This is a genomic window from Actinomycetota bacterium, assembly GCA_019347675.1.
Classification (GTDB): Bacteria; Actinomycetota; Nitriliruptoria; order Nitriliruptorales; family JAHWKO01; genus JAHWKW01.
In genome coordinates, this window is record JAHWKW010000010.1 from 57672 (window position 1) to 115342 (window position 57671).

At 72.5% G+C, this 57671-nt stretch carries 53 protein-coding genes, 2 tRNA genes and 1 riboswitch (1 of these 56 only partly in view); of the genes, 50 read left to right on the forward strand and 5 right to left on the reverse strand.

The features are described 5' to 3' along the window. Positions 1-34 precede the first annotated feature (34 nt). The 4 genes from tmk (at position 35) to KY462_08270 (ending at position 4050) form a co-directional block, all read left to right on the forward strand. On the forward strand, positions 35-2056 hold the full coding sequence (gene tmk, locus KY462_08255) for a dTMP kinase (GenBank protein ID MBW3577714.1): 2022 nt from the start codon (positions 35-37) through the stop codon (positions 2054-2056). After that, positions 2053-3216: a hypothetical protein gene (locus tag KY462_08260; GenBank protein MBW3577715.1), complete on the forward strand. Its 1164-nt coding sequence runs from the start codon at positions 2053-2055 to the stop codon at positions 3214-3216. Before tmk ends, KY462_08260 begins: the two co-directional genes overlap by 4 nt. Positions 3217-3278: 62 nt before the next feature. Next, positions 3279-3351 (forward strand) — tRNA-Thr (locus KY462_08265). A gap of 60 nt (positions 3352-3411) precedes the next feature. Further along, a complete protein-coding gene (locus tag KY462_08270) occupies positions 3412-4050 on the forward strand; it encodes a dienelactone hydrolase family protein (GenBank protein MBW3577716.1) in 639 nt (212 codons plus the stop codon). Positions 4051-4096: 46 nt separating this feature from the next. Here KY462_08270 and KY462_08275 read toward each other — a convergent pair whose 3' ends face one another. Next, on the reverse strand, positions 4097-4909 hold the full coding sequence (locus KY462_08275) for an alpha/beta fold hydrolase (GenBank protein MBW3577717.1): 813 nt from the start codon (positions 4907-4909) through the stop codon (positions 4097-4099). 202 nt (positions 4910-5111) lie between these two features. On the opposite strand from KY462_08275, the gene KY462_08280 reads away from it, so the two are divergent. The 26 genes from KY462_08280 to radA all read left to right on the forward strand — a co-directional run bounded on the left by KY462_08280 (position 5112) and on the right by radA (position 34981). Beyond that, a complete protein-coding gene (locus KY462_08280) occupies positions 5112-5864 on the forward strand; it encodes an FkbM family methyltransferase (protein MBW3577718.1) in 753 nt (250 codons plus the stop codon). 102 nt (positions 5865-5966) lie between these two features. Beyond that, a complete protein-coding gene (locus KY462_08285; protein MBW3577719.1) occupies positions 5967-6929 on the forward strand; it encodes a hypothetical protein in 963 nt (320 codons plus the stop codon). A 310-nt stretch (positions 6930-7239) separates the two neighbouring features. Beyond that, positions 7240-8088, forward strand: coding sequence for a diguanylate cyclase (locus tag KY462_08290; GenBank protein MBW3577720.1), 849 nt, complete (start codon positions 7240-7242; stop codon positions 8086-8088). After that, positions 8085-9539, forward strand: a complete 1455-nt coding sequence (locus tag KY462_08295) for a cell wall-binding repeat-containing protein (protein ID MBW3577721.1) — start codon at positions 8085-8087, stop codon at positions 9537-9539. Before KY462_08290 ends, KY462_08295 begins: the two co-directional genes overlap by 4 nt. Positions 9540-9695: 156 nt before the next feature. Continuing rightward, the gene (locus tag KY462_08300) at positions 9696-10148 is read left to right on the forward strand and encodes a hypothetical protein (protein MBW3577722.1); all 453 of its coding nucleotides are present in this window, start codon (positions 9696-9698) and stop codon (positions 10146-10148) included. Between the two features lie 4 nt (positions 10149-10152). Next, positions 10153-11220: a zinc-dependent metalloprotease gene (locus tag KY462_08305; GenBank protein ID MBW3577723.1), complete on the forward strand. Its 1068-nt coding sequence runs from the start codon at positions 10153-10155 to the stop codon at positions 11218-11220. 55 nt (positions 11221-11275) lie between these two features. Next, positions 11276-12760 (forward strand): tRNA lysidine(34) synthetase TilS, encoded by a 1485-nt coding sequence (gene tilS / locus KY462_08310; GenBank protein ID MBW3577724.1) that lies wholly within the window; start codon positions 11276-11278, stop codon positions 12758-12760. A gap of 695 nt (positions 12761-13455) precedes the next feature. Then, a complete protein-coding gene (locus tag KY462_08315; GenBank protein MBW3577725.1) occupies positions 13456-13698 on the forward strand; it encodes a hypothetical protein in 243 nt (80 codons plus the stop codon). 44 nt (positions 13699-13742) lie between these two features. Beyond that, positions 13743-14339: a hypoxanthine phosphoribosyltransferase gene (gene hpt, locus KY462_08320; protein ID MBW3577726.1), complete on the forward strand. Its 597-nt coding sequence runs from the start codon at positions 13743-13745 to the stop codon at positions 14337-14339. A gap of 205 nt (positions 14340-14544) precedes the next feature. After that, positions 14545-16524: an ATP-dependent zinc metalloprotease FtsH gene (ftsH, locus tag KY462_08325; GenBank protein ID MBW3577727.1), complete on the forward strand. Its 1980-nt coding sequence runs from the start codon at positions 14545-14547 to the stop codon at positions 16522-16524. 68 nt (positions 16525-16592) lie between these two features. Continuing rightward, entirely contained in the window at positions 16593-17216 is a 624-nt protein-coding gene (folE, locus tag KY462_08330) for a GTP cyclohydrolase I FolE (protein ID MBW3577728.1), read from the forward strand. A gap of 302 nt (positions 17217-17518) precedes the next feature. After that, a complete protein-coding gene (gene folP, locus KY462_08335) occupies positions 17519-18367 on the forward strand; it encodes a dihydropteroate synthase (GenBank protein ID MBW3577729.1) in 849 nt (282 codons plus the stop codon). Positions 18368-18428: 61 nt separating this feature from the next. Beyond that, complete coding sequence (folB, locus tag KY462_08340; GenBank protein MBW3577730.1) at positions 18429-18791, forward strand: dihydroneopterin aldolase; 363 nt, start codon at positions 18429-18431, stop codon at positions 18789-18791. Positions 18792-18793: 2 nt separating this feature from the next. Beyond that, a complete protein-coding gene (gene folK, locus KY462_08345; protein ID MBW3577731.1) occupies positions 18794-19456 on the forward strand; it encodes a 2-amino-4-hydroxy-6-hydroxymethyldihydropteridine diphosphokinase in 663 nt (220 codons plus the stop codon). A gap of 292 nt (positions 19457-19748) precedes the next feature. Continuing rightward, positions 19749-20639, forward strand: coding sequence for a DUF2520 domain-containing protein (locus KY462_08350; GenBank protein ID MBW3577732.1), 891 nt, complete (start codon positions 19749-19751; stop codon positions 20637-20639). A gap of 3 nt (positions 20640-20642) precedes the next feature. Beyond that, positions 20643-21773: a class II histone deacetylase gene (locus tag KY462_08355; GenBank protein MBW3577733.1), complete on the forward strand. Its 1131-nt coding sequence runs from the start codon at positions 20643-20645 to the stop codon at positions 21771-21773. Positions 21774-21776: 3 nt separating this feature from the next. Then, positions 21777-22784, forward strand: coding sequence for a pantoate--beta-alanine ligase (panC, locus tag KY462_08360; GenBank protein ID MBW3577734.1), 1008 nt, complete (start codon positions 21777-21779; stop codon positions 22782-22784). A gap of 54 nt (positions 22785-22838) precedes the next feature. Further along, positions 22839-23219: an aspartate 1-decarboxylase gene (locus KY462_08365; protein MBW3577735.1), complete on the forward strand. Its 381-nt coding sequence runs from the start codon at positions 22839-22841 to the stop codon at positions 23217-23219. Next, positions 23206-24282 (forward strand): carboxylating nicotinate-nucleotide diphosphorylase, encoded by a 1077-nt coding sequence (gene nadC, locus KY462_08370; protein ID MBW3577736.1) that lies wholly within the window; start codon positions 23206-23208, stop codon positions 24280-24282. The genes KY462_08365 and nadC overlap by 14 nt, the downstream gene beginning before the upstream one ends. Positions 24283-24288: 6 nt before the next feature. After that, positions 24289-25059, forward strand: a complete 771-nt coding sequence (locus tag KY462_08375; protein MBW3577737.1) for a type III pantothenate kinase — start codon at positions 24289-24291, stop codon at positions 25057-25059. Continuing rightward, positions 25008-26570: a lysine--tRNA ligase gene (gene lysS / locus KY462_08380; protein ID MBW3577738.1), complete on the forward strand. Its 1563-nt coding sequence runs from the start codon at positions 25008-25010 to the stop codon at positions 26568-26570. The genes KY462_08375 and lysS overlap by 52 nt, the downstream gene beginning before the upstream one ends. Positions 26571-26659: 89 nt before the next feature. Then, complete coding sequence (locus KY462_08385) at positions 26660-28651, forward strand: S8 family serine peptidase (protein ID MBW3577739.1); 1992 nt, start codon at positions 26660-26662, stop codon at positions 28649-28651. Between the two features lie 431 nt (positions 28652-29082). Then, complete coding sequence (locus KY462_08390; GenBank protein MBW3577740.1) at positions 29083-31602, forward strand: ATP-dependent Clp protease ATP-binding subunit; 2520 nt, start codon at positions 29083-29085, stop codon at positions 31600-31602. Positions 31603-31756: 154 nt separating this feature from the next. Beyond that, on the forward strand, positions 31757-32665 hold the full coding sequence (locus KY462_08395) for a ribonuclease Z (GenBank protein ID MBW3577741.1): 909 nt from the start codon (positions 31757-31759) through the stop codon (positions 32663-32665). A gap of 107 nt (positions 32666-32772) precedes the next feature. Further along, on the forward strand, positions 32773-33534 hold the full coding sequence (locus KY462_08400; GenBank protein MBW3577742.1) for an A/G-specific adenine glycosylase: 762 nt from the start codon (positions 32773-32775) through the stop codon (positions 33532-33534). 76 nt (positions 33535-33610) lie between these two features. Further along, complete coding sequence (radA, locus tag KY462_08405) at positions 33611-34981, forward strand: DNA repair protein RadA (protein MBW3577743.1); 1371 nt, start codon at positions 33611-33613, stop codon at positions 34979-34981. Positions 34982-35079: 98 nt separating this feature from the next. Here the strand turns inward: radA and KY462_08410 are convergent, their stop codons facing one another. Next, entirely contained in the window at positions 35080-36774 is a 1695-nt protein-coding gene (locus tag KY462_08410; GenBank protein MBW3577744.1) for a 13E12 repeat family protein, read from the reverse strand. A gap of 194 nt (positions 36775-36968) precedes the next feature. Between KY462_08410 and KY462_08415 the strand changes: the two genes are divergently transcribed. The 10 genes from KY462_08415 (at position 36969) to sigH (ending at position 46846) form a co-directional block, all read left to right on the forward strand. Continuing rightward, positions 36969-37262: a hypothetical protein gene (locus KY462_08415; protein MBW3577745.1), complete on the forward strand. Its 294-nt coding sequence runs from the start codon at positions 36969-36971 to the stop codon at positions 37260-37262. Then, positions 37259-39076 (forward strand): N-acetylmuramoyl-L-alanine amidase, encoded by a 1818-nt coding sequence (locus KY462_08420; protein MBW3577746.1) that lies wholly within the window; start codon positions 37259-37261, stop codon positions 39074-39076. The genes KY462_08415 and KY462_08420 overlap by 4 nt, the downstream gene beginning before the upstream one ends. Before the next feature lie 52 nt (positions 39077-39128). After that, the gene (gene disA, locus KY462_08425; GenBank protein MBW3577747.1) at positions 39129-40259 is read left to right on the forward strand and encodes a DNA integrity scanning diadenylate cyclase DisA; all 1131 of its coding nucleotides are present in this window, start codon (positions 39129-39131) and stop codon (positions 40257-40259) included. Positions 40260-40473: 214 nt separating this feature from the next. Continuing rightward, the gene (locus KY462_08430; protein MBW3577748.1) at positions 40474-40965 is read left to right on the forward strand and encodes a CarD family transcriptional regulator; all 492 of its coding nucleotides are present in this window, start codon (positions 40474-40476) and stop codon (positions 40963-40965) included. A gap of 170 nt (positions 40966-41135) precedes the next feature. After that, positions 41136-42182: a TRAM domain-containing protein gene (locus tag KY462_08435; protein MBW3577749.1), complete on the forward strand. Its 1047-nt coding sequence runs from the start codon at positions 41136-41138 to the stop codon at positions 42180-42182. Positions 42183-42454: 272 nt separating this feature from the next. Then, positions 42455-43165 (forward strand): 2-C-methyl-D-erythritol 4-phosphate cytidylyltransferase, encoded by a 711-nt coding sequence (ispD, locus tag KY462_08440; GenBank protein MBW3577750.1) that lies wholly within the window; start codon positions 42455-42457, stop codon positions 43163-43165. Further along, positions 43162-43668 carry a 2-C-methyl-D-erythritol 2,4-cyclodiphosphate synthase gene (gene ispF, locus KY462_08445; GenBank protein MBW3577751.1) on the forward strand — a complete coding sequence of 169 codons (507 nt, stop codon included), beginning with the start codon at positions 43162-43164 and terminating at the stop codon, positions 43666-43668. Before ispD ends, ispF begins: the two co-directional genes overlap by 4 nt. Positions 43669-43697: 29 nt before the next feature. Next, positions 43698-45188, forward strand: coding sequence for a cysteine--tRNA ligase (gene cysS, locus KY462_08450; protein ID MBW3577752.1), 1491 nt, complete (start codon positions 43698-43700; stop codon positions 45186-45188). Between the two features lie 3 nt (positions 45189-45191). After that, complete coding sequence (gene rlmB / locus KY462_08455; GenBank protein MBW3577753.1) at positions 45192-45953, forward strand: 23S rRNA (guanosine(2251)-2'-O)-methyltransferase RlmB; 762 nt, start codon at positions 45192-45194, stop codon at positions 45951-45953. 224 nt (positions 45954-46177) lie between these two features. After that, positions 46178-46846, forward strand: a complete 669-nt coding sequence (gene sigH, locus KY462_08460; protein MBW3577754.1) for an RNA polymerase sporulation sigma factor SigH — start codon at positions 46178-46180, stop codon at positions 46844-46846. A gap of 30 nt (positions 46847-46876) precedes the next feature. Here the strand turns inward: sigH and KY462_08465 are convergent. Then, positions 46877-46949: transfer RNA gene (locus tag KY462_08465), tRNA-Thr, on the reverse strand. A gap of 82 nt (positions 46950-47031) precedes the next feature. On the opposite strand from KY462_08465, the gene KY462_08470 reads away from it, so the two are divergent. From KY462_08470 to KY462_08480, 3 genes are all read left to right on the forward strand, one after another. Continuing rightward, a complete protein-coding gene (locus KY462_08470; GenBank protein ID MBW3577755.1) occupies positions 47032-47343 on the forward strand; it encodes a DUF3263 domain-containing protein in 312 nt (103 codons plus the stop codon). Beyond that, positions 47340-47936 carry a LytR C-terminal domain-containing protein gene (locus KY462_08475; GenBank protein MBW3577756.1) on the forward strand — a complete coding sequence of 199 codons (597 nt, stop codon included), beginning with the start codon at positions 47340-47342 and terminating at the stop codon, positions 47934-47936. Before KY462_08470 ends, KY462_08475 begins: the two co-directional genes overlap by 4 nt. Before the next feature lie 100 nt (positions 47937-48036). Then, positions 48037-49251 carry an AI-2E family transporter gene (locus tag KY462_08480; GenBank protein ID MBW3577757.1) on the forward strand — a complete coding sequence of 405 codons (1215 nt, stop codon included), beginning with the start codon at positions 48037-48039 and terminating at the stop codon, positions 49249-49251. On the opposite strand, the gene KY462_08485 is transcribed toward KY462_08480, so the two are convergent. Next, positions 49248-50198 (reverse strand): glucosyl-3-phosphoglycerate synthase, encoded by a 951-nt coding sequence (locus tag KY462_08485; protein ID MBW3577758.1) that lies wholly within the window; start codon positions 50196-50198, stop codon positions 49248-49250. The two genes, KY462_08480 and KY462_08485, sit on opposite strands and share 4 nt — an antisense overlap. A 126-nt stretch (positions 50199-50324) precedes the next feature. Next, positions 50325-50456, forward strand: a riboswitch (SAM riboswitch). An 87-nt stretch (positions 50457-50543) separates the two neighbouring features. Between KY462_08485 and thrC the strand changes: the two genes are divergently transcribed. From thrC to KY462_08505, 4 genes are all read left to right on the forward strand, one after another. After that, positions 50544-51803, forward strand: coding sequence for a threonine synthase (gene thrC / locus KY462_08490; protein ID MBW3577759.1), 1260 nt, complete (start codon positions 50544-50546; stop codon positions 51801-51803). A 15-nt stretch (positions 51804-51818) separates the two neighbouring features. Continuing rightward, entirely contained in the window at positions 51819-52094 is a 276-nt protein-coding gene (locus tag KY462_08495) for a MoaD/ThiS family protein (GenBank protein MBW3577760.1), read from the forward strand. 164 nt (positions 52095-52258) lie between these two features. Beyond that, positions 52259-53875: a cell wall-binding repeat-containing protein gene (locus KY462_08500; GenBank protein ID MBW3577761.1), complete on the forward strand. Its 1617-nt coding sequence runs from the start codon at positions 52259-52261 to the stop codon at positions 53873-53875. Between the two features lie 150 nt (positions 53876-54025). After that, entirely contained in the window at positions 54026-54844 is an 819-nt protein-coding gene (locus KY462_08505; GenBank protein ID MBW3577762.1) for a formate/nitrite transporter family protein, read from the forward strand. 18 nt (positions 54845-54862) lie between these two features. Here the strand turns inward: KY462_08505 and KY462_08510 are convergent, their stop codons facing one another. After that, entirely contained in the window at positions 54863-55651 is a 789-nt protein-coding gene (locus KY462_08510) for a type 1 glutamine amidotransferase (protein MBW3577763.1), read from the reverse strand. Positions 55652-55815: 164 nt separating this feature from the next. Between KY462_08510 and KY462_08515 the strand changes: the two genes are divergently transcribed. The 3 genes in view from KY462_08515 to KY462_08525 are tightly spaced (at most 21 nt apart) and all read left to right on the forward strand, a layout consistent with a single transcriptional unit that may run on beyond the window. Then, on the forward strand, positions 55816-56313 hold the full coding sequence (locus KY462_08515; GenBank protein ID MBW3577764.1) for an FKBP-type peptidyl-prolyl cis-trans isomerase: 498 nt from the start codon (positions 55816-55818) through the stop codon (positions 56311-56313). Continuing rightward, positions 56306-57325 (forward strand): hypothetical protein, encoded by a 1020-nt coding sequence (locus KY462_08520; GenBank protein MBW3577765.1) that lies wholly within the window; start codon positions 56306-56308, stop codon positions 57323-57325. Before KY462_08515 ends, KY462_08520 begins: the two co-directional genes overlap by 8 nt. A 21-nt stretch (positions 57326-57346) precedes the next feature. Next, positions 57347-57671 carry the 5' portion of an FABP family protein gene (locus tag KY462_08525; GenBank protein ID MBW3577766.1) on the forward strand. The gene runs 149 nt beyond the window's last position, so 325 of the gene's 474 nt are visible here — the first part of the coding sequence; the start codon lies at positions 57347-57349; its stop codon lies off the right edge, out of view.

Here is a 57671-nt window from a genome sequence, read left to right on the forward strand (position 1 = left end):
GATCGCGGCGCCGTGCGACGACTGCCAGGAGAACGTGGCCACGGACCGACGCGACCGTTCCTCGGCCGGGGACGGTGGCGAACAGCTGTTGGGCGGGCTCGGATGGTGGGAGCGTTCCGCCTACGTCGCGCTGCTCGCCGACGCGCGCTACAGGCGCTTCTTCTTCGCCAGTCTGACTTCCAGCCTCGGGGACTGGGTCGGGGTCCTGGCGATCCTGGCCCTGACCGAGACCGTCGTCGGCCGCGCGTCGCGGGCGGCGGCGTTCGCCCTGTCGGGTGTGATGGTCGCCCGGATCCTGCCGATGCTGGTCCTGGGGCCGGTGGCCGGCGTCTACGCCGACCGGTGGGATCGCAAGCGGACACTGATCGTGACCGACGTCAGTCGCGGGCTGATCATGGCCGTGATTCCCTTCGCGCAGGACTTCTTCCAGCTGTTCGTCGCGTCGTTCGTGATCGAGCTGTTCTCGATGGTGTTCTCGCCGGCGAAGGAAGCGACGCTGCCCAACATCGTCGCGCGTGAACGGCTGGTGCAGGCCAACCAGCTCACGTTGATCGTCACCTACGGGACGCTGCCCCTGGGCGGGGTGTTGTTCGCCGCGTTCGTGCAGCTGAGGGGACTGTTGCCGGCGTGGGAGATCGTCGCGCAACGGCCGGAGTCGGTCGCGATCTGGGCGAACGCGTTGACCTTCTGGCTGTCGGCGTGGCTGTTCTTCGGGATGCGGTTCCCGCCGCAGGAAGCCCCCGCCCAGGCGACCGAGACGTCGCTGGGCACGCGCGCGTTGCAAGAGGTCAAGGAGGGTCTGCGTTTCGTCGCGACCCGGCCGAGGCTGCGTGCCCTGATCGTCGGCGTGATGGCTGCCGCGTTCGCGGGTGGCCTGCTGTTCGCGCTGGCGAAGCTGTTCGTCAGCGTGATCGGGTCCGGCCAGTCCGGGTTCGGGCTGCTGGTCGCGGTGGTGGGCGCCGGGATGCTGGTCGGGTTGCTCGCGGCCGTGCCGCTGGACCGCCACTTCGGCAAGGACCGGCTGTTCGGGCCGGGGGTCGGGGTGGGCGGGGCGTTCGCGTTCGTGGTGGCCCTGATGCCCAACCTCGGCCTCGCGTCCGCGGCGGCGTTCGTGATGGGCGCCGGCACCGGCCTGGCGTTCGTGACCGGCTACACCCTGCTGCAGGAGAACGCCGGCGACGAGATCCGCGGCCGGGCGTTCGCGGTGTTCCACACCGGAGTGCGTCTCGCGCTGTTCCTCAGCCTGGTGGTCGGCCCGGCGGTGGTCGGGGTGCTCGGCCTGGAGGCGGTCGGCGGGTACGACATCGGTGGCGTGCGGGTGACGATGGCCGTCGGCGGGCTGATCGCCGTGGCCGGTGCGGTGTGGGCCACCCGCGAGCTCGAGCGGCTGCACGACCGGCCGCGGCCCCAACCCACCACCGGGACCGGGACGTTCGTGGTGTTCGAGGGCGGCGAAGGAGCCGGGAAGTCCACGCAGCTGCGGCTGCTCCGTGACGCTCTGGCCGACGCCGGGTACGACGTGGTCGTGACCCGCGAACCGGGGGGCACCGAGCTCGGCGAGGAGCTGCGCGACCTCGTCCTCGACCCCGACCGAGACGTCACCGACCGGACCGAGGCGCTGCTGTACGCCGCGGCGCGCGCCGAGCACGTCGCCGAGGTGATCCGCCCCGCGCTCGACAAGGGCGCGGTGGTGCTGTGCGATCGGTACGTGGACTCGTCGATCGTCTACCAGGGGGCGGTCCGCGGGCTGGGCGAGGACCGGATCGAGGAGCTCAACCGGTGGGCCACGCAAGGCCTGACCGCCGACCTGGTCGTGCTCCTCGACATCGACGCGGAGGAGGGACTCCAACGGGCCGACGGCTCCACCCCCGACCGGCTGGAGCGCCAAGGTGTCGAGTTCCACCGGCGGGTCAACGAGGCGTTCCGGCAGCGGGCTGCGGCCGATGCGGGCCGCTTCGTGGTGGTCGACGCCACCGGACCGGCGCACCAGGTACACCAACGCATCCGCCAGGTCATCTTCGAGCTGCTGGGGCACGAGACGGAGACGCAAGCGTGAGCGAGGGTCTGTGGGGTGACGTGATCGGCCAGCCGGCGGCGACCGCGGCGCTGCGGGCAGCGGTCGCCGCCGGCTCGGTCGCGCACGCCTGGTTGCTGGTCGGCCCACCCGGCGTCGGTCAGCCCGAAGCGGTCGCTGCCCTGGCTGCCGACCTCAACTGCCTCCACGCCCACCCGTACGCGTGCGCGACCTGTGGCACCTGCCGGCGGATCCGTCGCCGTGCCCACCCGGCGCTGCGCGACCTCGAGCCGGAGGGCGCCTTCCACGTGGTCGACGCCGTCCGCGACGAGTGGATCCCCACCGCGACCAGCTCCCTGCTGGACGGCCGGGTCAAGGTGCTGCGGGTGGTCGAGGCTGACCGCATGCACGACGCCACCCAGAACGCGTTCCTGAAGCTGCTCGAGGAGCCACCCCCCTCGGTGGTGTGGGTGCTGGAGGTGGCCGATGACGCACAGCTGCTGCGCACGATCGTCTCGCGCTGCCGCCGGCTGGACTTCGTCCAGTGGGGCCGCGACGACCTGGCCGCCCGCGCCGTCGAGCTGGAGATCGGTGAGCGCAGCGCGGACCTGGTCCGGGCGGCGATGGGATCACCGGCACGGCTCGAGGAGTTGCACGATCCCGACGTCGCCGCGGCTCGCGACCGCCACCTCGGGGTGGTCGGACGCCTCGCGGACGAAGGGCCCGCTGCGGCGGTCCCGGCGACGCGTGAGCTGACCGACTGGTCCAAGCGACGCGCCAGGCACCAGCGCGACCGCAACGCCCGCGACCGCGCCCGGTTGGAGGAGGCCTACGGCGGCGAGTGGCCGGCGGGGGCCAAGACCCGCCGCGAGCGCCGGGAGCGGCGCCTGGAACGCGAAGGCGGCCAGGCGGCGTTGCGGACGGCACTGGCGGATCTCGCCGCGTACCTGCGCGACCTGATCGCGGTGGCGGGCGGAGCAGACGCGGCCGACCTGGTCAACCGCGACCACCGTGAGGCGCTCAGCCGGGACGCGGCGCGCGTCTCGGTGGCTGTCGCGGTCGATGGCCTGCAGGCGGTCGCCGACTGCCTCGACGCCCTCGAGCACAACGGCCAGCCCGACCTGCACGTCGAGCGGCTGCTGCTCCGCCTGAGCGTTCCGTTGCAGCAGTCAGCGTCGCAGGAGCTGGTGCGACGGGAGTGACGGTCGGCGACGGGTAGGTGGCCGCGCGGTTCGGGGCGCCGGTACCCTGCCTTCCTCGACTCGCTGGAGTAGCTCAGCCGGTAGAGCAGCCGCCTCGTAAGCGGCAGGTCAGGGGTTCGAGTCCCCTCTCCAGCTCCGACCTTCCAACATCCGGGCGCTGGCCTGCTCGGGTCACGGCCGCACAGGACCGCCGCGATGCCCGAACGTGACCGCGCCGACCCCCGGGGCGGCGACCTGCCCTGGGAGTCGCTGACGACCCCGACCCCGCGTGGTGACGTCCAGACCCGGCTGCATCTCCCCGCCAGCGCCACCGCCGCCGCGGTCATGGTCGGGGGAGTCGGCGGCGGGTTCGACACGCCCGGCCGTGACCTGTACCCGCGGATCGCCCACCGTCTGGCGGCCAGTCGCGTCGGTGCGCTGAGGGTGCGCTTCCGCAACCCGAGGTCGCTCGACGAGGCGACGGCGGACCTGGGGGTTGGCGTCGAGCAGCTCACCCGGCGGGGGATCGAGCGGGTGGCGCTGGTCGGTCACTCGTTCGGCGGAGCCGTCGTGGTCCGCGTGGCCGCCCGGACCGACGCTGTCGTCACGGTCGTCACGCTGGCGACTCAGAGCTACGGCGCCGAAGCTGTCTCCGGGCTCGGCCACCGCCCGTTGCTGCTGGTCCACGCAGCCAACGATCGGGTCCTGCCCGCCGGGGCGTCGCGGTCGCTCGCCGCCCGCGCCAGCGGGCCGGCCGATGTCCGGATCCTGCCCAGCGCCGGCCACGACCTGCTCGAGGCCCGCGACGAGGTGCTCACGCTCGTCTCCGACTGGCTGGTGGCCCACCTGGCGTAGCTGGCGACGCGGGCGCGTGACCCGGCCGCACGCTCGGCGCTTGGAGTCACCACTCGGCGAGCAGCTCGTCGATGGCACCGGCGATGACGTGCGGGTGATCCTCGGGGACGAAGTGCTTGGCGCCTTCGATCCGGTGCAGCTCGACGCCGAGGTCCCACGCGAACCGCTCTCCGTACCGCACCTTCTGGAACTGGTCCGCCGCACCCCACACCACGCGTGCGGGGACGTCGAGGTCCCTGATCTGGTCCTGCACCGCCAGGGTGTCGCGGACATCGAGCGACGTCACCTGCCGCGCGAGCGCCGCCGCCCCGTCGTGCTCCGAGTACGGACGCCAGTGCACCGCGAACGCGTCTCGGGCCAGCTGCAGGTCATCGTGGCCGCGCACCATCAGCGTGGCCAGGACCGGCTGGACCGCCCGGGGATGCAGCCGCGCGAACACGTCGCTGACCGCCCGCAGGCCCTTGACGCTGGGGATGGGCCACGAGTCGTACCCCACGGCGTTGGTCAGCAGCAGGCCAGCGCACCGCTGGGGCTGGTGGATCGCCGCGATGTGGGCCACGCCCCCACCCAGGTCGTGGCCGACCAGGATGGCTCGCTCGATCGCGAGCTCGTCCAGCCAGCCCAGGAGGTAGTCGCTCTGCTGCGCCACCGAGATGTCGCGGCCGCGGCCGGCGGGGATGCTCTCGCCGTACCCGACCATCTCGAACGCCAGGCACCGCGCCCCGTCGAGCAGCGGGACGACGTGGCGCCACAGCGCCGGACTGGTCGGGATGCCGTGGACGAGCACGACGGGCGGACCCTCGCCACGCTCCTCCCAGCGGACGGGGACGCCGCCCACCGACGCCTGCCGAGACTCCATGACGTCAACCGATCGCCGCTGACACCCGACCACCATTGCAGAAACGTTCGCTCCGCGAGGCGTCCGAGCGCCGGTCGAGCGGCGCCAACCCGCGGCCGCAGCAGGTGTGTGGCACGCTCGCCCTCTTCTGGCGCCGCGTTCGGCCGGGCCGGCGACGGGGGGAACCCCGGTAGGGTCCCGCCGCACCGACCCGGGAGTGGCCGTGGAGCCGGGAGGCTGGAAGCGCCGGTTGCTCCGCACGCTGCCGTCGTTCGAAGAGGAGATGGCGCTCCTGGGGGACCTGGTCCCACCCGGGGGGGTGTGCGTCGACGTCGGCGCCAGCTACGGGTTGTACGCGGTGGCGCTTGCGCGCCTCGTGGGGCGTGCGGGATGCGTGCATGCTTTCGAACCTCGACCCCGCTCTCGGCGGGTGCTGCGGGTCGTGACGTCGCTGATGGCCCCCGGCAACGTGCGTGTCCACGCGGTGGCGCTCAGCGACCGCGATGGGGACGACGTCCTCGTCACCCCACAACGGCGGTGGCTGCTGCCGGTGCCCGGTCGCACGTTCCTCAGGAGCAACCTGGATGCGTCCCCCGGCGGCGACCGCTACTACGCGGGCTGGGAGGACGAGTTCGGGGGCGCGACCGAGCAGCGGGTCGCGATCGGCCGGCTCGACGGGATCGTCGAGGGGCGCGAGCGGGTCGGGTTCGTGAAGATCGATGTGGAAGGGACGGAGCTGCGCGTGCTGCGCGGCGCAGCGGCGACGATCGTTCGGGACCGGCCGCCCGTCCTGTGCGAGATCGAGGCCCGCCACACCGCCAAGTACGGCCGGGATCCGGACGAGGTGCCCGCATGGTTCGCCCAGCGCGGTTATACGATGCACACGCTGACGCTTGATGGTCTGCGGCGGTGCGAGCGGGTCACGGCCGAGGTGAACAACTACCTGTTCGTGCCCGACGATCGATCCACCGGCTGACCCGCCGACGCCCAGTTGTCCGATTCGGGTCACTGGCAGGAAATGGCGCCGGCCGTGGCGAAGTCTCCGTCGGCGGGCTTCACTGTCGGCGGAGGGGGTGAGGTGGCGAACGCTCAGCACGACGAACGGCCGCGACGACCGGCCCGGCGCACCACACCGCCGTCCCAGATCGCCGTGGCACGGCTCAACCACGCCTTGGACGACGCGCTACGCAGCTTCCACGACGAGCTGAGCGAGGATCTGCTCACCACCCTCCTGCTCCGCGACGCCGGGAAGGTCGATGAGGCTCGCCGTGTCGTCGAGCGCCGCCGCGCCCGGCTGCGTGACCTCGAGGACGCACTGTCCGCCGCGGTCGCTGCCGCTGTCGTCGAACGCGAGACCGAGTGGATCCTGGCTGCGGCGGCCCGCAAGACGCGGGCAGGTCCGTCGCGGGTCCCCGCATCGCTGCGGACGCTCGCCACGGCCGTCACCGTTGTGGCCGCCCTCGCCGTGGCGCTGGTCAGCCCGCCTGAGCGGACGGTGGCCCCCGAGCTGGCCGCCGGCCACGGCGATGTGTCGCGCACGGCTGCGGCGCCCGCGGGCCAGCCAGCGGTCGAAGCGCCGTCTGCGGACCTCGCCGACGAGACCCCAGGGGATGCGCGCCGGCCAGCGGCCGACCAGAACGCCGACGCCCCCGCTCATGCCACGGACGATCCGCTCGATGTCCTGCGGCGATCCGGGCCGTCCGGGTCATTGCTGGCTCGCCTGACCGAGGATCCCCGCAACGCCCCGCTCGCGCACCTCCTCGGCGTCGACCGGGTCGTCACGGGGCTCGAGACCGAAGCCGACGGTCCGGCGCAGATCGCAGAGGACCCCGCTGAACCGCCCGCGCCTCCTGCCGTCGACGCGGATGAACCCGAGGCCGGGACGGAACTCGACGACGACGCCGAGTACGTCCCGGCCGTCCCGCCGCCGCCACGGACAGGGGCGCCGCCGTCGGCCGGCGAGGAGGCCGCCGCTCCCGCGCCCGACGCCCAGGCGGATCGCCCGCAGCTGCAGGCGTCCGTGCTGCGCGACGTCCTCTGACGGGTCTCGTCTCGACACTCTCGAGCGGTTCGGGGGCGTTCGGCAAGCATCCCGTCGCGTGCGAACGCTTCACAGGCGTCCAGGACCAGCGCGCGCACCTCGACACGGGTCGAGGCTCGGCGCGCGGCCAGTGTTGGTCCGGGGAGTGCACGCGCCACTCGTTGGCCGAACGCCACTGAAATTTCGGACATTCTGACTAAAGGCGCCGGCGCGCCCTGCCGATAACCACTCCGCGTGACACCCAGTGTGACACCGCGTCACGCTGAGCCTTGCTGGTGGGCACGGGTCCCGTTGCGGGAGGCAGTGGCCGATGGGGACGTTGACCTACCCCCAGGCGCGGATGGTCGTCCTCGGGTTCGGCGCGGCGCTGATCTGCGGCGTGGCGATCGCGTCGTTCTACCGCGGCGCGGACGTGGTCGAGGTCGGCGCGACCGTCCTGTTCCTGCCGGTGCTGGCCGGCCTGGTACTGGGGCGTGTCGCGGGAGGCGTCGCAGCGGCTGTCGCCGTCTCCGTGGTCTACGTCGCGGTGCGCTTGTCGACGCTCGGTGGCCTGCCGACGGCCGACTTCTTGGCGCCGGTGTCGGTGCGCGTGCTGCTGTACGCCGGGTTCGGTGTCTTCGGTGGCTGGGCCAACGACCTGCTCGCGCAGGGCCTGCTCAAGCTCGAGCTGTACGACGAGGTCGACGACGACACCGGGGTCGGCAACGCTCGGGCGCTCGTGTCGGTCCTCGACCGTGAGGTCGAGCGTGCCGCCCGCTACGGATCCGTCTTCTCGCTGCTCGTCGTCCACCTCGAGGACGCCGCGTTCGCCCCCGTCGACGGGCGGCGGGCAGCCCGTGCCCTGCGCCGGACCTGCCAGTCCCTGGAGCACAACCTCCGCACCACCGACCTGATCAACCGCGTCGCGTTCCCGACCCGGGAGGACGTGGTGGTGGTGCTGCCCGAAACCGGCCGGGCCGGTGTTGCGTTGCTGGCCGAGCGCGCCGTCGCGAGCGTGCGCCAGCTGCTCGCCGACCACAGCCTGACCGTCTCGGACGACACCGTCCACGCCGAGGTCTTGACCGTCCCTGGCGACGAGGAAGCCGTCCGCAGCTACCACGCCGCAACCGCCGCCGTACTCGGCCGCGAGGTCGTCACCGTGAACGGAGCAACCCCGTGAAACCACGCTTGTCTCCAGGCCGCAGCGGCGGCGTCGCATCCATCCGGCGGGTCGCCCGCCCGTTCGCCTTCCTGCTGCTGTTGATCAGCGTGGTGGCGTGGTCGGAACTGTCGGCAGCGCTGGCGACCGAGTTCCACTCCGCTCAGGAAGCGGAGTTCGGTCGGCGCCTCAACGCGGAACGGTCCGTGCGAGGTCTTCCGAGCCTGTCCCACTCCGACGCGTTACGGACGGTGGCGCGGCGGCACAGCCAGCGGATGATGGCCGAGGGGCGGATCTTCCACAACCAACGGCTCCAGCAGGACGTCGAAGCGGTGTTCCCCAACTGGGCGGAGATCGGTGAGAACGTCGGGGTGGGCCCGACCGTCCCGGCCGTGCACCTCGCCCTGATGGAGTCACCGACCCACCGCGCGAACATCTTGAGCACCAACTACGCCCACATCGGCGTGGGCGTCGTGACCGGCGCGGACCGCCTGTTCGCCACGCAGAACTTCCTGCGGCTCGAGCCGGGCGGGGCGCGGCCGCAGGCCGCCCAGTTCCGCCTCGCCGGACGCGACCGGGTTGCGACCGCCCGGGCGATCGCCGACTTCGGCGTCACGCCAGGCACGGCGCGCGGGGCGGTGGTCGCACCCTCCGGCGACTTCCGCGGCGCCTTGGCCGGCGCCGCCCTAGCGGGGGCGCTCGGCGGGCCGACGGTGCTGTCGAGCAGCGACGCGCTGGACGGCGATGCACGCGGGGCGTTGGAGCGGGCGCTGGGGCCAGCACGCTCCGGGAAGACGGTGTACCTGGTCGGTGCCTTCGCTCCGGCGGTGCGTGACGCGGTCGCGAGCCTGGGCGTGCAGGCGGTCGTCCTGGGTGGTGGCGACCACGTCGCCAGCGCCGCGGCTGTCGCCCGGGCGCTGCCCAGCCGGCCATCCACGGCCCTCGTCACCACGGTCACCGACTACCCCGACGCGCTCGCCGTCTCCGCCGTCTCGGCCGTGACCGGCTGGCCCGTGCTGTACACCGATCCCGCCCAACTGTCGCAGGGCACCGCCGCCGTCCTTCAGGAGCTGGGGATCCGGCGGACCCTGGTGATCGGAGGTCCGAGGGCGGTGTCGGACGCGGTCGCCAGCCAGCTGGCCAACGTCGGCGCCCCTCCAGCGGGACGGCTGGCGGGCGCATCCCGGCTGGAGACTGCCGTCGCCGTCGCTGACTTCGCGCTCTCCAACGGCCTGACACCCGGCCACGTCCAGCTGGCGACCGCCTACAACTACCCGGACGCCCTGGCCGGCGGGGCGCTGGCCGGCGTGCTGCGCTCACCGGTGGTGCTCACCACCAGCGACCGGCTGCACCCGACACCGGCCGCGTGGCTCCGCACACACCGATCGCGGGTCGAGGCGGTCTACGTCCTGGGTGGTGCTGCAGCGGTGTCGACCGCGGTCGAGACCGGCCTGGCCGACGTGCTGCGCTAGGCCGTCCGTGACCGCACTGGCGGCTCCCGCGTCGCGCGGCGAGACGACGCCGCGGACGTCGACGCAGGGCTGACCGGTCGCCGGCGGGCGCCGCAGGTGCCGCGCGGGGCGCTGGTAGGCTCCGGCCGCGTCCGCCGTCCAGGAAGGTCGCCTCGGATGCTCGCCCCGCTGCGTCGCCCAGCGCCTGCTGTGGTGTTGGGGGCGCTGTTGGCGATCACCGCGGTGACCGCTGCCGCCACTGGAGCCGACGCGGCCGTCGAGGGGCGTGAGGTCCTCGCGGTGGAGGGCGGAGGTGGCGACCAGACCGGGGGAGGCGGCCAGACCGGGGGAGGCGACCAGACCGGGGGAGGCGGCCAGACCGGGGAAGGCGCAGGCGGCGGCGAGACCACCGGCGGCGAGACCACCGAGGGTGGTGGGGCTACCACCGAGGAAGGCGAGCTCCCCGGTCCCGACCCCGACCCCGACAACACCTTCGCGCCGACCGAGTTCACGCCGTCGTGGACCTGGTGGCTGGGGGTCATCCTCACGGTGGTCACTGTGCTGATGCTGGTGGCGTTCGGTTTCATCTACGCCACGATGGTCCGCAACCGACAGCCGGAGGGGCGCTGACCTCGTGCCGGACCCGGCGACCAACGGCCCAGCGCGACTGATCGACGAGGCGATCTCGCTGCGGACCGCCGCGGTCGTGGCCACACCCGGCCGTCGCGACCCCGCGGCCGCCGCGCAGCTGCGCTCCGCGATCGCTCGCGACACGGCGGTGGCCGACGCCGCGGCCCGGGCCTGGACCGGGCTCGGCCGCGACCTGCCCCCCACCCGGGTGCGTGTGGTGAGCCGGATGGGGTGGGTGCAGGCCAACCTGATCGGTCTGCGCGGTGCACTCCAACCGCTCGCCGAGCGTCTCCAGCGCACCGCAACCGGCCGGTGGGTCGGGAGCCAGATCCTCGGCGTGCAGCTGGGTGCGCTGCTGGGCCTGCTGTCCACCAAGGTGCTCGGCCAGTACATCCTGCCTCTGGGCGGTCCCGGACAGGCGCAGCTGGTGGTGGTCGGGCCGAACGTCTTGGAGTTGTCCGAGCGGTACGGCGCGGTCGCCGACGACGTGCGCCGTACGGTCCTGCTGCATGAGCTGGCCCACCGCCTCCAGTTCGACGGGGTGCCGTGGCTGGGCGACCACCTGCGCAGCCTGTTGGACCGCTACCTGTCGGCCACCCGGCTGGACCCATCGGCGGTCCTGGATATCATCGGGCGCCTGCCGGACGTGGTGCGGGCGCTCCGCGACGACGCGACCCTCACGCCCCTGCTGCAGCTGGTCCTGACCGACGAGCAGCGCGCCGTGGTCCACGAGGCGCAGGCGCTGATGAGCCTCCTGGAGGGCCACGGCAACGCCACGATGTACGAAGCGGCCGACGACCTGGTGATGGACTCCGACCGGGTGCGCCAGGCGCTGGAGCAACGCCGCCGGGACTTCGGCACCCGGCTGCTCACGGCGGTGACGGGTCTGGAGATGAAGCGCCGCCAGTACCTCGACGGCGAGTCGTTCGTCCGCACGGTCGTCGATCGGGTCGGCACGGCAGGACTCAACCGGGCCTTCGACGGGCCGGACGCGCTGCCGTCTCCCGCGGAGATCGCCGATCCCGACGCGTGGCTGACGCGTGTCCACGGCGGGGCGTCGCCGCGCGACTGACCGCCGCCCGGATCGCGACGCCAACGTGCGGATCGCGTCCCAGTACCGTCGGCGCGTGACCCCATCCCCACGCGGGTCCCGCGGCCGGCGGGTCCCGCCCGGCCCGCTCCCTGCCGGCCTGAACCGCCAAGCGCTGGTGGACGAGGTGACCCGCGCCCTGGCACCCCTGGAGGCGGGCGCCGCGGCGCTCGTGGCGGTGTCCGGTGGTCCGGACTCGACCGCGCTGGTGGCGCTGGCTCAGGAGGCGCGGCCAGATGTCGCTCTCACGCTCGGTCACATCCGCCACGGCCTGCGCGACGACCGCGCCGACGTCGCCGCCGTCCAGGAACTGTCCGCCGCGCTCGGGCTTGCCCTGCGGGTCTCGGAGGTCACGGTCCGTCCTTCCGGCCACGGGTTGGAGGCCGCCGCCCGCGTCGCTCGGTACGCCGCGCTGGCCCGGCTGGGCGCTGCGGTGGTCGCCGACCGGGACGGCCCGTGTTGGTTGCTGGTGGGCCACACCGCTGACGACCAGGCCGAGACGCTGCTGCTGCGCCTGGCCCGCGGCACCGGCTTGACCGGCCTGGGGGGCATGGCGCCGGTGCGCGGCCACGTCGTCCGCCCGCTGCTCCGCGTCCGACGCAGCGACGTCCGGCGGTTCGTGACATTGGAGGGTCTGCACGCGGTCGAGGATCCCACCAACCTCGACCTGGACGTGCGCCGCGTCCGGGTACGTGACCACGTCGTGCCCGGCCTGCAGGCGGTGGCCTCCGACCCGATCGGCGCTCTTGCGCGGTTGGCGGACCTGGCCCGCGTCGACGCCGGTTACCTCGAGTCGGAAGCCGCGCGGGTCGCCGCCGCGGTCGTCCGCCCCTACGGGCCTGCCCGGGCGGTGACCACCGAGGACCTGCTGGCCCTCGACCCGGCGATCGGCGGCCGCCTCGTGCGCCGCCTGCTGGGTCAGGTGCGCGCCAGCGACGTCCCGGTGACCGCCGCACACGTTGCCGCCGTCCTGGACCTCGAGGCGGGTTCGGCCGTGGACGTTCCCGGTGCCACCGTGACCCGCGGCGGTGGCTGGATCGCGGCCGTCCCTGCCGACGTGCCCCGACCGTCACCGGTCGACCTCGAGGTCCCCGGCACCGCGACCTGGTCCTGCGCCGGACTGCTGCTCCGCGCCACCGTGGCGGGGAGCGGCCCCGGTGGTCAGCTCCCGCTCAGCCTCGATCTGCCGTGGAAGCCCCCGTCCGCCGACACCGCACCGTTGGCGATCCCGCCCGGCGGCGACCCCGCGCTCGCGCAACTGGTGCTGCCGGCTGCGGTCACCGACCCCGCGCTGATCGTGCGCGGTCGTGAACCCGGCGACCGCGTCGCGACCGCTGCGGGGACCCGCAAGCTGCAGGACCTGTTCGTCGATGCCGGCGTTCCCCGCGCCGTGCGCGACCTCGTCCCGGTGGTGGTCGCAAGCGACGGGACGATCCTGTGGGTGCCCGGCGTGGTTGCGGACGCCGCGGCAGCCGCGGCCGGCCGCGAAGCCCCGGCCGTCGAGCTGGCGGTGGAGATCTGAAAGGATGATGATCGGTCCGATTACCGGGTGCGGTGAGATCATGATCGGTCGGATCACCGGACGCTGTGAAACTGTGACCCGGCCTGCGGGTCCAGCTTGGGAAGAGAATCAGGATGCGATCGAATCTCAGCAAGGGCGGCTTCGCGTTCGTGCTGGCGGCGCTGCTCGTACTCGTCTATGTCGCTCTTTGGGATGAATCAGCGGGATGTTCGCGTGTCCGCTGAGTCGATCGCCGATAGTCGATCGCCGATATCAGTATCAGTGTGAAGAAGAATGCGGCCGGATCCGCCCAGGAATCTTCATAGCGAAGGTGATCGAAGCCCTGGGAACCCGAGAGGCATATGGAACCGAACCTGTTTGCCGCGGAGGTGAGCGAAACGATCAAGGGCGACGCGAACTGGTTCGGTTCAGATTGATGTCCTTGCTCGCGTGCCCAAGGAGCCGCAGTACCAGGTCGGGGACTGTTATCTGATTGCTAGACCTGCGGGGGGAATCGCGACGACGACGAGATGTACCCTGTCGTTGCGGGGCACCGGCCCGCGGTTACCGCCGATGACGTGGCATGGTCGAAGCCGTCGCGGTTCTGGCGCTCGGCGTATCGGCGGCGGTGCTCGCCGGCCAGGCGCTGCACCGGCTGCCACCGCCTGTCGGCCCCGCGGCGTCGTACACGCCGGCCGGCTAGCCAGGAGGTGCCCGTGGAGCAGCAGGCCTACGGGGATCGGCAGACGGGGACGGTCCGGACGTTCACGACCCGGACCGAGGCCGACGTCCTCGCCATGACGCTTATCGCGCACGGCATTCCGGCCCACGTCTACGAGAGCGGTTCCCAGCACCCGTCGCTCGACTGGGTGGAGGGGATCAAAGTCGTCGTCGCGGCGGACGACCTCGAGCGAGCGCTGCAGCTGCTTGCCGGCCTTGAGGGGACGACGACGGGCTGATCCCCGCGGCGCCCGCAGGTGGGTCGGGTGTAGCCTGAACGACCATGGCCCCGGAGTCGCTGGCTGACGTGCTCGCCCACACGGGGTTCGATCTCTCCGCCGACCTGGCAGCCGACCTCGACGAGGTGCTGATCACCGGCGAGGCGATCCGCGACAAGCTCGGCGAGCTCGCCGCGGAGATCGACCGCGATTACGCCGGTCGGGACGTCCTCCTGGTCGGCATCCTCAAAGGGGCCTTCGTCCTGATCGCCGACCTGGCCCGGCATCTGAGCGTCCCGGTCAGCATCGACTTCATGGCGGTCTCGTCGTACGGGGCGTCGACCCGGACGTCCGGGGTGGTGCGGATCCTCAAGGACCTCGACATCGACATCGAGGGTCGCCACGTCCTGCTGGTCGAGGACATCGTCGACTCTGGTCTGACCCTCAACTACCTGCTACGCAATCTGCGGTCACGCCAGCCCGCCAGCCTGGAGGTGCTAGCGCTGCTGACCAAGCCGAGCCAGCGTCGGATCGACCTCCCGATCCGCTACCGCGGCTTCGAGGTCCCCGACGTGTTCGTCGTCGGGTACGGGCTGGACTACGACGAGCGGTTCCGCAACCTGCCGTTCGTGGCAACCTTGCGGTCGCAGACCAACGGCTGACTCGCACCGACGGTGTCACGCGACCGTCTCCGCGTCACGTCGGCGTCTGGACGTCGCCGAGACCCCCGCCCGCCCGCGATGCCGGTGGTAGCATCGCCACCCCGCGGGGACGTCCGCGAAGTCCGCGGGTGGACATCCGCACGGGGACTTCAACGTGAGGCACACGGGTGTCCGCCCCGGACGTGAGTGAGGGAACCCTTTGACGATGCAGCGCCTCTTCCGCGGCCCGTTCCTGTGGATCCTGGTCGTGCTTGTCGCCCTGTGGGCGACCGTCAGCATCGTCCAGCGATCGGCCGGGCCGCAGGAGATCCCCTTCTCCGCCTGGAGCCAGGCGGTCGAGCAGGGCCGTGTCCACTCGGTCGAGATCAGGTCGCAGGCCCGTGAGCTCACCGGAAAGATGACGGAGGCCGGCGGCGGGGAGCTCGAGTACCGCACCCACTTCGATCCCGACATCCACGCCGAACAGATCAGCGACCTGGCGCGCGAGCACGACGTCGAAGAGGTTACGGTCGATCCGCAGCAGACCTCAGCGGTCGTGAACTTCCTGTTCTCGATCGTGCCGTTCGTGTTCATCTTCCTGCTGTTCTTCTTCTTGATGCAGCAGATGCAGGGCGGCGGCGGCCGGGTGATGCAGTTCGGGAAGGCCAAAGCCCGGACCGTGTCCAAGGACCAGCCCAAGGTCACCTTCGCTGATGTGGCCGGCGCCGATGAGGCGGTCGAGGAGCTGCGCGAGATCAAAGAGTTCCTGGAGAACCCGCAGAAGTTCCAGGCCATGGGGGCCAAGATCCCCAAAGGCGTCCTGCTGTACGGCCCGCCGGGGACGGGCAAGACCCTGCTCGCGCGTGCCGTCGCCGGCGAGGCCGGCGTCCCGTTCTTCTCGATCTCCGGCTCCGACTTCGTCGAGATGTTCGTCGGGGTCGGTGCGGCGCGGGTCCGTGACCTGTTCGAGCAGGCGAAGGCCAACGCACCGGCCATCATCTTCATGGACGAGATCGACGCGGTCGGCCGCCACCGTGGTGCCGGCCTGGGCGGGGGCCACGACGAGCGCGAGCAGACCCTCAACCAGCTCCTGGTCGAGATGGATGGCTTCGACCCACGCGCCGGCGTGATCCTGATCGCCGCGACCAACCGGCCCGACATCCTCGACCCGGCGCTGCTGCGTCCCGGCCGCTTCGACCGCCAGATCGTCGTCGACCGCCCCGACCTCCTCGGCCGCAAGGCGATCCTGAAGGTCCACACCCGCGGCAAGCCGCTCGCCGACGACGTCGATGTGGACGTCCTGGCCCGCCAGACCCCCGGCTTCACCGGCGCCGACCTCGCCAACCTCGTCAACGAGGCCGCCCTCCTCGCCGCCCGGTTCGGGAAGCAGGAGGTCGCGATGGGCGAGCTCGAGGAGTCCATCGAGCGGGTGGTGGCCGGCCCCGAGCGCCGCACCCGATTGATGAGCGACGACGAGAAGCGCATCGTCGCCTACCACGAATCCGGCCACGCGATCGTTGGGCATGCACTCCCCAACGCCGACCCCGTCCACAAGATCTCGATCATCCCGCGGGGACGAGCACTGGGCTTCACGATGCAGCTGCCGACCGAGGACCGCTACCTGATCGCCCGCGCGGCGCTGATCGACCGCCTTGCGGTCATGCTCGGCGGACGTGTCGCTGAGGAGCTCAAGATCGGCGACGTCACCACGGGCGCCGGCGACGACCTGCAGCGCGCAACCGCCACCGCCCGTGAGATGGTCACCCAGTACGGGATGAGCGAGCGGCTGGGGCCGGTCGTGCTCGGCGAAAAGGACCACCAGCCGTTCCTCGGTCGCGACCTCGGTGGACACCAGAACTACTCAGGTGAGGTCGCCTACGAGATCGACCAGGAGGTCCGTCACCTGATCGACGAGGCGCACGACGAGGCCCTGGAGATCCTGGTCGAGAACGCCGCCGTGCTGGAGAACACCGCCGAGCGGCTCCTGGAGATCGAGACGATCGACAAGGCCGAACTCGAGGAGGTGTTCGCGCCGATCAAGAAGCGGGCGAGCCGTGCAGTCACCGCCCCCCAGGCCGCCAACGCCGGGGCGGTTCTGCAGGCCCTGCGGCGCCTCGACGGCGACGGCGCGACGACCGGCAACGGGTCCCCGTCGGCCGGGCGGACCCGCCCACCCACGGCGCATCGGGGCGGCGGGGGCTCCTGACATCGAGCGCCCAAGTATGGTGCGTCCGCTGGAGGTGGCGTGTGGATGAGCACGGCGCCGTGGACGCTGTGGACGTCGACCCACGCGACCACGCCCGGCACGCGACGGACGTCGATCGATCCGCGTCGTTCGATCACGCCAAGATCGAGCAGGCCGTCCGGCTGATCCTCGAGGCGATCGGTGAGGACCTGGACCGTGAGGGCCTGGTGGACACCCCCAGCCGGGTCGCCCGCGAACTCCACGAGCTGTGTGCGGGGCTCCGGAGCGACCCGAAGGACGTCCTGACCGTCGTGTTCGAGGAGGGACACGACGAGATGGTGATGGTGCGTGACATCCCCGTCTACAGCCTCTGCGAGCACCACCTCCTGCCGTTCCTGGGCCGCGCTCACGTGGCCTACATCCCAAACCTCAAGGGGCAGATCACCGGCGTGTCCAAGATCGTCCGACTGGTCGACACGGTGGCCAAGCGCCCGAACATCCAGGAACGGCTGACCACAACGGTCGCCGAGACCCTCGACGAGGTGCTCGACCCGCGAGGCGTGCTGGTGGTGGTCGAGGCGCGACACCTGTGCATGGAGATGCGTGGCGTGCGCAAGCCCGGCGCCGAGCTGGTCACCAGCGCGGTCCTCGGCTCGTTCCGCGACGACCTGCGGACGCGGTCCGAGGCGATGAGCTTCATCTCCGCGCGGTGACAGCCGCCAGCGGCGACGACACGCCGGTCAGGCCACTGGTGCGGATTCGTGATGCCGCTCTGACGCCCGATGGCGGGCCGATCCGCGTCACCGTCAGCCGGCTCGCGTCCCCGGAGGCGGTCGCCGATGCCTTGGCCCCGGCCGGTGCGCGCACCACGGTGGCACACGGGCGGTTGACGACCGTCACGACCACGTCGCGGCTGGTGGACGCGGTCGGGCGGGCACTTGGCCGGCCGGCCGCCGACGCGCTCGACACCGCCCTGACCGCGGCGGTCGCAGCCTGGCACGGCCCGGCACCCGACCTGCAGACACCCGCCGGCGTGATCACCTGCAGCCGCGGACCGGTCGTGGTCGGCGTCGTCAACGTCACCCCTGATTCGTTCTTCGACGGTGGCCGCCACTACGACCCGCCGATCCACCCCGGTGCGGCGATCGCCCACGGGCGGGCGCTGATCGACGCCGGCGCCGACGTGGTGGACGTCGGGGGCCAGTCGACGCGTCCCGGCTCCGAACCCGTCCCCGAAGACGTCGAACTCGACCGGGTGGTGCCGGTGGTCGAGGCGCTCGCAGCCGACGGCGCGGTGGTGTCGGTCGACACCACCAAAGCGGCCGTGGCCAGGGCAGCGGTCGGTGCCGGCGCCGCCGTGGTCAACGACGTGTCGGCCGGGGCGCTCGACCACGAGCTGGTGCCGACGGTCGCCGAGCTCGGCGTCTCGTACGTGCTGATGCACATGCAGGGCACGCCCCGCACCATGCAACGCGAGCCGACCTACACCGACGTGGTCGCCGAGGTCTTCGAGTTCCTCGCCGAGGGTCTCGAGCGGTGCGCCGCCAGGGGGATCGAGCCGACATCGGTCGTGGTCGACCCCGGCATCGGGTTCGGCAAGACGGTGGCGCACAACCTGCAGCTGCTCCGCGACGTCCGCGAGCTGACGTCGCTGGGACGCCCCGTGATGCTGGGCACGTCGCGGAAGTCCTTCCTCGGGCGGATCACCGGTGGCCTGCCCGCCGACGCGCGGCTGGAGGCGTCGATCGCGACCGCGGCACTGGCGGTGGCGCGCGGGGCGACGATCGTCCGCGTCCACGACGTCGCCGAGACCGTCCGGGCGCTGCACGCGGTGCACGCGGTGGCGACGGGGCGGTGGTCGTAAGGGCTCTGCAGCCGGCGCGTCCGCAACGCACCGCCACGGCCGCACCTACCATGCCGCCTTGATGGATCGGATCACCCTGCACGGGATCGAGGTGTGGGCCCACCACGGCATCCGGCCCGACGAACGCCGAAGTGGGCAGCCGTTCGTGGTCGACGTCACCGTGGACCTGGATCTGTCGGCGGCGGCGGTGAGCGACGACCTGTCCGACACCGTCGACTACGCCACCGTCGCCAGCGACGTCGCGGCGGCAGCGGCCGGTGGCCCCTACCACCTGCTGGAGTCGGTCGCCGGCCGGATCCTCGACGCGGTCTTGGGTCACCGGCGGGTCGCGGCGGCCGAGGTCACCGTCAACAAGCCGCATGCTCCGTTGCCGGTCCCGGCCGCCGGGGTCAGCGTGACGCTGCGCCGCACGCGGGAGCCGTGAGATTGGGACGGTGGTGGCCGTGGCGGCGGACACGGACGGCCTGCCTGAGCCTGGGCAGCAACGTCGGGGACCGGTTGGCGACGTTGCGTGTGGCCCTGGACGACCTCGACCGCCACGACGACGTGGACGTCGAGACGGTATCGGCGGTGTACGAGACCGACCCGATCACACCCCAGGGCGCGGAGCACCAGCCGCACTACCTCAACCTGGTTGCCGTGGTCACCACCACGCTCGGCCCCCGCGACCTGCTCGACCTCGCCCACCGGGTCGAGGCCGCCCACGGCCGGGACCGGGGACGGGAGGAGCGGTGGGGGCCGCGCAGCCTCGACATCGACCTGTTGCTGTACGACCACGAGGTGATCGACGATCCCGGAGTCACGGTCCCGCACCCGCGACTCACCGAGCGGGCGTTCGTCCTGGTCCCGCTGGCCGAGGTTCTCCCCGCCGGCGCAACCCTCCCTGACGGCGCGACCGTGGCCAGCCACCTGGCGCGCCTCGCCCCGATCACCGGTGTGGAGCTGTACGTGCGGCTGACCGAGGGTCCGGGCACGACCGACGAGCCGCTCAACCGACGCCCGCCGGGCCCCCCCGGGGGACCCCCGCGCCTGTCGGAGCGTCACGGCGGACCCGGCATGCCCCGCCACCGTGACCCGGGGGCGCCGTGAGCGACGCTCCGCAGGAGCGGCGCGAGAGGAGCTGTCTTGGGTCTCCTAAGACCGCGACGGAGGTGTACCCGTGAGCGACGCTCTGCAGGAGCGGCGCGAGAGGAGCGGTCTTGGGTCTCCTAAGACCGCGACGGAGGTGTACCCGTGAGCGCCGCTCTGCAGGAGCGGCGCGAGAGGAGCTGTCTTGGGTCTCCTAAGACCGCGACGGAGGTGTACCCGTGAGCGACGCTCTGCAGGAGCGGCGCGAGAGGAGCTGTCTTGGGTCTCCTAAGACCGCGACGGAGGGGTACCCGTGAACGACCGCGCCCTGCCGTGCGGCACCGTCGCGGTGGTGGGCCCCGGCCGGGTCGGGACGGTGCTCGCCGCGGCGCTCCGCCACGCCGGTCACCGCATCATCGCGGCGGCTGGTGGCAGCGAGGAGTCACGGCGACGCTTCGCCACGCGGTTCCCTGCGGTGGCCACCGCGGCTGACCTGGCGGTGGCGGCCGGGGCGGACCTCGTCGTGGTCGCCACCCCCGACGATGCCGTCGCGGACGCGGTGGCGGCCCTGGCCGGCCCAGCGGACGCCCTCGGCGAGGGCCAACGCGTCGTGCACATCGCCGGGTCGTTGGGGCTCTCGCCGCTCCGCCCCGCCCGCCTGGCCGGCGCTCGCGTGGCGGCCTGCCATCCCGCCCAGACCATTCCCAGCGCGGACGCCGACCCGGCCGTCCTGCACGGGGCCGCATGGGCGGTCACCGCCACGCCCCCCGACCGCGGCTGGGCGCGGGCGCTGGTCCGGCAGGTCGGCGGGGTCCCGGTCGACGTCGCCGACGCCCGCCGCGGGCTGTACCACGCGGCGCTGGTGATCGGATCCAACGCGGTGGGCGCCGCCGTGTCGGTCGCGCGCCAGCTCGCGCTGGCCGCTCGCATCCCCGACCCTGCGGCGTTCCTCGAGCCGCTGGTGCGAGTCAGCGTGGAGAACGCCCTTGCCCAGGGGGCCCTGGCGCTGACCGGCCCGGTGGTTCGGGGCGATGTCGGAACGCTCGGGCGGCACCTGGCACGCTTGTCCGAGGATGCCCCGGAGCTGGCCGCTGCCTACCGTGCGCTGAACCAGGTCGTGTTGCACCAGGCCCGTCCGGGGCTGGACCCGGACGTGGTGCGCGCCGTCGGCGACGTCCTGGCGGCGGGCGGGGAGGGAAGCTGAGCCGTGGCGCGCACCGCCTACACCTACGACCCACGCTTCCTGCTGCACGACGCCGGCGTCGACACGATCCGCCTGCCGACCGGACAGGTGCTCGACCCCGAACCCCGATCGGCCAGCGTGCGCATCACCCGCCGCACCGCCCAGCTCGTGGCCAACTCCGGGCTGCTCAACGACCTGGTGCAGCTCCCCGCCCGGGCAGCGACCAGCGACGAGCTGCGACTGGTCCACACCGACCGCTACGTCACCCGGGTCCGTCAGCTCGCCGCCGCCGGAGGAGGGGGCCTGGACGGAGGGTTGCGAATCGCGCACGGCACCTGGGACGCGGCCGTGCTGGCCGCCGGGACCGCGGTGGCGCTCACCGACGCGGTCCTGGATGGCATCGTCGAGCGCGCGTTCGGGCTCCTGCGGCCACCCGGCCACCACGCCAGCTGCGACCGCAGTGGAGGCGACAGCGTGTTCAACAACGCCGCGCTGGCCGCGGTACACGCCCGACGCACGCGCGCGCTGCGCCGGGTCGCGATCGTCGACTGGGACGTCCACCACGGCGCCGGTACGCAGCAGGTGTTCTGGGACGACCCTGACGTGCTGTTCGTGTGCTTGCACCAGGACGGGTGGTTCCCGGCCGGCTTCGGCGGCGCGACGCAGATCGGCGGCGCGACGCAGATCGGCGGCCCAGCGGCGCGCGGAACGACCGTCAACGTGGCGTTGCCGCCCGGGTGCGGCGACCGTGGCTACCTGCGGACCGTCGAGCGCGTTGTCGCGCCGGTGGTCCGCCAGTTCGGCCCCGATCTGCTGATCATCTCCGCCGGGCAGGACGCCAACCTCCGTGACCCGCGGGGGCGGATGCTTGTCACCACCCACGGGTTCCGCGACATGACATCGAGCCTGCGGCAGGTCGCCGCCGACGTCTGCGAGGGCAGGATCGTGGTGCTGCAGGAGGAGGCGTTCTCGCCCGAGTACGCCCCGTTCTGCACCCTGGCGGTGCTCGAGGGCACCGTGGGGGTGCGCACGGAGGTCACCGATCCGTTCCAGGGCGACAGCGAGCTCACGCAGGCCCGCGCTGAGCTGCGCAGCACGCTCGACGACGCGCTGCAGGCCACGATCGACGCGCTCAGCGATCACTGGGGACTGTGAGACGTGCGGCGGGTGACGACGGTGCCGTCCGTCCGCGCTGCGGTGGCCGCGCTCCACCAGGGCGGACAGACCGTCGGGTTCGCCGCCACCATGGGGGCGCTCCACGGCGGGCACCTGGCGCTCGTCCGCGCCGCCGCCGAGCACACCGACGCCGTCCTCGTGTCGATCTTCGTCAACCCGCTGCAGTTCGGCCCCGGTGAGGACTACCTGTCCTACCCGCGCCCCGCCGAACGCGACGAAGCGGCACTGCTCGCGTTGGGGCCTGCGACCCCTGCGGTGCTCTACACCCCCACGGTCGCTGAGATGTACCCGGGATGGCGACCGGGCAGCGACCCCGCCCTCGACACCACCGTCTCGGTGCGCGACCTGAGCGATCGCCTCGAGGGGGCGTCGCGGCCGGGCCACTTCGACGGGGTCTGCACCGTGGTCACCAAGCTGCTGCACCAGGTCCAGCCGGACGTGGCATGCTTCGGCCGGAAGGATTACCAGCAGCTGGTGATCATCCGTCGCATGGTCGCTGACCTCGACATCCCCGTGGAGGTGGTGGCCGTCCCCACCGTCCGCGAGGCGGACGGCGTCGCGATGAGCAGCCGCAACGCCTACCTGGACGTCGCCGACCGGAACGCCGCCAGGTGCCTGTCGAGGGGGCTGGCTGCGGCGGTCGAGGCCGCCCGACGCGTCCGCGATGCCGGCCAGCCACCCGACCCGGAGGTGCTGCGGCGAGCGGCGCTCGCTACCATCGCGGCGGAGCCACGCGCCCATGTGGACTACGTCGCGGTCGTCGACCCCGACACGCTCGCCCCGCCCGACGGGCCTGCCCGCGGGACAGGGACCGGCGTCTCCACAAGTGCGCGCGGCCCCGGCACGGGACGTCGCCTGCGTCAGGAACGGTTGCTGGTCGCGGTCGCGGTCCACGTGGGCCCGGCGCGTCTGATCGACAACGTGGTCGTGGGCGACCACGACGACGAGGAGCGGCTGGTCCACGCGGTCGGCGGGGCGGCGTCCGCTTGATCCGCCGGTTGTAACCTGGCGCCGCCCCGGCGCGTGGAACGACACGGAGGCCACATGCGCCGCTCCCTGATGAAGTCCAAGATCCACCGCGCGACCGTCACGCAGGCGAACCTCGACTACGTCGGCTCGATCACGATCGACGCGGCGCTGATGGCCCGCGCCGACCTGATCGCGCACGAGAAGGTCCAGGTCGTCGACGTCGACAACGGCGCGCGCCTCGAGACGTACGTGATCCCCGACAGGTCCGGGTCGGGGGTGGTCGCGCTCAACGGGCCAGCCGCACGTCTGGTACATCCCGGTGACCGCGTGATCGTGATCAGCTACGCCCAGTTCGACGAGGCAGAGGCCGTCTCGCACCGACCCACGGTCGTGTTCGTCGACGACGCCAACCGCGTCACCGCGGTCGGGCCCGAGGTCGCCGGTGCGCTGGCGTAGCTCCCCCGACGAACCCGACGCGCCGTCACCGGAGCCGGCCGAACCGGCGGGCGGGGACGCCTGGGACCGGGTGGGCGATCAACCGACCGGCGAGGTCGCCGAGCCCGCGGCCGCCCCGGTGCGGCCCCCCCGAGCCGTCGACGTCGATGGCGACGAGACCGCACGTGCCCTGCGCCGGGTGGTGGTCCGTGCGCTGGCTGAGGACCTGGGACCCCTCGGAGACCTCACGTCCCAGGCCTGCGTCCCACCGCAGCAGCATGCGACCGCGCGGGTCGTGTCCCGCCAACCCGGCGTGGTGGCCGGCGTGGCGGCGATCCGAGAGGTCTACGCGCAGGTCGACCCCCGCGTCGAGGTCGAGCTGGACGCGGCCGACGGTGACGCAGTGCAGGCCGGCGACCCGCTCGCCACCGTCCGCGGCCCGCTCCGCGCGATCCTCGCCGGTGAGGGGACAGCCCTGAACATCGTCGGACACCTGTCGGGTGTCGCCACCACCGTCCGCTCCTACGTCGATGCCGTCGCCGGGACCGGCTGCGCCATCCGTGACACGCGCCAGACGACCCCCGGCCTGCGGCTGCTGGACAAGGCCGCCGTCCGCGCCGGAGGCGGGACGAACGGACGCGTCGGCCTGCACGATGCTCTCCTGGTCAACCAGCACCACATCGCGGCGGCCGGCGGCGTGGGGCCAGCCGCCCGCGCAGCGCTCGAGCGCGCCGGGACCCGGCCCGTGCAGGTCCAGGTCACCGCAGCCGACGAGATCGAACAGGCGATCGTTGCCGGCGCCACGGAGCTGCTCCTGCGCGGCCTCACGCCCCACGACGTGCGCGTCGCCGTGGAGCGGATCGCCGGCCGCGCCCGGGTCGAGGCCAGCGGCCCGATCAGCGTCAGCGAGGTCCGCGCCTACGCTGACGCCGGCGTGGACGGCGTCGCGGTCGGTGCCCTCAGCGCCGCCGTCGGGTGGCTCGGCGTCGGGCTGGAGGTGGCGGCGGAGCCGGACGAGGGACCCGTCGGCGACAGCGACGACACCGGCGAGGACTGGCTGTTCGGACCGCCCGAGAACGGCTGAGGCAGCGTGCTCCTCGCCGTCGACGTGGGCAACTCCCAGACGGTCGTCGGGGTGTTCAACGGGGTCGATCTCGCCGAGCAGTGGCGCATCTCGACCGAGACCGTCCGCACCGCCGACGAGGTCGCTCTGATCTTCCAGGGCCTGCTCGCGTTCGCCGACCTGTCGTTCTCGCGGAACGTCCACGGGGTGGTGATCGCCTCGGTCGTCCCGACGGTCACCGAGGCGCTGCGCGAGATGGTCCAGCGCTACTTCCTGTTCGAGCCGGTCGTTGTCGAACCCGGCACGCGGACCGGCATCGCCGTCCAGGTGGACAACCCGCGCGAGGTCGGCGCCGACCGCATCGTGAACGCGGTCGCCGCGCATCAGCTGTACGGCGCCCCGTCGGTCGTGGTGGACTTCGGGACGGCGACCTCCTTCGACGTGGTCAGCCGCGACGGCAAGTTCGTCGGCGGGGCGATCGCACCCGGGGTGCAGCTGTCGTTCGACGCGCTGGTCGCCAAGGCCGCGCGCCTGCCGAAGGTGGAGATCGTCACCCCCCGCAGCGCCGTCGGGACCTCGACGGTCGCGGCCCTACAGTCGGGCGTGGTCTACGGCGCCGCCGGCGTGGTCGACGCGATCGTGGCGCGCATCCGCGGAGAGGTCGGTGGTGAGGCGACCACGGTCGCGACCGGCGGGCTCGCACCCGCCGTCCTGGAGGCGTGCACCAGCATCGACCACCACGACCCATGGCTGACCCTGAAAGGTCTGCGCCTGATCTGGGAGAGGAACACCGCGTGACCGACCAGCCTGCTGAGGACTCCCCGCAGGACGAGCGGTCGCGGCTCGACGAACTGATCGCCGGCCGTCGCGCCAAAGCTGCCAGCCTGGCCCAGCGCGGTCACGACCCGCACCCTCCCCGCTTCGCCCCGACCCACACCCTCGCCGCGGTGCGCCAGCGCTGGGGACACCTGCAAGCAGGTGAGGAGAGCGGGGCGCAGGTCACCGTCGCCGGCCGGCTGGTCGCCAAGCGCGAGATGGGGCGAGTGGCGTTCGGGGTCCTGCGCGAGGACGGCACCGACCTGCAGCTGTTCTGCCACCGCGACGTCCTCGATCAGGACGGCATGACGCTGTTCGAGGAGCTCGACGCCGGCGACTGGTTGGGGGCCGCCGGGGAGGTCGTGGTCACCCGCAAGGGGGAGCTGTCGGTCAGGCCCACCGACCTGGTCCTGCTGTCGAAGAGCCTGCGGCCACTTCCGGAGAAGTGGCACGGCCTGCGCGACGTCGAGCAGCGCTACCGGCAGCGCGAGGTCGACCTGATCGTCAACGACGACAGCCGCCGAGCGTTCGTCGTCCGTTCGGCGGTCGTGGCGGCTCTCCGCGCCGAGCTCGAGGCTCGCGGGTTCGTCGAGGTCGAGACCCCGATGCTGCACCCGATCCCCGGCGGGGCCGCCGCACGCCCGTTCGTCACCCACCACAACACGCTCGGTGTCGACCTGTTCCTGCGGATCGCCCCCGAGCTGTACCTCAAGCGTCTGGTCGCCGGCGGGTTGACCCGCGTGTTCGAGTTGAACCGCAACTTCCGCAACGAGGGGATGAGCCCGCGCCACAACCCCGAGTTCACGATGCTGGAGTGCTACCAGGCGTATGCGGACTACACCGACATGATGGCCCTGACCGAGGCGCTGCTGCGGCGCACCGCCGAGGAGGCCGTCGGGAGCCTGGACCTGGCCTACCAGGGACGGTCGCTGTCGCTGTCGACGCCGTGGCCGCGGCGGACCGTGCTTGAGCTCGCGGCCGAGTCCAGCGGTGAGGACCTGGACCACCGGATGCCGGTCGACGATGCCCGCCGCGTGTGCGACCGCCACGGTGTGGCGTGGCAGCCGGGGTGGGGCACCGGGAAGCTGATCTTCGAGCTCTACGAGACCTTGGCCGAGGGCAACCTCTGGGACCCCACCTTCGTGATCGACCACCCGATCGAGACGTCACCGTTGGCCCGCCGTCACCGCTCCAAGCCCGACGTCGTCGAGCGCTTCGAGCTGATCGTCGTCGGCCGTGAGCTCGCCAACGCCTTCAGCGAGCTGGTGGACGCCGACGATCAACGCCGGCGCTTCGAAGCGCAGGGCCAGGCGCGCGCCGCCGGCGACGAGGAAGCCATGGTGGTCGACGAGCCGTATCTGGCCGCGCTCGAGCTCGGGCTCCCGCCGACCGGCGGCCTGGGGATCGGCGTCGATCGGCTGGTCATGCTCCTGGCCGACGTCCCGAGCATCCGCGACGTGATCCTGTTCCCGACGCTGCGCCCCCACGCCTGATCTGTGACATCCACGCTGGAGCCGGCGCTGCTCGGCGGAACCTTGCGGCCCGCCGGTCGTTCTTCCTGTCGTCCCAAACGAGGCGATCTGTGACCGTGCGCTCGACCGTCGCGTTCGTGCTCGCTGCTGTCCTGACCGTCGCTGCCGCTCCCGCCGTCGGCGCCGGCGCGTCCCCCGATCCGCTGAGTGGCCTGCAGTGGGGCCTGGACCAGGTCCGCGCACCGCGAGCCTGGAGCGCCACCAGCGGAGCGGGCGTGGTCGTCGCCGTGGTCGACACCGGGGTGGACCTCGGCCATCCGGACCTCGACGGCAAGGTCGTGGGCGGCGCGACGTTCGCCGGCTGCCCCGACCAGGCAGGCGGCTGCGGGAACGGCGACTGGCTCGACGGGGAGCCCGCGTCACCTCACGAGAGCGCAGGCCACGGCACGCATGTCGCGGGCATCGTCGCGGCCGCGACCGGGAACGGACACGGGATCGCCGCGGTGGCCCCCGACGCCGGCATCCTGTCGGTGAAGGTCCTGCGCGCGGGGTCACACACGGCGACGGGTTCCGTCCAGGAGATCGCGGCGGGCGTGCGCTGGGCGGTCGACAACGGCGCCCACGTCATCAACCTCAGCCTCGGCGCCCTCCCGCTGGTCGGGCGCTCGGCCACGTTGCGCGACGCGGTCACGGAGGCGGCCGGCCGCGGGGTCGTGGTGGTCGCTGCGGCCGGCAACGACACACTGCCGCTGTGCGCCGAGCCCGCGTCCGACCCGGCGGTGATCTGTGTCGTGGCCACCGACCGTCGCGAGCAGCGCGCCATCTACTCCAGCGGGGGGCTGGACGCCGGCCTGAACGTGGTCGCCGCCCCCGGGGGTGAGCCGCTGCTGTGCAGCGAAGGCATCGTGTCGACGTGGCCGGGGCAGCTGCCGTCGAGATGCAGCCTGGATCGCGGCTACCAGTACTGGACCGGCACGTCGATGGCTGCCCCGCACGTGGCCGGTGTCGCCGCCCTGCTGCTGGCTCAGGGTCGTCCCGCGGGTGCGGTGATCGAGGTGCTGAAGGTCACCGCCCGCACGCCGCTGACCGACCAGCGCGGCGTGTACACCCCGGTGTACGGGTACGGGATCGTGGACGCCGCTGCGGCCGTCGCCGTCCCGGTGGGCCGGACACGGGTCGTGGAACGCCACGCCGGACCCGAGCGGATCGCGACCGCCGCGGCGGTGTCGCGCCGGACCCACGCCCGGGCGGGCACGGTCGTCGTGGCCCGCGCCGACGTGTACGCCGATGCGCTGGTCGGCGCCCCGCTCGCCGCGCACATCGGCGGTCCGCTGCTGTTGACCGGCCACGACCGGCTCGCCGCGGCGACCGCCGCCGAGATCGACCGTCTGGGGGCGTCGCGGGCCGTGTTGCTGGGTGGGGAGCGGGCCCTGTCGGGACAGGTCGCCCGTGACCTGGCGGCTCGCGGCCTGACGGTGCGGCGGGTGGCCGGCCCCGACCGCTACGCCACGGCGGCGGCGATTGCCGCGGAGCTGCCCCGCGGCGGGGAGGTCTTCGTCGTGGAGGGCGCCCATCCCGACCCGGCCCGAGGCTGGCCCGATGCGCTGAGCGCCTCGGGGCTGGCTGGGGCGCACCGGCGTCCGGTGCTCCTCGTCACGCGCGACAGCGTCCCGCCGCCGACGGCGCAGGCGATCGGTTCCGACCAGGACGCCACGATCGTGGGCGGCAGCGCTTCGGTCAGCGACGCGGTCGCTGGCGAGCTCGACCGGCGGGCACGCACGGTCCGACGGCTGGCGGGCCCCGACCGCTACGGCACATCGGCAGCGGTGATCCGCGAGGCCGAGGCGCGCGGGATCAGCCTGGCCACCACCTGGCTCGCGACCGGCCGGTCGTTCCCTGACGGGCTGGCGGCAGGAGCCGCAGCAGGCGGCGCAGGCGGTGTGCTGCTGCTGATCGATGGCCACGACCTGGATGCGTCACCGGCCTCGCGTGATCTGATCGGCGACCGCGCGGCCCGGTTCCGTCACGTCCTGCTGGCCGGCGGGGTCGCGGCCATCACCAGCGACACCGAGGCCCGGCTGCGCCGGCTCGTCGAGGGCTGAGCGGTGGCGACCGATCCTCTCCAAGGACGACGGCTTCGCCGCGGCGACGCCTGCTCGAGGCTCGGGTGACGCCAACGTGCTCCCCGTCCGACCGTCCCCCCGCGGGAGATGCCTGCCCCCGGCAGGCACTTGTTAGGTTGGAACCGGCCCGGCCACCGGTTTGCGAGGAGGGCGAACGGCGGCGAGGAGGGACGGTGCGCGACGATCGCTTGGATCTGCGACCCCGCGGAACATCATCCGGCGGGACGGCGTTGCACCGGACGCAACCAGCCCAGACGCTGGTGACGATCTCGCGGCACGCCTCGGCCGAGGCGGCGACGCCCGGCGCATCCAACCTGAAGCGGTGCACCGCGGGGGATAGCATCGACCGTCCGGGGACACCCATCCGCTCCGAGGGTGGCGTCTCCCCCACGACGTGGGAGTTGTAGCTCATGTTCGAACGGTTCACCGACCGGGCCCGCCGGGTGGTGGTCCTCGCCCAGGAAGAGGCGAGGATGCTCAACCACAACTACATCGGGACCGAGCACATCCTGCTGGGCCTCATCCACGAGGGCGAGGGCGTCGCGGCCAAGGCGCTCGAGTCGATGAACATCTCCCTGCAGGCCGTCCGCGAGCAGGTGCAGGACATCATCGGGCGCGGCCAGACCGCCCCGTCCGGGCACATCCCGTTCACGCCGCGTGCGAAGAAGGTCCTGGAGCTCAGCCTGCGTGAGGCCTTGCAGCTCGGCCACAACTACATCGGGACCGAGCACATCCTGCTGGGCCTGATCCGCGAAGGCGAGGGCGTCGCGGCGCAGGTGCTGCAGAAGCTGGGCGCCGACCTCAACCGTGTCCGCCAGCAGGTCATCCAGCTGCTGTCGGGCTACGCCGGTGGCGAGCCGGGCAAGGCCGGCGCCGGTGTCGGGGAGGCCAGCGGCGGCTCGCCCCAGGGATCGACGATCCTGGACCAGTTCGGTCGCAACCTCACCCAGGCGGCCCGCGAGGGCAAGCTCGACCCGGTGATCGGCCGCGAACGCGAGATCGAGCGCGTCATGCAGGTCCTGTCGCGGCGGACCAAGAACAACCCCGTCCTGATCGGAGAACCCGGGGTCGGCAAGACCGCGATCGTCGAGGGCCTCGCCCAGCGGGTCGTGTCCGGTGACGTCCCCGAGACCCTGCGCGACAAGCACCTGTACACCCTCGATCTGGGTGCGCTGGTGGCCGGGTCGCGGTACCGCGGCGACTTCGAGGAGCGCCTGAAGAAGGTCCTGAAGGAGATCACCACCCGCGGCGACATCATCCTGTTCATCGACGAGCTGCACACGCTGGTCGGGGCGGGCGCCGCGGAAGGCGCGATCGACGCGGCTTCCATCCTGAAGCCGATGCTGGCTCGCGGTGAGATCCAGACCGTCGGCGCGACCACGCTCGACGAGTACCGCAAGCACCTGGAGAAGGACGCTGCGCTGGAGCGTCGCTTCCAGCCGGTGAAGGTCGACGAGCCGGGTCTGACGCACACCATCGAGATCCTCAAGGGGCTGCGGGACCGTTACGAGGCGCACCACCGCGTGACCATCACCGACGATGCGCTGGTCGCCGCGGCGAACCTCGCCGACCGCTACATCTCCGACCGGTTCCTCCCCGACAAGGCGATCGACCTGATCGACGAGGCGGGATCGCGGCTGCGGATCCGTTCGCTGACCGCGCCCCCCGATCTCAAGGACCTCGACGGCAAGATCGACGAGGCCCGCAAAGCCAAGGAGTCCTCGATCGACGCCCAGGACTTCGAGCGCGCGGCGGCTCTGCGCGACGAGGAGAAGAAGCTGATCGAGCAGCGCCAGGCCCGGGAGAAGGAGTGGCGCTCGGAGGGCATGGACACCGTCCTCACCGTCGACGAGGAGACGATCGCCGAGGTCCTGTCCAACTGGACCGGGATCCCGGTGTTCAAGCTGACCGAGGAGGAGACCGCCAAGCTGCTGCGCATGGAGGACGAGCTGCACAAGCGGATCGTCGGCCAGGAACAGGCGGTCACGGCGGTGTCGCGTTCGATCCGCCGGACGCGCTCGGGCCTGAAGGACCCAAAGCGCCCGTCCGGGTCGTTCATCTTCCTCGGCCCCTCCGGTGTGGGGAAGACCGAGCTGGCCAAGACGCTGGCCGAGTTCCTGTTCGGGGATGAGGGCGCGCTCATCCACCTCGACATGTCCGAGTACATGGAAAAGCACACCGTGAGCCGTCTGATCGGCTCCCCGCCCGGCTACGTCGGGTACGAGGAGGGCGGTCAGCTCACCGAAGCCGTCCGGCGTCGCCCGTTCAGCGTGGTGCTGTTCGATGAGGTCGAGAAGGCCCACCCCGACGTGTTCAACACGCTGCTGCAGATCCTGGAGGACGGTCGCCTGACCGACGCCCAGGGGCACACGGTGGACTTCAAGAACACCATCCTGATCATGACGTCCAACCTCGGGACCCGTGACATCGGCGCCCCGGCGGTCGGCTTCGCCGCCAAGACCGACGAGCGCTCGCTGTACGACAAGATGAAGGCCAAGGTCGACGACGAGCTCAAGCGCCACTTCCGGCCGGAGTTCCTCAACCGGATCGATGAGGTCATCGTCTTCCACCAGCTCACCAAGGAAGAGGTGAAGAACATCGTGGACCTGATGGTCCGCCGCGTGAAGGAGCAGCTCACCAGCCGCCAGCTCGATCTGGAGCTGACCGACCAGCTCAAGGGCTGGCTCGCCGAGAAGGGGTACGACCCGCAGCTGGGTGCCCGCCCGCTCCGCCGCACCATCCAGCGGGAGGTGGAGGACCGCCTCTCCGAGGCGCTGCTCCACGGTGACTACCACGCCGGGCAGCTGATCATCGCCGACGTGGAGGACGACGAGGTCGTCTTCCGGGCCGTCGACTCGCCCGAGGCACCCGACGTGCCCCCGGTCGAGCTGGCTGCCACCGGCGGCGACGACGAGGACAAGGCCGAGTAGGTCACCGCCACGACGACGAGCGTGAGCCCCGCCCCGCCGGCGGGGCTCACGCCTTGTCACAACCGCGGCCGCGGCATGGTTCGCGTGGCCGGGCAGGACCCGGTCATCTCCCCCCCGCCCGCCGGCTCCGCCGGCGACCCCAGAGGGCGCTGTCGTGTCACAACGTGAACTGGTGGTGCTCGGCACGGCCAGCCAGGTCCCGACCCGCGACCGCAACCACAACGGCTACCTGCTGCGGTGGGACGGTGAGGGGCTGCTGTTCGACCCGGGAGAGGGCACGCAGCGCCAGTTCACGTTGGCCGGGGTCGCGCCGACGTCGGTGACCCGCATCTGTCTCACCCACCTCCACGGCGACCACTGCCTGGGGCTTCCCGGGATGCTGCAGCGCCTGTCGCTGGACCGCGTGCCGCACCCGGTCGACCTGTACTTCCCCGCGAGCGCAGCAGCGCACGTCGAACGGCTCCGCCGCGCCGCGATGTTCGAGGAAGCGATCGAGGTGCGTCCGCATCCCTGCCGGGAGGGCGCGGTGGCGACCGCCCCGCCGTTCGACCTCGTCGCCCGCCGCCTCGAGCACCGTGTGGACACGCTGGGGTGGCGGGTGGAGGAACCACCCGGCCGACGCATGCTGCCCGACCGACTCGAGGCGGCGGGTGTGCGCGGCCCGGACATCGGACGCCTGCAGCGCGAGGGGACGATCGAAGCCGGCGGGCGCCGCGTGACCGTCGAGGAGGTCAGCGAGCCGCGCCCCGGACAGCGCTTCGCGTTCGTGATGGACACGGCGCTGTGCGAGGCAGCGTTCGAGCTGGCCGCCGAGGCGGACCTGCTGGTCTGTGAGGCGACGTTCCTGTCACGCGACCAGGAGCTGGCCCGCCGCTACGGACACCTCACCGCCGCGCAGGCCGCCCGCATCGCCGCCGAGGCCGGCGCCCGCCGGCTGGTGCTGACCCATTTCTCGCAGCGGTACGCCGACGCGGACGCGTTCCACGCCGAGGCCGCACCGATCTTCCCCGACGTCGTCGTCGCGCGCGACCTCGACCGCGTCGCCGTGCCGCCCCGGCGGTGAGCGGACCGTCGTTCGTCGACGCCGTGTTGGAGTGGGGACGGCGCACTCGACGCGACCTGCCGTGGCGGCGCACCCGCGACCCGTGGGCGGTGCTGGTGGCCGAGACGATGCTGCAGCAGACCGGCGTCGCCCGGGTCGTGCCGCGCTACGTGGCCTTCCTCGAGGCGGTCCCCACCGCCGCAGCGTGCGCCGCTGCCTCGCCGGCCCGGATCGTGCGGTGCTGGGACGGCCTGGGGTACAACCGACGGGCCGTGCTGCTGCACCGGGCGGCGACCGCGATCGTCGCCGACCACGACGGGCGCGTCCCCGACGACCTGGACGCGTTGCTGGCGCTACCGGGGGTGGGACCCTACACAGCCCGCGCGGTGCTGGCCTTCGCCTTCGAACGCGACCACGGGGTCGTCGACACCAACGCCGCGCGGGTCGTGGCCCGCGCCGTCGCGGGTGAGCCGCTCGACCGCCGGCGGGTGCAGGCCATCGCCGACGCGTTGGTCCCCCCCGGACGGGCGTGGGAGTGGAACCAGTCCGTGCTCGACCTGGGGGCGACCGTGTGCACCCGGCGGGCGCCCCGCTGTGGCCGGTGCCCGACGATCGACCAGTGCGCCTGGGCAGCGACCGGGTGGGCGGCGCCTGACCCCGCCGACGGCAGTGCCGGGTCCAGCGTCCGCCAACCACCGTTCGGCGGGTCCGACCGTCAGGGCCGGGGACGGCTGGTTGCGGCGCTGCGTGGCGGCCCGCTGCCGCTCGAGCACGTCGCGGACGCTGCCGGCTGGCCCCACCACCCCGACCGGGCCCGGCGGATCTGCGATCGCCTGGTCGCCGACGGGCTCGCCGAGGTCACCGACGGGATGCTGGCGCTGCCGTCCTGACGCCGGGCCCGCCGCCGCGTCGCACCCGGCTCGTACGGTCGCGGCGCTGACGTGGCACCGTGGGAGCGAGGCAGTTGTGGTCAAGGTCCGGTCGGTTTCGCGCTGCTGTGAGTGTGGGCACGCCGAGCCGCGGTGGGTGGGGCGGTGCCCGACCTGCGGGGCGTGGGGGTCGATGTCCGAGGAGCAGCCGGTCGTCGCGCCCACAGCGCACACGCCGGTGGGGGCGGCGAACGCCGCAGCCGCGTCGGCGGCGCCGATCGCCCACGTCCCGCTGGGCGAGGTCGGAAGGATCTCGACCGGGCTCGCCGAGTTCGACCGGGTCCTCGGTGGCGGGTTGGTCCCCGGCGTCGCGGCGCTGCTCGGCGGCGAGCCGGGCATCGGCAAGTCCACCCTGCTGTTGCAGGCCGCCCAGCGCATCGCCCGCGCCGAGCGCACCGTCCTGTACATCTCGGGAGAGGAGTCCACCGGCCAGGTCCGCCTCCGCGCTGAACGGCTCGGTGCGCTCGCTCCCACGCTCCTGGTGGCGTCCGACGCGTCGCTTCCGGCGGTTGCCGCGCTCGTCGACCGTCACCGCCCCGATGTGCTGGTGCTCGACTCGCTGCAGACCCTGTCGAACCCGGCGTTGCCATCGGCGCCCGGTTCGATCGCGCAAGTCCGCGAGTGCGCCGCGGCGATCGTGCGTCTGGCGAAGCGGACGGGCACGGCGACCGTGCTGGTCGGTCACGTCACCAAGGACGGTGAGCTGGCCGGCCCGCGCGTCCTGCAGCACCTCGTCGACGTGGTGTGCGCGTTCGAAGGCGAGCGGATCCACGCGCTGCGCCTGCTGCGCGGGGTGAAGAACCGCTTCGGGGCGGCGGGCGAGGTCGGCTGCTTCGAGATGGGCAGCGACGGCCTGCGTGAGGTCCCCGACCCGTCGAAGCTGTTCCTGAGCGGGCACGACGGCGACCCGTCCGGCGTCGCTGTCACGGTTGCGGTGGAGGGTCCGCGCCCACTGACGGTCGAGGTCCAGGCCCTGGTCGTCCGCTCGACGGTGAGCGTCCCGCGCCGGCAGGCCAGCGGGATCGACGCCGCCCGGCTGCCGCTGCTGTGCGCCGTCCTGCAGCGACGCGCCGCGGTCGATCTCGCCGGGCACGACCTGTTCGCCAGCGCTGTCGGTGGCGTGCGGCTGCGCGAGCCCGCCGTCGACCTCGCGGTCTGCCTGGCGGTCGCGTCGTCGCGGCTCGACCGGCCGGTCCCGCGTTCGCTCGTCGCGGTCGGCGAGGTCGGTCTGGCCGGTGAGATCCGCCCCGCTCCCCAGCTGGCCCGTCGCCTGGGTGAGGCCGCCCGCCTCGGGTTCGGTCACGCCGTCGTCGCCTCGGGGTACGACGGGCCGGACCACGGCCTGACGCTGCACCGCGTCGGTGGGTTGAGCTCCGCGTTGGCGGTCGGGCTGGGGCGCGCCCGTTGACGCGATCGCAGTTGGCCGCGACGTCGTCGTCGGGTCCCGACGGTCCGCGTCGGCGATGTCGACGTGCGCGTGGTCGCTCGCGTCGTTGTGCGTGGTGGTCAGAAGGGCACGGGCGGGCCGCCCCGAGGATCGCCGCGGGGCTCGCTGGGCGCGCGATTCCGGGCACCGGGGTCGGTTCCGTGCGGCGGGTGACCAGGTGAGCCGGGCACGACCTGATCGACCCGGTCTCGGTGGCGGTGCCCGTCGCGGTGGATGGCCTCGGCGAGGTCGTCGAGATCCCACCCGGGCCGTCGCCGGCGACGGCCGGCCTCGGACCGGGGTGGGCGCCGCCGGTCGCGGGCGGGCTCGAGAGGGGTGCCGCGCGGCAGCGACCGGAAGCTTCGCCCCTCGCGGCTCACGGCGAACTCGGCGGTGTCGGAATCCAGGCGGGTCTTCCATCCGTGGTCGTGGATGGTGGTGTGCGACCGCTGGGACAGCCCGGCCAGGTTCAGCCCGTGGTGGTCACCGCCGCGGCGGCGCTCCCGCAGGTGGTGCAGGTGATCGATGGTCAGCGGCGAGCCGGGGAACCGGTCGCCGCGGTCGCGCACGCGCACGGCCAGGCGGGTGGCGGCAGGGATGTGCTCGGCGTGGAGCTTGCGGGACACGGCCAGGGGTTCGGCACCGTCGTAGATGACCGCGCGGATGTCGGCGTCCTTGGCGATGATCTCGGCCAGCGCGGCCGACACCGTGGGCATGCGACCGGCCAGGCCGGTCTCCAGCCAGCCCGCGACGGTCTCGGTCACCCGTGAGATGTCCAGGCTGACCACCATCGATGGGCGGGCTGGCCGCCCCGGCGAGCCGCCCATCCACTCGGTCAGGATTCGGCGCAGCCCGTCGAAGCGGGCTCGGCCCAGGCTCATCCGCCGGTCGGCACCCGCCTCGTCGCGGCCGTCGCCGTCGCCGTCCCCATCCTCGCCGGCGTCGTCGCCGTCGCCGTTGGTGTGGTCAGTGTCATGGTCGTCGCCGGCGTGGTCGTGGAGGTCGGACAGGTCGGTGGCGCGTCGCAGGGCGTTCGTGATCACGGCGGTGTCGGCCGGTGCGGCGTGACCCCAGAAGTCGGCGCTGCCGTCCAGGCAGCCCTGGATGGCCAGGAAGCTGGCGGTCTGCTGGCGCCGTTCACGCTGGCGCACGCTGGCGGCGGCCAGGGTCTCGTCCAGCGCCCGGTCGACCGCCCACAGCAGATCGTCTGGGGCGTAGCCGTCGATCCCACCGAAGCGGCGCACGCTGGCGTCGATGCGTTCGTCCAGCCACGCCCGCTGTTCGCGGTCCAGACGCTTGGCGCGTTGGGTGATGGTGCGCACCTGCCCCCACGACACCTTGCCCTCCCGGAACAGTCCCGCCAGCACCGGCATGTGGCCCAGCACATCCGAGGCGGTCAGCAGCGTGCTGAGATCCGAACCGATCAGCCGGCAGGTGTTGGCCAGCCACCACTCCAGGGGCATGCCCTCGACCTTCTCACACACCCCTGAGGCCGCCACCTTCGACGCCAACGACACCGCCGTCGCGATCGCACGCTCCGAGGCGCGGACCGCCTGCGTCAACGCCGCCAGATCACCCGTGGCCTCATCCAGGTCGTGGCGGCCGTGACCGTGCGCGGCGTCGTGGTGCTCGACACGACCGCCCTCGGCACCACCGACGTGACGTCCGTCGGCGCGCTCCATGTGCGCGTCGCCGGCCCGGTCCGTGCGGTCGTTCCTTGTGTCGTCCATGGTCGTCTCGTCCATGGTCGTCTTCTCCATGGTCGTCTTCTCCATGGTCTCATCCATGCCCACGAACGTACGTTCGGGGTGTGACATCCGCCCGCCCGACCCACTCGACGCTGGGGAAAACCGGAGACCGCGTCCGCGCAGCCTCCGGCTCTCCGGCCGGTCAGCGCCCACAACCCGGTACAGTCCGGCCGTCTTGACCGAGGTCGGCCGCTTCCGAACGTGAACGCATCGGGGACAGCATGCGTCGCATCCTGACGCTGACGCTGACGCTCGCCGTCGTGGCGTCCGGCCTCGTCCTGCCGACCACGCTCGCGGAGGCCGTGACGCGACCACGGACGCTGTACCACGAGCACCCGGTCACCTCCGCGCCGGTCGAGCCCGGGTTCCCCATCGACGACCTCGGTGTGGTGTTCGACCTGCCGGAGGGCGCCGACGCCGATCACGACCACGGTCCCGGCGACGTGCACGAGGGCGTCGCCGGGCTCGCGGCGCGTTTCCGCAACGGTGGGTGTGGGGTCCGTGGACGCCGATGACCGAGGACGGCGCGCAGGCGCCGGGACAGTGGACGGCAGCGCTCGTCTCCGGTGACGACGCCGAGGCCTACCAGATCAGGGGCCTACCGGCGTTCGCGCGCGCCGCCCGCGCCGCGGCGCTGAACACCACGGACGGCCCTCCGGAGGTCGTCGGACGTCGCCCGGCGGCGTCCGCCGACGCCGTGACGACGTGCAAGTCGCGGGCCGACTGGTCGGCGGACGAGAGCCTGCGCACGAGCGACCGCAGCTACGCCCCGGTTCAGGTGCTGACGGTCCACCACACCGCGACGCAGAACGACGACCCGGACCCGGATGCGCGCGTCCGCGCGATCTACACCTACCACGTGCGCACGAACGGGTGGGACGACATCGGCTACCAGGCGCTGATCTCCGAGGACGGGACCGTCTACGAGGGACGCTGGTCGGGCAGTGACAGCCCCTCGTGTCTCGACGCGGGCGGCACCGGGTGGGAGTTCGGGCACCGCACGACGGCGAGCACCTCCGAGATCGTGACGGGCGCCCACACCGGCGGCTACAACACCGGCAACTTCGGTGTCGCGCTGCTCGGCACGCTCACGGACGTCCCTGCGAAGGCAGCTGCCCGTGAGGCCCTCGTCGAGTACCTCGCCGAGCTGTCGGGGCGCCACGGCCTGGACCCTGAGGGAACGGTCGACTACGACAACGGGGTGAACCGCCGGACCGTGAAGACGATCTCCGGACACCGTGACTTCACGGCGACCGAGTGCCCGGGAGGCGTCTTCTACGACGACCTACCGGCGGTCAGGACGGACGTCGCCAGCCGCCTGTCGGGCTCGACGCCGGCGACGTCCACCGTGGCCGATGACGTCGCCGCGGCGGAGTCGACGGTCAGCGCGACCGTGACCGGCTCGTACCTCGACACCCATGCCGCCGGGGGCGCCGTCGAGGCGCTCACGGAGGTCGAGTCCGGTGGCAAGCCGTCGACACGCACGTCGCTGCTCGAGCACGCTTGGGACGTGAGCGTGACCGGCGGCGACACGGTGACCTTCTCCGTCGGCGCCTCCGCGACCTCGTCCGCCGAGGACTTCGCGTTCGCGTACTCCACCGACGGAGGAGCGACGTACTGGCCCCTGGTGACCGTGGCCGCTGGCACCGGCGGTGTCTCGACCGCCGCCATGCCGGCCGGCACCCGCGGGGCCGTGAAGGTCCGGGTGACCGACGCCGATCGGGCGGCGGGCAACCAGAGCCTCGACACGATCGACGTCGACCACCTCTTCATCCGGTCCGACTCCACGGTGGTCAGCGATCCTCCCCCGGCGCCCGACACGGTGACGGCATCGTCGACGGGTGCGACGACCGCCCGGGTCACGTGGACGGACGTCACCACGGAGGCCGGATACGAGGTCCAGCGGACGAGCGAGTCGGCGACCGCACCCGACGGGAGCTGGACGTCGGTCGCATCGGTCGCTGCGGACAGCACCGCGTACGACGACGGTGGGCTGCGGTCGTCGACGGCCTACTGGTACCGGGTCCGGGCCGTGAACCGCGCCGGCGCGTCGGCCTGGACGGTGTCGGACGGCGTGACGACCGCCGCCGCCGTGAGCATCGAGCTCGGCGCGAGCGGCTGGAAGACGAAGGGCGAGCACCGCGTCGACCTGTCGTGGACCGGTGCGACCGCCGTCTCCGTCCACCGCGACGATGTCCACGTCGCCGACGTCGACGGCTCGTCGTTCACGGACGTGATCGCGGCGAAGGGCAGCGCGACGTACACGCACTGGGTGTGCCTGCGCAGCGACCCGACCGTCTGCTCGAACCGGGTCACGACGACGTTCTGACGCGCGGCCCGGTCGGAGGATCTCGAGCGCGGCTTCGCATCTCCGCGGGGCGGTGCCGAACGGGCCTTACCGGTCGGTTGGTACGCTCCGCCCCGCGGCGACCGAGAGGACGAGCGTGCAGCCCCACCGGCGCGACGAGCAGTACCGCGCCGTGCTCGCCAAGCTGTCCCCGGGGACCGTGCTGCGCGAGGCCGTCCAACGGGTCATCGCTGGTCACCGCGGGGCGCTGATCGTCATCGGGATGAACTCGCAGGTCGAGCCGGTGATCTCCGGTGGCTTCGACGTGGACATCAACTGCACCGCGCAGCGCCTGTCCGAGCTGGCGAAGATGGACGGGGCGATCATCCTCTCCGACGACGGGGAGCGGATCCTGCGTGCCAACGTCCACCTGGTCCCCAACCCGTCGATCAGCACCGACGAGACCGGCACGCGCCACCGCACGGCCGAGCGCGTCGCCAGGCAGTGCAAGGTCCCGGTGATCTCGGTCAGCGAGTCGATGCGGATCGTGACCCTGTACATCAACAGCGGGAAGATCGTCCTGGAGGACGTTTCGTCGCTGCTGGTCCGGGCGAACCAGGCCCTGGCGACGCTGGAGCGGTACCGGGTTCGACTCGACGAGGGTTCCGCCTCGCTGTCAGCGCTCGAGATCGAGGACAACGTCACAGTCCGCGATGTCGTACAGGTCCTGCAGCGTGCCGAGATGGTGGTCCGCATCGCCGAGGAGATCGAGGACTACGTCGTCGAGCTCGGCAGCGAAGGTCGGCTGATCCAGCTGCAACTCGACGAACTGATGTCCCAGGTGCAAGACGAGCGCGCCCTGGTCGTGCAGGACTACCTGGCCGACCGGCGCCGCAAGCTCGAGACCGTCCTCGATGAGCTGTCTTCGCTGTCCACCGAGGAGCTCCTCGAGCTGGAACGGATCGCCAAGGCACTGGCCTACGACCCGGACGAGGTGGATCAGGCGGTGGCGCCCCGCGGCTACCGGCTGCTGACCAAGATTCCGCGGGTTCCCGACCCGGTGATCGAGAAGCTCGTCAAGCGCTTCACCAACCTGCAGGGCGTCATGGCCGCGAGCCTGGAGGACCTCGACGACGTCGAAGGAGTCGGTGCGGCACGGGCCCGGTCGATCAAGGACGGGCTGGCGCGCTTGGCCGAATCAACGCTTCTCGAACGCTACGTGTGATCCCGTTGACCCAGTGCAGCTGTTGAGGGGCTCCTGGGGCCTGTGATAGCCTGGAACGACACATCCCCGAGATCGAAGGCCCGAACCCGGTCGCGACGCCGATGGGCCGAGCTAGCCGTGACAGGGCCATGACGCATCCTCGATGTGCCCAGAGCCACCGCGGCGACGCGAGCCCAGGCCCGCGTGCCGCAGCCACGTCTAGCAAGGAGTTCCCATGGTCTTCGCCGTCGGCGACACCGTCGTCTACCCCCACCACGGCGCCGCGATCATCGAGAAGGTGGAGACCCGCGAACTGAGAGGCGAGAAGCGCGAGTACTTCGTTCTCCGCCTGACCTACGGCGACCTGACCGTCATGGTCCCTCAGGACTCGGTCGAGGAGTGCGGTGTCCGCGACGTGGTGACCAAGAAGGAGGTCGAGAAGGTCCTCGACATCCTGCGCCAGCCCGAAGGCAAGCAGGCGGGCAACTGGTCGCGGCGGTTCAAGGCCAACTACGAAAAGCTCCGCTCGGGCGACATCTACCAGGTCGCCGAGGTCCTCCGTAACCTGTGCACACGGGAGAAGGACAAGGGCCTGTCAGCGGGAGAGAAGCGCATGCTGACCAAGGCCAAGCAGATCCTGCTGTCCGAGCTCGCCGTCGCGATCAAGAAGGACGAGGAGAAGGCCGAGGAGCTGGTCAACAAGACCCTCGCCGAGGCGCAGGGCTGACCCGACCGGGACCATCACCTCACGGCAGTACCCTTACGGCCATGCGGACGCGCGAGGCCGGCGACCGAACCGACGACTCGGGTTCCACTCCGCCCGCACCGGCTGATCCCCGTCCCCCTCGGCCCCCGGGTCCACGTCGGGGCGCTCCGTGGGCGGTCGAGCTGATCCGGTTGGTGGTCGTCCTGGGTTTCACCGCCGGCGGCTTCGCCGTCGGACCCCCCGTCGATCAGCTCCTTGGTCCCGATGTCGCGCCGGTGGATCTGACGACCACCCGCCTGATCGCGTCGGTCCTGGGCGCGCTGGTCGGCTACGTCGCCGGGGGGGTCCTCGGCCGTGGGTTCCTGTCCGGCGTCGACGCCGCCGAGGCCCGTCTGCGCCGTGTCGACGCGGCCGTGTTGATCTCGGCGGTGCTGGGTGCCGCCGTCGCCGGGCTGCTGGCTGCGCTGCTGCTCACGCCGGTCCTGGTCCTGCCCTACAAGGCGGTCACGGTGCCGGCGGCGATCACCGTCGCCGCGATCGCCATGTACGTCGGTGGGCGGCTGGGGGCTGCCCGCGGCGGTGACCTGCTGCGCTTCCTGGGCGCTCGCGGTCGCATCGAGGTCACCACGCCCACCCGCGGTGGCATCACCAAGCTCGTCGACACCTCGGCGCTGATCGACGGCCGGATCCTCGAGGTCGCCCGCGGTGGCTTCCTGGAGGGCACCGTGGTCATCCCGCGCTTCGTCCTCGACGAGCTGCAGCGCCTGGCCGACACCGAGGAGCCGCGGCGGCGACGGGCCGGCCGCCGCGGCCTCGAGACCCTGCAGCGCCTCCAACACGAACAGGTCGTCGGTGTGGAGGTCACAGACGACGAGGTCGCGCAGTTCGCCGACGTCGACGCCAAGCTCGCCGCGCTCGCCCGTGAGCGGCGCGCGGCGCTGCTGACCGTCGACGCGAACCTGTCCCGTGTCGCCGAGATCTCCGGCGTGCGGGTGCTGAACCTGCACGCGCTGGCCGAGGCTCTCCGCCCGCCCGTCCTGCCCGGCGACCGCATCGAGATCAGGATCAACAAGCCGGGTCGGGAACCGGGGCAGGGCGTCGGGTACCTGCCTGACGGCACGATGGTCGTCGTCGAGCGCGCCCGCCCGCACGTCGGAGAGCAGGTGACCGCGGAGGTCGCGTCGCTGTTGCAGAACCGCAACGGGCGCATGGTCTTCGCGACCCTGCAGGACCGGTGAGCGACGCTCCGCGGGAGCGGCGCGAGAGTGGGAGGTGTACCGGTGAGCGACGCCCCGCAGGGGCGACGCGAGAGGAGCTGTCTTAGGTCTCCTAAGACCGCGACGGAGGTGTACCGGTGAGCGACGCCCCGCAGGGGCGACGCGAGAGTCGGAGGTGTGCCAGTGAGATCAGCGGCGCCCCGCAGGGGCGACGCGGAGGTGTACCGGTCAGCGGCGCCCCGCCAGCCGGCAGAAGTCCCGAGGACCGAGCCGGAACGGACCACGACCGACGCGTGGCACCGGTGAGCGAGGTCACCGCGGTCGTGGTCGCGGCCGGCCGCGGGCAGCGACTCGCTGACGCCGGCGCCGGTCGGCCCAAGGCGCTGGTCGAGGTCGACGGACGGCCGCTCCTCGATCTCACGCTCACCACCCTGCGGGCGGTCCGGGCCATCACCGCCGTCGTGGTGGTGCACCCACCGGGCGCCGGATCCGATTTCCGCGCCGTCGCCGGCAGCGACGTCGCCCTGGTCGCGGGTGGTACCAGCCGGTCAGCCAGCGTCCGTCGCGGGGTGGAGGCGCTGGTGCCGGGCAGCGAGCTGGTGGCCATCCACGACGCCGCCCGCCCGCTGGTCCCCCCGGCCGTCATCGCCGACGCGGTCGAGGCCGTGACCGGCGACGTGGTGGCGGCGGCTCCCGGTCTGCCGGTGACCGACACCTTGAAGCGGGTGGGCGCCGGCGGCGACGTGCTCGCCACGGTCGGGCGGGGCGGCCTGTGGGCGGTCCACACCCCGCAGGTGATCCGCCGCGACGTCCTGGAAACCACGCTCGACTGGGCGCGCGGTCGCGACGCCACCGACGACCTGTCCTTGGTCGAGGAAGCCATCGCCGCCGGTGCCGTGGGCGGCCGGGTTCGGCTGGTGCGGGGCGACCCGCGCGACCTGAAGGTCACCCACCCCGAGGATCTGCTGGTCGCCGTCGCGATCGTTCGTGGGACCCGCCCGTGAGGGTCGGGACTGGCTTCGACGTGCACGCCTTCGCCGACGACCGCTCGCGACCGCTGGTGCTGGCCGGGATCGAGATCCCCGGCGCGCCTGGGCTGGCCGGCCACTCGGACGCCGACGTGGTCGCGCACGCGTTCGCCGACGCCCTGTTGGGCGCCGCGGCGCTGGGCGACCTGGGCAGCCAGTTCGGGGTCGACGATCCCGCCCTGGCCGGGACCTCGTCGCTGGAGCTGCTGGCCCGCGTCGCGACACAGGTCGCGGAGGTCGGCTGGCGCATCAGCAACCTCGACTGTGTGGTCGTGGCCCAGCGTCCGCCTCTGGCGACGTTCCGCGACGCGATGCGCGTCCGGGTGGCGACCCGACTGGGCCTGCCCCACGGTGACGTCTCGGTGAAGATCACCTCGGCCGACCGCCTCGGTGCGGTCGGCCGGGCCGAGGGGATCGCGTGCCTGGCCACGTGTTGCCTCGTCCGGTCGGGTTCGGACGGCGCCCCGCCCCCCGTTTAGGCTGCGGGCGGCGCGACCGCCAGGAGCCGATGACGATCAACATCCACGACACGCTCGAACGCAGGAAGGTCCCCTTCCAACCGCGTGACGATGGCCGCGCGGCCGTGTACGTCTGCGGCCCCACCGTCTACGGCGACCCCCACATCGGTCACGGCCGCTTCGCGGTCGTGTTCGACGTCTTCCACCGCTACCTGCGCTACCGCGGCTACGACACCACGTTCGTGATGAACATCACCGACATCGACGACAAGATCATCGCGCGTGCCGCCCACGAAGGCGTGTCGGCCTTCCAGATCGGCGACCGATACGTACGGACCTGGAACCGGGCGATGGACGCGCTGGGCGTGATCCCCCCCGACGTGCAGCCACGCGCCACCGGCCACGTCGGGGAGATGCAGCGGCTGATCCAGGATCTCATCGACCGGGGTCACGCCTACGTCTCGGACGGCAACGTCCTGTTCCGGGTGCGGTCCTTCCCCGGGTACGGTCGGCTGTCACGGCGGCGGCTCGAGGACGCCCAGCAACCCGCCGACGTGGCCGAGGTCGTGAAGGAGGATCCCACGGACTTCGCGCTGTGGAAGGCCGCCAAGCCGGGCGAGCCGAGCTGGCCGTCGCCGTGGGGTGAAGGCCGGCCTGGCTGGCACATCGAGTGCTCGGCGATGGCCGCCAAGCACCTGGGGCACGGCTTCGACGTGCACGGCGGCGGGGTCGACCTGATCTTCCCCCACCACGAGAACGAGATCGCGCAGCACGAAGCGGTCTACGGGCCTCCGTTCGCCCGCTACTGGATGCACAACGGGATGCTGGAGTTCGCCGAGACCAAGATGTCCAAGAGCGTCGGGAACGTCGTCGGGATCGACGACGCGCTCGCCCGCTGGGGTCGTGGGCCGCTGCGACTGTGGTACGTGACGTCCGGGTACCGCAGCCCGCTGATGTTCAGCGAGGAGCTGATCGACGAGGCCGAGAACGCGTTCGAAAGGATCGTGACGTTCGTGCGGAACGCGCGGGCCGCGGCCGACGGCGTCGAGCCGGCCCGCGAGGCGGGGCGTCGGCACGTGGCCGCCTTCGAGGAGGCCCTCGACGACGACCTGAACCTACCCGGTGCGCTGGCTGCGCTGCACGAGGCGGTCAACGCGGGCAACGAGTGGTTCGGTCGGGCAGACGCCGGCGAACGCGACGCAAAGGCCGCGGTCCGCGGGGTGGCCGAGACCGTGGTCAGGTTGGGCGACGACGTCCTGGGGCTGGGCATCGCCGAGACGCTCCGGCCAGCCGAGGCACTCGGGCGCCGGTTCGGCCCGATGGTCGAGGAGCTCCTCCGGCGGCGCGACGCCGCCCGCTCCGAGCGCGACTTCGCGACGGCCGACGCGATCCGTGACCTGCTGGGACGGGCGGGCATCACCGTCGAGGACCGGCCGACAGGACCACGGTGGCACATCGAGCCGGACACCTTCCGCCACGATGGCGCGGAACCGCTCGCCGCTGAGGAGCAGGCCGCGGAGCTCCCCACCGCTCAGATCTGATCGATGGCGTCGCGCCGGGCGGGGCGCCGGCCGCCGCGGATCGTGCCGGGCCTGCACCCGGTCCGTGAGGTACTGCGTGCAGGCACCGACGTGGCCGAGATCCACATCGACCCGTCCCGGCGCCAGTCACCCGTCCTGGGCGAGATCCGTGACCTGGCCCGACGGTCGGGGTCCGCGGTGGTCGACAGCGACCGCCATCAGCTCGACGACCTCGCTGGCGGCGTGACCCACCAGGGTGTGGTCGCGGTGGCGGCGCCCTACCGCTACCACGACGTGGACGACGTCGTGGCGGCGGTGCCGCCACGACAGCCGCCGCTGCTCGTCGCCCTCGACGGCGTCACCGACCCGCACAACTTCGGGTCGGTCGCCCGGACCGCCGAGGCGGTCGGGGCGCACGGCCTGCTGGTCCCTGCGCGCCGGGCGGTGGGGGTCACCCCCGCTGCCGAGAAGGCCGCGGCGGGAGCGCTCGCGTACCTCCCCGTCGCACAGGTGACCAACCTGGTCCGCACCCTGACCGCGCTGGCGGTGCGTCCGGTGTGGTCGGTCGGCCTCGACACGGGCGGAGACCTGTCCATCTTCGACTGCGAGCTGCTGGCTGAACCGGTCGTCATCGTCGTCGGGGCGGAAGGACGCGGCTTGAGCCGTCTGGTGGCCGACACATGTGACCAGCTGGCGGCTGTGCCGATGCGTGGCCGGGTCGCGTCGCTCAACGCCTCGGTCGCGGCAGCCGTGGCGCTGTACGAAGCGCGGCGACGCAGGGGATGACGGTTCGCTGCCTCGGGCGTGCCTGCGAACGTCGGCCGCTGCGTGCGTGGGCGCGGCGACGCAGGGGATGACGGTTCGCTGCCTCGGGCGTGCCTGCGAACGTCGGCCGCTGCGTGCGTGGGCGCGGCTACGCTGGGGGAGCGGTCAGCGTCCGTTCGTCATCGCCCGGTCGTCGGATCGTTGCGGATACTGCGCGCGGACGTGTCGGTGGGAGGTCGCGGCGGATGGGCGATGCCCGGCTGTGGGGTCCGAACGAGCGCCGCCCTGCCGCGACCGTGCTGTCCGACGAGGACCTCGTGGACTTGGCTCGCGACGGCGACGAGCACGCCATCCGCGAGCTGATCGCCCGCTACCGGCGCTTCGCGCGCTCCAAGACCCGCTCCTACTTCCTGGTCGGTGGCGACCGTGAGGACGTCATCCAGGAGGGGATGATCGGGCTGTACAAGGCGATCCGTGACTACGTTGGCGACCACGACTCGACGTTCCGTTCCTTCGCGGAGCTGTGCATCACCCGCCAGATCCTGACGGCCATCAGGTCGGCCACGCGCCGCAAGCACGCCCCGCTCAACTCCTACGTGTCCTTCGACCGGCCCCAGTGGCTGGCGGACCAGGAGGTGGGCACGGTCGGTGACACGGTCGCGGTCGAGCCCGACGCCGATCCGGCGCGGATCCTGATCGCATCGGATGAGCGACGCGCGCTGGAGGAGACGTGTCACGGGCTGCTGTCCAGGCTCGAAGCCGCGGTGCTCGAGCTGTACGTCGACGGGCGCAGCTACCGTGAGATCGCCGACCACCTCGGCCGGCACGTGAAGGCGGTCGACAACGCCCTGCAGCGCATCAAGCGCAAGCTCGAAGACCACCTGCGTGACGGCGGCGCCGACGGTCGGCTTTGAGCTCGATGAACCGGCGCCGACCCGCAATCGAGCCGGGTGTCGGATTCGAACCGACGACATCGCGTTTACAAGACGCGTGCTCTACCACCTGAGCTAACCCGGCGAACACGGTGTGAGGGTACCGCCCGGAACCGTAGCGGTGCCGCCTAGTTGCACGCATGTGGTTCGCCCGGCATGCTCGCGCCATGACCGGGGAGGCAGCGCCGATGGGTCACCACACCGACGCCGAAGCGGACCAGCTCGACGCACGTGACCGCGCCATCCTCGATTTCGAGCGGGAGTGGTGGAAGGTCGCTGGCGCCAAGGAGGACGCGATCCGCCAGCGGTTCGACGTCTCCCCGACCCGCTACTACCAGCTCCTCAACCGTCTGATCGACGACGACGCCGCGCTGGCGTACGACCCGATGCTCGTCAAGCGGCTGCGACGGCTCCGGGCGGCCCGGCAGCGTCGGCGGGCCGCCCGCCGTCTCGGCACCGACTCGTCCGCTGACCGGTGAGCAGGCACCTCGAAGACGGCGACCGTAGCTTCGTCGCGTCCGTCGTCCGCCACCTCCTGGCCGGCGTGGCGCTGGTCGCCACGGTGGCGGCGGCGTTCTGGGGAGTCGGGCGGCTGCAGACCACGCCGACCGACGTCGAGGTCGGGACGGGAACCACGGAGGGGCCCACCGTGCAGACGCCCACCGTCACCGCCACCGAGGACGCTCCCACCATCGAGGACACGGCTGCTGTGCAGGATCCGCCCACCGCCGCGTCGCCCACCGTCACCCCGACTGACCCCGCCACGTTGCCTGCGGTCGACCCGTCGCAGGTCACCGTGCAGGTCCTCGACGCTGCCGCGGACGGTGGCAGCCGCGCCGCGCACGCCGTCCGTACCCTCCGCGAGGCCGGGTACAGGGTGGTCGCCGTCAACCGGGCGGTGCGCACCTACGCCCGGACGACGGTGTTCCACACGGCGGATGAGACCGTCGCGGCCGAAGCGGTCGCCGCGGCGCTGCCCAGTCCAGACGAGGTCATCGAGGCGAAGCCCGACAACCTGTCCGACTCCGTCAAGGTCCACGTCGTCGTCGGGACCGACTACCCCGAGCCGTGATCAGGCGGCAACCTGTGGCCGTGGGTTCTCGTCGGCCGGCCGCTGATGTGGCCGGCCGTCGGGTAGCGTCGCGTCGGCGCAAGACGGACGGGACGCGGATGTGACCGACGAGCGCGAGCGCCGGGCCCGGCTGTGGTTCTGGTGGACGTGGACGGTCATCGGGATCGTCGCGCTGCTGTACGTGGCCTGGCAGCTGTTGCAGCGACCGCTGGCGATCGCCGTCCCGCCGCTGGCGCTCGCGGTCGTGATCGTCTACGTCCTCAACCCGGTCGTGCGCAGGCTGGCCGACCGTGGCGTTCCCCGCGTGGCCAGCGCCGCGCTGGCGTACGTGGTCCTGGTCGGCGCGGTGGTCGCCGGGGTTTCGTTCCTCGTCCCGGTGATCGGCGAACAGGTCGCCGCGTTGGGCGACCGCGCTCCGGAGATGGGCCGGTCGTTGCAGGGTGCGATCAACCGCCAGCTGGACACCTTGGGGATCGACTACCGCGTCGAGCTCGGCTCCGAGTCGCTGCAGGCGCAAGAGACGGTCCGTCAGTACCTGCTCGGGCGGACCGGGACGCAGTTCGGCCAGATCCTCGCGAGCGCCGGATCGGTGGCCCGGGGCATCCTCCACGCCGCGGTGATCGTCCTGCTCGGCCCCGTGCTCGCCTTCTACCTCCTCGCCGACCTGCCCAACGTCCTGGAATCGTTGCGACGGATCATCCCGCCGGGACAGCGATCGGAGGTCGTGTCCGTCGCGGAGGGGATCATGGCGCGTGTCGGCGGCTACTTCCGCGGTCAGCTGCTGGTCGCGACCTTCGTCGGCGTGGCGACCGCCGCGGGGCTGCTGGCCGTTGGGTTGCCGTTCTGGGCACTGGTGGCGCTGATCACGGGCGTGTTCAACCTCGTCCCGCTGATCGGGCCGTTCGTCGGGGGAGCGATCGGTGTGGTGGTGGCGCTCACCGCCGGCGACGGGCTGTCACAGGCGGTCTGGGTGGTCGCGGTGATGACGGTGGTGCAGCAGGTCGACAACCACGTCGTCAGCCCCAACGTGATGTCGCGCACGGTGGAGATGCATCCGATCACCGTGATGCTCGGCCTGCTCGTCGCCGGATCGCTGTACGGCATCGTTGGCATGCTGGTGGCGGTCCCGGCGATCGCCGCCGCCAAGCTGGTGCTGTTGCACCTGCTCGCCACGCGCGCCCCGTGGGCGACCGAGGACCTGCCGCGGCCGGCGACGGCGGGGCGATCCCCACCGCAGGCGCCACGGGAGTTGCTGAGCGCCCAGCCGGCCACGGAGGCGACCGCCGAGCCCGAAGACGCCCGCACGCCCCGCTAGACCGGGTGACAGCCGGCGCGGAACGTCGTCAGGGGAGGCCGCTCCGCGACGGTCACCTCCGTCTCGCCCAGCTGCAGGTTCCCGGAGCGATCACGTTGCGGGCGACGCAGCAGCGTTGTCACCTCTCCGGTCAGCCGCCCCTCCGCGCGGAGCCGCGTCGCGGCGACGTGCAGGATCTCGGCTGCCATCGCCGACAGCGCGGCCAGCGACTGGTGGGTGTGTCGGCGCGTGCCGAGGTCGACCTGAGCGATGGCGTTCGCCCCCAACCGGGCTGCCACGTCGATCAGCAGGGCGAACTCGACCCCGTACCCGGCCACGAACGGGACCTGTTCCAGGACGCCGCGACGGCCCGCGTACTCCCCGGCCAGCGGCTGGACCAGCCCGGACAGGTGCGGCCAGAAGGCCGCCAGCAGTGGGCGGGCCACCAGCTCGGTGACCCGCCCACCACCGGTCGGATCGACCACGTCGCCGACGCGCAGCGGGCGGTCGTAGCAGGCCTTCGCCAGCGCGATCTGCGCGTCAGCCAGGAGAGGTGCGAGCAGGCCTGCCACGTACCGCACGTCGGGCGCGTGCACGTCAGCGTCGAGGAACATCACGAGGTCGCCACCGGTGACGGCGAGACCCTTCCACAGCGCATCGCCCTTCCCTCCAGGCGGGCCCGCCTCCGGCAGCACCGCCCGCTGATCGACGACCCGGGCCCCGGCTGCGGCGGCGCGTTCCTGCGTCCCGTCGGTCGAGCCGCCGTCGACCACGACGACCTCGTCGACGAGCCCGGGGACCTGTCGCGCCGCCGCGATCACCCCGGCGATGGTCCCCGCCTCATCGACCGCGGGGATCACCACGGTGACGCGGTCGCCGACGAGCCGTCGGTGCGCGGCCACCGCCGCCGGGTCGACGTCCTGCCAGCGCCACGTCAGGTGGGCGAACCAGGCGGCTGGCGCTGCCATGTCTCGCCTCCGGTCGAGGCCGTACGGACGGCCGTCCCCAGCTGCGATTTGCCAGGGACGGCCACGGATGGCACCGTACTCGTGCGGCGACGCCGCCCGGAGCGGCTCGACGCGGCATGATCCGGACGCCCATCCGGAGAGGTGGAGGGCTCGGGCCCGAAGAAGCCTCGGCAACCCCCCGCGGACGCGGCGGGAACGGTGCCAAACCCGGTCTCCTTGAGCGGCGCCTGCCGGCGCCGTGGAGTGGGACGATGGGCCGGCGGTTCGCATCCGCCTCCCCGGCCTACCCGCGGAGGCTTTGAGGTACCGGCGCCCCCACGTCCGTGGCCGACGTGAAGGACGCACGTGACCAGCTCCGAGCAGCGGCTCGTCCGCAACGTGGCCGGGCTACGGTGCCGCGAGTGCGGCAGCGAACAGCCGGTTGGCCCCAGCCACGTCTGCGGCTTCTGTTTCGGTCCGCTCGAACCCGTCTACGACGACGCCGTCGTCGCCGCGCGCGCACACCGCGACGTGATCACGGCGGGGCCGGCGACGCTGTGGCGGTACGCGCCGCTCCTGCCGATCGTCCGTGACGGGCCACTGCCCGACGACCTGGGGACCGGACTGAGCCCGCTCCGCCCCGCCCCGCGGCTCGCCGCCCGGTTGGGGCTGGGCCGGCTGTGGCTGAAGGACGACACGCGCAACCCGTCGGGTTCGTTCAAGGACCGGGTCGTGTCCGTCGCGCTGCAGGCGGCGCGCGCGTTCGGCATCGAGACGCTCGCCTGCGCGTCGACGGGGAACCTCGCCAACTCGGTGGCGGCGCACGCGGCACACGCCGGCATGGACGCGTACGTCTTCGTCCCCCACGACCTCGAGGAAGCCAAGATCGTCAGCTCCGCGGTGTACGGGGCGAACGTGGTCGCGGTGAAGGGCAGCTACGACGACGTCAACCGCCTGTGCGCGGAGGCCGCCGACGATCTGGGGTGGGGGTTCGCGAACGTCAACCTGCGCGCCTACTACGCGGAGGGGTCGAAGACGCTCGGTTTCGAGGTCGCCGAGCAGCTCGGCTGGCGCCTGCCCGACCACGTGGTCGTGCCGGTGGCGTCCGGCTCCCAGCTGACCAAGGTGCACCGCGCGTTCCGCGAGCTGGTCCGCCACGGTCTCGTCGACGATCACCCGACGCGGATCTCGGGGGCGCAAGCGGCCGGATGCAACCCGGTCGCGGCCGCGTTCAAGGCCGGCCGCGACGTCATCCGCCCGGTCAAGGCGGACACGATCGCCAAGTCGCTCGCGATCGGCAACCCCGCTGACGGCTACTACGCGGTCAACGTGGTGCGCGACACCGGCGGCGAGGTCGACGACGTCACCGACGACGAGATCCGCGACGGCATGCGACTGCTGGCCGAGACCGAAGGCATCTTCGCCGAGACCGCCGGCGGCGTCACGATCGCCACCCTGGCCAAGCTGGCCCGCAGGGGATCGGTGACCCCCGGTGAACAGGTCGTCGCGATGATCACCGGGAACGGCCTGAAGACCGTCGAGTCTCTCACCGGACACGTGGGTCCCGCGTTCCACATCGAACCGTCCCTGGACGCCTTCGGGCGCCAGCTCCGCTCGCGCGGGTGACCGGAAAGGGAACCGATGCCCGTCACCGTCCGCATCCCCAGTCCCCTGCGGAGCCTGTCCGACGGCATGTCCGAGGCGCAGGTCGACGCGACCGACGTGCGCGGTGCGATCGAACAGCTCGAGGCTGCCCACCCGGGGTTCCGCGAACGGCTGTTGGACGACGACAGCCAGCTGCGTCGCTTCGTCAACGTCTTCGTCCGGGACGAGGACGTCCGTTTCCTGAACGGCCTGGACACCCCCGTCGAGGACGGTGACGTCGTGTCGATCGTCCCTGCCGTCGCCGGAGGCTGACCGCACGCGCTCGTGCGTCCAGCGCCCATGCGTTCGTCCGATCGGCGCGGGCCTGGCAGGTTCCCCCGCCGTGGGCGCCGGCGTCGGGTCACACCGTCGCGCGTGGGGACGTGAACGGCCGACGAGCACCGCACGTTCGCGTCGCGCTGATCAGGAGCCGTCTCTTGCCTGCGATCTTCCACGTCCGCCGACTGCTGGTCGTGCTGGCCATCGTGGCGGTTGGCCCGGTCGCGCCGGCGCACGCCGACGACCCGTCGCTGTGGTTCCCACAGCAGCTGCCGGTGCAGTTCACCGACACCTGGGGAGAGGCCCGCGCGGCCGGACGGACCCACACGGGGACCGACATCATGGGCGCCCAGATGGATCAGGTCTACGCCGCCGCCTCCGGCGTGATCAGACGCGCGGCCGGCGAGGACTGCGCACCCGGTGCGTACTGCTCGTCGTTCTCGCTGCTGATCAACGGTGACGACGGGCACAGCTACTTCTACGTGCACCTGAACAACGACACCCCGGGCCGACCACAGGGCTGCGACGGGCTCGGTGGCGCGGACGGCGCGTTCGCCCCGCGCCTGGTGGACGTCCTGGGTCGCCGCGGCACCTTGGAGGGGGTCCGCGTCGAGCGCGGGGAGCACGTGGCCTACGTGGGGTCGTCGGGCAACGCCCCGTGCGGTGTCGACCACACCCACTTCGAGATCTGGCACGGCCGGGACTGGGGCAGCCCCAAGATCAACTCCTACCCGGCCTTGCGGGCCGCGTTCGACGCCGGGCGGGTATGGGGCCCCGAGGGCGCGCCTCCGCCGCCGGGGCGGTACGACCGCGTGGCGGGCCGCAACCGCATCGAGACCGCCGTCGCGCTGTCGCAACACAGCTTCTCCACTGCCACCACGGTGGTGGTCGCGCCGGCCAACTTCCACGTCGAGCCGCTCGCCGCTGCACCGCTGGCCGCCAAGCTCGGCGGTCCGGTACTGACCGTCTGGGCGGAAGGACCCGATCCCGTGCCCCAGGCCGTCGCCGACGAGATCCGGCGGCTCGGCGCGACGCGAGCGGTGCTGGTCGGCACGCCTGAGCGCCTCTCGAGCGACGTGGAACGCGAGCTCGTCGAGGAGGCGGGGCTGGCCGCCGCCGACCTGCGTCGCATCGCGGGGAGCGACCCGTTCGAGGTGGCGGGCAACGTCGCCCGGGAGGTCCTGCAAGGAGCCAGCGGACCGGTCTCACCGCTGCTGGCTCTCGGCTCCCACAGCGACCCCAACCGGTCCTGGCCGGACGCGCTCGCCGGGAGCGTCGTCGCCGCCCGTCAGGGCGTGCCCGTGCTCCTCACCCGCGAGGACCTCCTGCCCGACGCCACCCGGCAGCTCCTGGCCCGTGCCGACGTCAGCGAGGTCCGCATCGTCGGCGGCCACGTCGCGATCGACCCCGCCGTGGAGGACGAGGTCCGCGCCCTCGGTCACGCCACCCGCCGGGTGTTCGGGCCCACCCGCCACGAGACGTCTCTGCGGCTGGCTGAGGAGCTGCTCGGCGCCGGCACGGCGACCGCGGCCGAGGTGTACGTCGCGACCGGAGGGAACTTCCCCGACGCGGTCGCTGCCGGGCCGGCGGTCGCCCGCACCGGCCACGTCCTGGTCCTGGCCGATGGAGCCGACGCTGACCTGCAGTACGAGCTGTGGCCGTGGCTGCGCGACCGGGCGACCGAGATCGAGATGGTGCACGCCGTCGGCGGGACCGCGGCGGTCAGCGACCCGGTCGTGCGCCGGGTCGCGTCGTTCGCGAACTGGGCACGGTGATATCCGACGGGGACGTGGTGGGGCGTCGTGCGACGCGCCTGCTAGGCCTGTCAGCGTGGCTGGTGGCTGACCGGCCCGTCGCCGGGCGCCACGCGATCGCCGCTGACGTAGGGTGCAGCGACCCTCGGACCGCCGGATCGGAGGCCGACCATGGCGGAGGGCCAGCAGGATGAGCCGGAGGAGGTCGAGTCCGCCTTCGAGCTGACCGTCGAGGAAGGTCAACGGCGCCTCACCCGGACGATCCCCGCTCTGGTGGGCACCGGCCTGGCCGCAGGGGTGGACGTCAGCATCGGCGTGTTCGCGCTGATGCTCGTCCTGCACAACACCGACGAGAACCTCCTGGTGGGGGCGATCGCGTTCTCGTTCGGGTTCGTCGCGCTGACCCTGGCCCGCAGCGAGCTGTTCACCGAGAACTTCCTCGTCCCGATCGCCGGGATGCTCGGGACCGAACACGGCGTGTACTCGATCCTGCGGCTGTGGACCGGCACCGCGGTGCTCAACCTCGCCGGCGGGTGGGTCGTCGCAGCCCTGGTCATCAGCGGCTTCCCGCAACTGCGTCCGACCGCGATCAAACTCGGCGAGCACTTCACGGAGCTGGGCATCGGCTGGCGGTCGTTCGCCATGGCGATGCTGGCCGGGATGATCATCACCGTCATGACGTGGATGGTGGAGTCGACCCGCTCGCGCGGTGCGCAGATCGTCGCGTCCGCTGGGGCGGGGTTCCTGCTCGCCGCCGCCGAGATCAACCACTGCATCGTGGCGTCGCTGGAGATGTTCGCCGGCCTGATCGCCGGAGCGCCCTACTCCTACCTCGACTGGCTCTCGGTGTTCGCCTGGGCGGCGCTGGGCAACATGGTCGGTGGGGTCGGGCTGGTCACCGTGATCCGGTTCGTGCAGGCCGGCAGCTCCGCACGCCGCGCCGCCGGGGGCCGCCCACCTCCGCCGCGGGAGCAGATCGAGAGCCACTGAGCCGCCCAGTGCGTGCGGTCACGCCCGGGCGCGGCGCCCGCGGGACGGATCGGGGTCGTCACGGCCGACGACCGCATCGAGCCAACGCGCGACGAGCGCGAGGCCCACGGCGCGCACGTACGGCTCACGCCGGTCCGCTTCGGACGCCAGCGCGTCGGGATCCGTCCCGGCGCGCTCGAAGCGGATGCGGTTGCGGGGCTCGCTGCACCAGGCCGCGACCTGGGCGGCGTCCACCTCGGGATGGAACTGCACCCCGTAGGACACCTCGTCGGGCGCGCGCCACGCCGCCACACCGTCCGAGCCGGTCAGCGTCACGATCGCGCCGTCCGGGAGACGCACCACCTCGTCGTCGTGGAGGAACAGTGCCGCCGCGCCGTCGGGCCAGCCGGCGAACACCGGGTCGTCGCGTCCTTCTGCGGTCCGCTCGAGCGGGACGAACCCGATCTCGGGAACGCCGCGGCCGCGGACCTCGCCGCCCAGGATCGCTCCCAGCAGCTGCACCCCCAGACAGATCCCGAACAGCGGCACGCCCCGCCTGAGAGCTGCTCGCAGCCCAGCGATCTCCCCTTCCAGCCACGGGTGGTCAGCCGCGTCGTGGACGCCCATCGATCCGCCCAGGACCACGATCCCGCGCACGTCGTCGAGGTCGGGGAACGGGGCGCCGGCCGCCACATCCACCAGCCGCCACGGTCGGGTTCCCGCGCGCGCGTCGAGGACCCGGGTCAGGGCGCTCGGCCCCGCCGTCTTCGCGTGCTGCACGACGAGCGTCTCGCCGTAGTCGTGGTCGGGTTCGGGGGGTTCGGTCATGGCCGGCCAGCGTAGTGTTCGACCGGCGCCGTGACGCCTGGTTGAGTCTCCGCGGCCCGCCCCGCCAGGGAAACAACGCCAGCGGCGCTGCGACGTCGGGAGGGAGCTTTCGGTTCGCGGGTAGCCTCCCGGTCCTGCGGGACCCAGGAGGAACCCTGCCGGTCATGGCGACGTGGTGGTTGGCGATCGCGCTGATCGCAGTGGCGCTGGGCGGCTGCGGCAACGACGGTGGCGGCGGTCGTGGCGACACCGGCAGCCACCCCACGCGGCGGACGGTCCATCTCGGCCAAGAGCCCCACGTGACGGTCCCCGACGAGCCGCCGCCTCGCGAGCTCACCGTCGATGACCTGGTGGTCGGAGACGGCCCGTCGGCAGCACCCGGCGACATCGCCACGTTCCACGACGTCGGCGTGCGCCACGCCGACGGGGAGGAGCTCGACTCGTCCTGGAACCGCGGCATCCCGGCGAGGTTCTCGCTCGCGCAGGTCCTGCCCGGGTTCGCCAAGGGCATCGCCGGGACCGACGGAATCGAGGCGATGCGCGTCGGGGGCCGGCGGGTGCTCATCCTGCCCCCGCACGAGGCCTACGGCGAGAACCCACCGGGGGGCGGGCCGGCCGACACCCTGATCTTCGTGGTCGACCTGGTGGCATTGGATGAGTGACCTCGAAGCGCTGATCCACCGGGCCGACCCCAGCCAGCTCCTTCTGGAGATCGACCGGCTGGTCGACCGTCGTGACTGGGACGGCCTCGTCGTGCTGCGTGACCGTTGCGAGGCCGCCGTCGAGCTCGGCAAGCAGCTGTGGCCGGTGGCGCAGTTCGCCGAGTACCGGCTCGCGCTCGAGGCTCCCGGACCCTACGCGGCGGCCGTGTGCCAGCCTGGTGCCGGCCGGTTCGCGCTCGGCCCGCTGACCGAGGTCGCCGGCTCCACCCACCGCTGGGATGACCTCGCCGACCACCTGCCGGCACCGTGGACGGCGGCCACGGTCGCGCAGGAGCGCGTCATCCGTGGCGAGGACCTGACCGGCGACCGCCGCGCCCACGCGGAAGAGTTCGACCTGCCACTGCGGCTGCAGCCGTGGGAACCGCCCTACCCGCTGCCCACCTACCGCCCCTACGACCGCCACGAAGGCGGCCCCGACCCGATCGACGTCGAGCACCGTCCCGCCGATTCGGTGCCGGCTCCGCCGGTCGATCTGCCCGACGTCAGGCGCGCCCTGGCCGACGTCGCCAGCGAGTGGGCGGAACGGTCCAACGGCGGCTGTCACGTCGTCACCGTCCGGGGAGAGGCGGCCGGCGCCGCTGCGGCCCTCCTCCCCGGCGCGGTGGCGATCGCCCCGTTGCCCGCCCCCGACGCCCTGGCGCAGCTGGCATGGACCGCCGCGTCGGGCGGGGCGTACGGCCGACGCCGCGGGATGGCAGCGGCCCGCTCGGCGCTGCTGTGGTTCGTCCACCGGGCGACGTCGCTGCCGTTCCCGGCCGACCTCGACGCTCTCACCGAGGCGGTCGCCGCCGACCTGGCCTGGTACCACATGGCCGGCGGTGAGGGCGACCGCGGATGGAACCTCCGGCTCGCGGTGGAGCACCGCAGCGCCGGGTGGGCCGCCGCCATCGACGCCTGGGACCGGTTCCGCGACGACGCCGACGCAGACGCCCACAGCAACCGACCGTGGTAGGCCAACCCAGCAAGGACGCCGGTGGGTGACCAGCGACCACAGCCCGACCTCGGGACGCTCCAGCGCCTCCTCGGCACCTGGCAGGGACAGGGGACCGGCCACTACCCCACCATCGATGACTTCGCCTACGTCGAACGGGTCACGTTCGAGCACCTGGGCAAGCAGTTCCTCGTCTACACGCAGCGCACCCGCCACCGCGACGACGGCCGGCCGCTGCACGCCGAGAGCGGGTTCCTGCGTCACGGCGATCCCGGCCGCGTGGAGCTGCTGATCGCCCAACCGACCGGGATCGTCGAGGTCTACCAGGGTCCGTACGACGGGACCGTGATGGACGTCCGCGCCACCA

Bases quoted from the DNA above. Each gene is read 5' to 3' on its own strand.
- KY462_08270 (MBW3577716.1), top strand. From the start codon at position 3,412: ATGCCCGAACGTGACCGCGCCGACCCCCGGGGCGGCGACCTGCCCTGG.
- KY462_08275 (MBW3577717.1), bottom strand. From the start codon at position 4,909: ATGGAGTCTCGGCAGGCGTCGGTGGGCGGCGTCCCCGTCCGCTGGGAG.
- KY462_08290 (MBW3577720.1), top strand. From the start codon at position 7,240: ATGGGGACGTTGACCTACCCCCAGGCGCGGATGGTCGTCCTCGGGTTC.
- KY462_08300 (MBW3577722.1), top strand. From the start codon at position 9,696: ATGCTCGCCCCGCTGCGTCGCCCAGCGCCTGCTGTGGTGTTGGGGGCG.
- hpt (MBW3577726.1), top strand. From the start codon at position 13,743: ATGGCCCCGGAGTCGCTGGCTGACGTGCTCGCCCACACGGGGTTCGAT.
- ftsH (MBW3577727.1), top strand. From the start codon at position 14,545: ATGCAGCGCCTCTTCCGCGGCCCGTTCCTGTGGATCCTGGTCGTGCTT.
- folB (MBW3577730.1), top strand. From the start codon at position 18,429: ATGGATCGGATCACCCTGCACGGGATCGAGGTGTGGGCCCACCACGGC.
- KY462_08365 (MBW3577735.1), top strand. From the start codon at position 22,839: ATGCGCCGCTCCCTGATGAAGTCCAAGATCCACCGCGCGACCGTCACG.
- lysS (MBW3577738.1), top strand. From the start codon at position 25,008: ATGGCTGACCCTGAAAGGTCTGCGCCTGATCTGGGAGAGGAACACCGC.
- KY462_08390 (MBW3577740.1), top strand. From the start codon at position 29,083: ATGTTCGAACGGTTCACCGACCGGGCCCGCCGGGTGGTGGTCCTCGCC.
- KY462_08400 (MBW3577742.1), top strand. From the start codon at position 32,773: ATGCTGCAGCAGACCGGCGTCGCCCGGGTCGTGCCGCGCTACGTGGCC.
- KY462_08410 (MBW3577744.1), bottom strand. From the start codon at position 36,774: ATGGAGAAGACGACCATGGAGAAGACGACCATGGACGAGACGACCATG.
- KY462_08415 (MBW3577745.1), top strand. From the start codon at position 36,969: ATGCGTCGCATCCTGACGCTGACGCTGACGCTCGCCGTCGTGGCGTCC.
- KY462_08420 (MBW3577746.1), top strand. From the start codon at position 37,259: ATGACCGAGGACGGCGCGCAGGCGCCGGGACAGTGGACGGCAGCGCTC.
- KY462_08430 (MBW3577748.1), top strand. From the start codon at position 40,474: ATGGTCTTCGCCGTCGGCGACACCGTCGTCTACCCCCACCACGGCGCC.
- cysS (MBW3577752.1), top strand. From the start codon at position 43,698: ATGACGATCAACATCCACGACACGCTCGAACGCAGGAAGGTCCCCTTC.
- rlmB (MBW3577753.1), top strand. From the start codon at position 45,192: ATGGCGTCGCGCCGGGCGGGGCGCCGGCCGCCGCGGATCGTGCCGGGC.
- sigH (MBW3577754.1), top strand. From the start codon at position 46,178: ATGGGCGATGCCCGGCTGTGGGGTCCGAACGAGCGCCGCCCTGCCGCG.
- KY462_08470 (MBW3577755.1), top strand. From the start codon at position 47,032: ATGACCGGGGAGGCAGCGCCGATGGGTCACCACACCGACGCCGAAGCG.
- KY462_08485 (MBW3577758.1), bottom strand. From the start codon at position 50,198: ATGGCAGCGCCAGCCGCCTGGTTCGCCCACCTGACGTGGCGCTGGCAG.
- KY462_08495 (MBW3577760.1), top strand. From the start codon at position 51,819: ATGCCCGTCACCGTCCGCATCCCCAGTCCCCTGCGGAGCCTGTCCGAC.
- KY462_08505 (MBW3577762.1), top strand. From the start codon at position 54,026: ATGGCGGAGGGCCAGCAGGATGAGCCGGAGGAGGTCGAGTCCGCCTTC.
- KY462_08510 (MBW3577763.1), bottom strand. From the start codon at position 55,651: ATGACCGAACCCCCCGAACCCGACCACGACTACGGCGAGACGCTCGTC.
- KY462_08515 (MBW3577764.1), top strand. From the start codon at position 55,816: ATGGCGACGTGGTGGTTGGCGATCGCGCTGATCGCAGTGGCGCTGGGC.
- KY462_08520 (MBW3577765.1), top strand. From the start codon at position 56,306: ATGAGTGACCTCGAAGCGCTGATCCACCGGGCCGACCCCAGCCAGCTC.